The organism is Dyadobacter sp. BHUBP1 (genome assembly GCF_050587785.1).
Classification (GTDB): Bacteria; Bacteroidota; Bacteroidia; order Cytophagales; family Spirosomataceae; genus Dyadobacter.
Genome location: NZ_JBOBIH010000001.1, coordinates 1555284 through 1609556, shown reverse-complemented (window position 1 = coordinate 1609556; position 54273 = coordinate 1555284). Strand labels below are relative to the sequence as shown.

Annotated in this window: 53 protein-coding genes, 1 tRNA gene and 1 pseudogene (1 of these 55 cut by a window edge); 24 read left to right on the top strand and 31 right to left on the bottom strand. The window is 48.3% G+C overall.

Going from position 1 to position 54273, the window contains the following annotated elements; genetic code table 11:
* Both ACQ4MZ_RS06650 and ACQ4MZ_RS06645 read left to right on the top strand, forming a co-directional pair.
* Window positions 1-1860 (top strand): SusC/RagA family TonB-linked outer membrane protein (locus ACQ4MZ_RS06650; protein WP_430843788.1); only part of this gene is annotated, 1860 nt, incomplete at its 5' end.
* A 19-nt stretch (window positions 1861-1879) separates the two neighbouring features.
* Window positions 1880-3508 (top strand): RagB/SusD family nutrient uptake outer membrane protein, encoded by a 1629-nt coding sequence (locus ACQ4MZ_RS06645; RefSeq protein WP_430843787.1) that lies wholly within the window; start codon window positions 1880-1882, stop codon window positions 3506-3508.
* 114 nt (window positions 3509-3622) lie between these two features.
* On the opposite strand, the gene ACQ4MZ_RS06640 is transcribed toward ACQ4MZ_RS06645, so the two are convergent.
* Window positions 3623-3703, bottom strand: a complete 81-nt coding sequence (locus ACQ4MZ_RS06640; RefSeq protein WP_430843813.1) for an AraC family transcriptional regulator — start codon at window positions 3701-3703, stop codon at window positions 3623-3625.
* Window positions 3684-3809: a hypothetical protein gene (locus ACQ4MZ_RS06635; protein ID WP_430843812.1), complete on the bottom strand. Its 126-nt coding sequence runs from the start codon at window positions 3807-3809 to the stop codon at window positions 3684-3686. Before ACQ4MZ_RS06635 ends, ACQ4MZ_RS06640 begins: the two co-directional genes overlap by 20 nt.
* 328 nt (window positions 3810-4137) lie before the next feature.
* On the opposite strand from ACQ4MZ_RS06635, the gene ACQ4MZ_RS06630 reads away from it, so the two are divergent.
* Window positions 4138-4389, top strand: a complete 252-nt coding sequence (locus ACQ4MZ_RS06630; RefSeq protein ID WP_430843786.1) for a hypothetical protein — start codon at window positions 4138-4140, stop codon at window positions 4387-4389.
* A 765-nt stretch (window positions 4390-5154) separates the two neighbouring features.
* On the opposite strand, the pseudogene ACQ4MZ_RS06625 reads toward ACQ4MZ_RS06630, so the two are convergent.
* From ACQ4MZ_RS06625 to ACQ4MZ_RS06590, 8 genes and pseudogenes are all read right to left on the bottom strand, one after another.
* Window positions 5155-5319, bottom strand: a pseudogene (locus ACQ4MZ_RS06625) (hypothetical protein); the annotation flags it as partial.
* Window positions 5320-5331: 12 nt separating this feature from the next.
* Window positions 5332-5532: a hypothetical protein gene (locus tag ACQ4MZ_RS06620; protein WP_430843785.1), complete on the bottom strand. Its 201-nt coding sequence runs from the start codon at window positions 5530-5532 to the stop codon at window positions 5332-5334.
* 10 nt (window positions 5533-5542) lie between these two features.
* Window positions 5543-5959 (bottom strand): YidH family protein, encoded by a 417-nt coding sequence (locus ACQ4MZ_RS06615; RefSeq protein ID WP_430843784.1) that lies wholly within the window; start codon window positions 5957-5959, stop codon window positions 5543-5545.
* A 325-nt stretch (window positions 5960-6284) separates the two neighbouring features.
* Window positions 6285-6770 (bottom strand): hypothetical protein, encoded by a 486-nt coding sequence (locus ACQ4MZ_RS06610; RefSeq protein WP_430843783.1) that lies wholly within the window; start codon window positions 6768-6770, stop codon window positions 6285-6287.
* A 33-nt stretch (window positions 6771-6803) separates the two neighbouring features.
* The gene (locus ACQ4MZ_RS06605) at window positions 6804-7913 is read right to left on the bottom strand and encodes an efflux RND transporter periplasmic adaptor subunit (protein WP_430843782.1); all 1110 of its coding nucleotides are present in this window, start codon (window positions 7911-7913) and stop codon (window positions 6804-6806) included.
* Complete coding sequence (locus ACQ4MZ_RS06600) at window positions 7903-11100, bottom strand: efflux RND transporter permease subunit (protein WP_430843781.1); 3198 nt, start codon at window positions 11098-11100, stop codon at window positions 7903-7905. Before ACQ4MZ_RS06600 ends, ACQ4MZ_RS06605 begins: the two co-directional genes overlap by 11 nt.
* Window positions 11101-11112: 12 nt before the next feature.
* A complete protein-coding gene (locus ACQ4MZ_RS06595; protein ID WP_430843780.1) occupies window positions 11113-12492 on the bottom strand; it encodes a TolC family protein in 1380 nt (459 codons plus the stop codon).
* A gap of 6 nt (window positions 12493-12498) precedes the next feature.
* On the bottom strand, window positions 12499-12906 hold the full coding sequence (locus tag ACQ4MZ_RS06590) for a response regulator (protein WP_430843779.1): 408 nt from the start codon (window positions 12904-12906) through the stop codon (window positions 12499-12501).
* Between the two features lie 146 nt (window positions 12907-13052).
* On the opposite strand from ACQ4MZ_RS06590, the gene ACQ4MZ_RS06585 reads away from it, so the two are divergent.
* The 3 genes from ACQ4MZ_RS06585 (at window position 13053) to ACQ4MZ_RS06575 (ending at window position 15514) form a co-directional block, all read left to right on the top strand.
* Complete coding sequence (locus tag ACQ4MZ_RS06585) at window positions 13053-13730, top strand: response regulator transcription factor (protein WP_291042224.1); 678 nt, start codon at window positions 13053-13055, stop codon at window positions 13728-13730.
* Entirely contained in the window at window positions 13727-15100 is a 1374-nt protein-coding gene (locus ACQ4MZ_RS06580) for a sensor histidine kinase (RefSeq protein ID WP_430843778.1), read from the top strand. Before ACQ4MZ_RS06585 ends, ACQ4MZ_RS06580 begins: the two co-directional genes overlap by 4 nt.
* A 159-nt stretch (window positions 15101-15259) precedes the next feature.
* Complete coding sequence (locus tag ACQ4MZ_RS06575) at window positions 15260-15514, top strand: hypothetical protein (RefSeq protein WP_430843777.1); 255 nt, start codon at window positions 15260-15262, stop codon at window positions 15512-15514.
* A gap of 60 nt (window positions 15515-15574) precedes the next feature.
* Here ACQ4MZ_RS06575 and ACQ4MZ_RS06570 read toward each other — a convergent pair whose 3' ends face one another.
* Window positions 15575-16309, bottom strand: coding sequence for a LytR/AlgR family response regulator transcription factor (locus tag ACQ4MZ_RS06570; RefSeq protein ID WP_430843776.1), 735 nt, complete (start codon window positions 16307-16309; stop codon window positions 15575-15577).
* On the bottom strand, window positions 16306-17331 hold the full coding sequence (locus tag ACQ4MZ_RS06565) for a sensor histidine kinase (protein WP_430843775.1): 1026 nt from the start codon (window positions 17329-17331) through the stop codon (window positions 16306-16308). Before ACQ4MZ_RS06565 ends, ACQ4MZ_RS06570 begins: the two co-directional genes overlap by 4 nt.
* Window positions 17332-17572: 241 nt before the next feature.
* On the opposite strand from ACQ4MZ_RS06565, the gene ACQ4MZ_RS06560 reads away from it, so the two are divergent.
* From ACQ4MZ_RS06560 to ACQ4MZ_RS06515, 10 genes are all read left to right on the top strand, one after another.
* On the top strand, window positions 17573-17950 hold the full coding sequence (locus ACQ4MZ_RS06560) for a hypothetical protein (protein WP_430843774.1): 378 nt from the start codon (window positions 17573-17575) through the stop codon (window positions 17948-17950).
* 7 nt (window positions 17951-17957) lie between these two features.
* The gene (locus ACQ4MZ_RS06555) at window positions 17958-19007 is read left to right on the top strand and encodes a serine hydrolase domain-containing protein (RefSeq protein WP_430843773.1); all 1050 of its coding nucleotides are present in this window, start codon (window positions 17958-17960) and stop codon (window positions 19005-19007) included.
* 139 nt (window positions 19008-19146) lie between these two features.
* Entirely contained in the window at window positions 19147-19800 is a 654-nt protein-coding gene (locus ACQ4MZ_RS06550) for a Crp/Fnr family transcriptional regulator (protein ID WP_430843772.1), read from the top strand.
* Window positions 19801-20086: 286 nt separating this feature from the next.
* Window positions 20087-21508 (top strand): MBL fold metallo-hydrolase, encoded by a 1422-nt coding sequence (locus ACQ4MZ_RS06545; RefSeq protein ID WP_430843771.1) that lies wholly within the window; start codon window positions 20087-20089, stop codon window positions 21506-21508.
* 73 nt (window positions 21509-21581) lie between these two features.
* A complete protein-coding gene (locus tag ACQ4MZ_RS06540) occupies window positions 21582-21851 on the top strand; it encodes a rhodanese-like domain-containing protein (RefSeq protein ID WP_430843770.1) in 270 nt (89 codons plus the stop codon).
* A gap of 16 nt (window positions 21852-21867) precedes the next feature.
* A complete protein-coding gene (locus ACQ4MZ_RS06535) occupies window positions 21868-22431 on the top strand; it encodes a YeeE/YedE family protein (protein WP_291042251.1) in 564 nt (187 codons plus the stop codon).
* A gap of 64 nt (window positions 22432-22495) precedes the next feature.
* Window positions 22496-23056: a class I SAM-dependent methyltransferase gene (locus ACQ4MZ_RS06530; protein WP_430843769.1), complete on the top strand. Its 561-nt coding sequence runs from the start codon at window positions 22496-22498 to the stop codon at window positions 23054-23056.
* 63 nt (window positions 23057-23119) lie between these two features.
* Window positions 23120-23566 (top strand): DUF6691 family protein, encoded by a 447-nt coding sequence (locus ACQ4MZ_RS06525; RefSeq protein ID WP_430843811.1) that lies wholly within the window; start codon window positions 23120-23122, stop codon window positions 23564-23566.
* Between the two features lie 99 nt (window positions 23567-23665).
* Window positions 23666-23851 carry a DUF6132 family protein gene (locus ACQ4MZ_RS06520; RefSeq protein ID WP_291042257.1) on the top strand — a complete coding sequence of 62 codons (186 nt, stop codon included), beginning with the start codon at window positions 23666-23668 and terminating at the stop codon, window positions 23849-23851.
* A 530-nt stretch (window positions 23852-24381) separates the two neighbouring features.
* The gene (locus tag ACQ4MZ_RS06515; RefSeq protein ID WP_430843768.1) at window positions 24382-25098 is read left to right on the top strand and encodes an NAD(P)/FAD-dependent oxidoreductase; all 717 of its coding nucleotides are present in this window, start codon (window positions 24382-24384) and stop codon (window positions 25096-25098) included.
* A 101-nt stretch (window positions 25099-25199) separates the two neighbouring features.
* Here the strand turns inward: ACQ4MZ_RS06515 and ACQ4MZ_RS06510 are convergent, their stop codons facing one another.
* Window positions 25200-25655 carry a DsrE family protein gene (locus ACQ4MZ_RS06510; RefSeq protein ID WP_430843767.1) on the bottom strand — a complete coding sequence of 152 codons (456 nt, stop codon included), beginning with the start codon at window positions 25653-25655 and terminating at the stop codon, window positions 25200-25202.
* Between the two features lie 219 nt (window positions 25656-25874).
* Here ACQ4MZ_RS06510 and ACQ4MZ_RS06505 point away from each other — a divergent pair, with 219 nt between their 5' ends.
* From ACQ4MZ_RS06505 to ACQ4MZ_RS06490, 4 genes are all read left to right on the top strand, one after another.
* Window positions 25875-26057, top strand: coding sequence for a cupin domain-containing protein (locus tag ACQ4MZ_RS06505; RefSeq protein WP_430843766.1), 183 nt, complete (start codon window positions 25875-25877; stop codon window positions 26055-26057).
* 232 nt (window positions 26058-26289) lie between these two features.
* On the top strand, window positions 26290-27099 hold the full coding sequence (locus ACQ4MZ_RS06500) for a sulfite exporter TauE/SafE family protein (protein ID WP_430843765.1): 810 nt from the start codon (window positions 26290-26292) through the stop codon (window positions 27097-27099).
* A 192-nt stretch (window positions 27100-27291) separates the two neighbouring features.
* Window positions 27292-28359: a c-type cytochrome gene (locus ACQ4MZ_RS06495; RefSeq protein ID WP_430843764.1), complete on the top strand. Its 1068-nt coding sequence runs from the start codon at window positions 27292-27294 to the stop codon at window positions 28357-28359.
* A 39-nt stretch (window positions 28360-28398) separates the two neighbouring features.
* Window positions 28399-29796 carry an OprD family outer membrane porin gene (locus ACQ4MZ_RS06490; RefSeq protein ID WP_430843763.1) on the top strand — a complete coding sequence of 466 codons (1398 nt, stop codon included), beginning with the start codon at window positions 28399-28401 and terminating at the stop codon, window positions 29794-29796.
* Window positions 29797-29801: 5 nt separating this feature from the next.
* Here ACQ4MZ_RS06490 and ACQ4MZ_RS06485 read toward each other — a convergent pair whose 3' ends face one another.
* From ACQ4MZ_RS06485 to ACQ4MZ_RS06435, 11 genes are all read right to left on the bottom strand, one after another.
* Entirely contained in the window at window positions 29802-30476 is a 675-nt protein-coding gene (locus ACQ4MZ_RS06485) for an ABC transporter ATP-binding protein (RefSeq protein WP_430843762.1), read from the bottom strand.
* A 14-nt stretch (window positions 30477-30490) separates the two neighbouring features.
* Complete coding sequence (locus tag ACQ4MZ_RS06480) at window positions 30491-31732, bottom strand: ABC transporter permease (protein WP_430843761.1); 1242 nt, start codon at window positions 31730-31732, stop codon at window positions 30491-30493.
* 92 nt (window positions 31733-31824) lie between these two features.
* Window positions 31825-32955, bottom strand: a complete 1131-nt coding sequence (locus ACQ4MZ_RS06475; RefSeq protein WP_430843760.1) for an efflux RND transporter periplasmic adaptor subunit — start codon at window positions 32953-32955, stop codon at window positions 31825-31827.
* Window positions 32956-32966: 11 nt separating this feature from the next.
* The gene (locus ACQ4MZ_RS06470; RefSeq protein ID WP_430843759.1) at window positions 32967-34271 is read right to left on the bottom strand and encodes a TolC family protein; all 1305 of its coding nucleotides are present in this window, start codon (window positions 34269-34271) and stop codon (window positions 32967-32969) included.
* A 93-nt stretch (window positions 34272-34364) separates the two neighbouring features.
* A complete protein-coding gene (locus ACQ4MZ_RS06465; protein ID WP_430843758.1) occupies window positions 34365-34742 on the bottom strand; it encodes a DUF2147 domain-containing protein in 378 nt (125 codons plus the stop codon).
* A gap of 136 nt (window positions 34743-34878) precedes the next feature.
* Entirely contained in the window at window positions 34879-35694 is an 816-nt protein-coding gene (locus tag ACQ4MZ_RS06460; protein WP_430843757.1) for a hypothetical protein, read from the bottom strand.
* Between the two features lie 16 nt (window positions 35695-35710).
* Window positions 35711-36517, bottom strand: a complete 807-nt coding sequence (locus ACQ4MZ_RS06455) for a DUF4249 domain-containing protein (protein ID WP_430843756.1) — start codon at window positions 36515-36517, stop codon at window positions 35711-35713.
* Window positions 36518-36525: 8 nt separating this feature from the next.
* Window positions 36526-38850 (bottom strand): TonB-dependent receptor, encoded by a 2325-nt coding sequence (locus tag ACQ4MZ_RS06450; RefSeq protein ID WP_430843755.1) that lies wholly within the window; start codon window positions 38848-38850, stop codon window positions 36526-36528.
* A 55-nt stretch (window positions 38851-38905) separates the two neighbouring features.
* Window positions 38906-39403 carry a DUF6515 family protein gene (locus ACQ4MZ_RS06445; protein WP_430843754.1) on the bottom strand — a complete coding sequence of 166 codons (498 nt, stop codon included), beginning with the start codon at window positions 39401-39403 and terminating at the stop codon, window positions 38906-38908.
* Window positions 39404-39546: 143 nt separating this feature from the next.
* Entirely contained in the window at window positions 39547-40335 is a 789-nt protein-coding gene (locus tag ACQ4MZ_RS06440) for a LytR/AlgR family response regulator transcription factor (protein WP_430843753.1), read from the bottom strand.
* Complete coding sequence (locus tag ACQ4MZ_RS06435; RefSeq protein WP_430843752.1) at window positions 40332-41339, bottom strand: sensor histidine kinase; 1008 nt, start codon at window positions 41337-41339, stop codon at window positions 40332-40334. The genes ACQ4MZ_RS06440 and ACQ4MZ_RS06435 overlap by 4 nt, the downstream gene beginning before the upstream one ends.
* A 313-nt stretch (window positions 41340-41652) precedes the next feature.
* Here ACQ4MZ_RS06435 and ACQ4MZ_RS06430 point away from each other — a divergent pair, with 313 nt between their 5' ends.
* The 4 genes from ACQ4MZ_RS06430 (at window position 41653) to ACQ4MZ_RS06415 (ending at window position 48347) form a co-directional block, all read left to right on the top strand.
* Window positions 41653-43092 carry a DUF1800 domain-containing protein gene (locus ACQ4MZ_RS06430; protein WP_430843751.1) on the top strand — a complete coding sequence of 480 codons (1440 nt, stop codon included), beginning with the start codon at window positions 41653-41655 and terminating at the stop codon, window positions 43090-43092.
* A 76-nt stretch (window positions 43093-43168) separates the two neighbouring features.
* Window positions 43169-44389, top strand: coding sequence for a DUF1501 domain-containing protein (locus ACQ4MZ_RS06425; protein WP_430843750.1), 1221 nt, complete (start codon window positions 43169-43171; stop codon window positions 44387-44389).
* Between the two features lie 977 nt (window positions 44390-45366).
* Window positions 45367-45690, top strand: coding sequence for a PadR family transcriptional regulator (locus ACQ4MZ_RS06420; RefSeq protein ID WP_430843749.1), 324 nt, complete (start codon window positions 45367-45369; stop codon window positions 45688-45690).
* Window positions 45690-48347, top strand: coding sequence for an ABC transporter permease (locus ACQ4MZ_RS06415; protein ID WP_430843748.1), 2658 nt, complete (start codon window positions 45690-45692; stop codon window positions 48345-48347). Before ACQ4MZ_RS06420 ends, ACQ4MZ_RS06415 begins: the two co-directional genes overlap by 1 nt.
* 281 nt (window positions 48348-48628) lie before the next feature.
* Here the strand turns inward: ACQ4MZ_RS06415 and ACQ4MZ_RS06410 are convergent, their stop codons facing one another.
* From ACQ4MZ_RS06410 to glgB, 7 genes are all read right to left on the bottom strand, one after another.
* Window positions 48629-49441, bottom strand: coding sequence for an IS3 family transposase (locus tag ACQ4MZ_RS06410; protein ID WP_430843747.1), 813 nt, complete (start codon window positions 49439-49441; stop codon window positions 48629-48631).
* Between the two features lie 23 nt (window positions 49442-49464).
* Window positions 49465-49731, bottom strand: coding sequence for a transposase (locus tag ACQ4MZ_RS06405; protein ID WP_430843746.1), 267 nt, complete (start codon window positions 49729-49731; stop codon window positions 49465-49467).
* 640 nt (window positions 49732-50371) lie between these two features.
* Complete coding sequence (locus ACQ4MZ_RS06400; protein WP_430843745.1) at window positions 50372-51637, bottom strand: site-specific integrase; 1266 nt, start codon at window positions 51635-51637, stop codon at window positions 50372-50374.
* A gap of 260 nt (window positions 51638-51897) precedes the next feature.
* Window positions 51898-51969, bottom strand: a tRNA-Arg gene (locus ACQ4MZ_RS06395).
* 99 nt (window positions 51970-52068) lie between these two features.
* Window positions 52069-52740 (bottom strand): NUDIX hydrolase, encoded by a 672-nt coding sequence (locus ACQ4MZ_RS06390; RefSeq protein ID WP_430843744.1) that lies wholly within the window; start codon window positions 52738-52740, stop codon window positions 52069-52071.
* Window positions 52741-52757: 17 nt separating this feature from the next.
* Window positions 52758-53438, bottom strand: a complete 681-nt coding sequence (locus tag ACQ4MZ_RS06385; protein WP_430843743.1) for a hypothetical protein — start codon at window positions 53436-53438, stop codon at window positions 52758-52760.
* 131 nt (window positions 53439-53569) lie between these two features.
* Window positions 53570-54273 carry the end of a 1,4-alpha-glucan branching protein GlgB gene (glgB, locus tag ACQ4MZ_RS06380; RefSeq protein WP_430843742.1) on the bottom strand. The gene runs 1303 nt beyond the window's last position, so only the last 704 of its 2007 coding nucleotides appear in the window; its start codon lies off the right edge, out of view — the gene reads right to left on this strand; its stop codon occupies window positions 53570-53572.

The following is a 54273-nucleotide window of genomic DNA, read 5'->3' as shown; positions in this document are numbered from 1 at the left end:
CGTCAGGCACTCATTCAAAATCCCACAGCACCTTTACAGAATCCCGATGGGACTTGGTTTCAGCAAACAGGAATTTTCAACTACGACAACCCTGTCGCACGTTTGCGGGAAAGTGATGGGAAAAACAACTCGCAGAACACCAGGATACAGACGAACCTAAGCTACAATCCTGTTGAAGACCTGAAATTATCGGCGCTTTTCTCCTATAACCAGTATAATCAAAATCGAGGTTACTCCGAAACAAAAAACCACGTATCTGCCTTGCGCGACGGACGAAATGGATATGCCTCTATCGGCTCGGTACGATCGGTTGATAAGTTGATGGAGCTCACAGCCCAATATTCCAAAAACATTAACCGCCATAAAATGACTTTGCTGGGCGGTTATAGCTACCAGGATTACTCATTCTCCGATTCGTTTATGCAGAACTGGGATTTTCCAACCGACAAGTTCTCATACAACAACATAGGGATTGGAAACGCGCTACGAACAGGACTCGCACCTATTGGAAGCTCCAAAAGAGAAACAAACCTGATCGGGTTCTTCGCAAGGGCAACGTATAATTTTGACGACCGATACCTTCTGCTCGCAAGCATTCGGCACGAAGGTGCAAGTCAATTATATGGAGCAAAGAAACCCTGGGGCACATTTCCGGCGGTATCCCTGGGATGGCGTATCAGTAATGAAGCATTTATGAAGAGCCTGACGATTTTTGACGATCTGAAACTGCGGGCAGGTTACGGTGTAACAGGAACGCAGCCTAACAACCTCTTCCTTGGTGTGGCGATCCTGAACTATCAGAAATTCTTTTACAGCAATGGCAAATGGATACAGACCCTTGTTCCTGCCCAAAACCCAAATCCTGACCTCAGGTGGGAAGAAAAACACGAAACCAACATAGGACTGGACTTTGCCATTCTCAAAAACAGGATCAGTGGTAGCATCGATTTTTACAACCGGAGGATTAACGGGCTTCTATATGATTTTCAAGTGCCCTCCCCTCCCAATTTGTATACGTCAACACGCGCTAATGTCGGAATCATGGAAAACCGGGGATTGGAAGTGCTCGTGAATTTTGTGCCGGTTCAGACTAGCAACTTCACCTGGAATTCGAGCATCAACTATTCTACTAACACCAACAAGCTGGTGAGTCTCTCCAATGACATTTATAAAACTACGAACAACTTTTTTACCACAGGCGGAACCGGTGACCCGGTCCAAACTTTCACGCACATTGTAAGGATCGGGGACCAGATCGGTGACTTTTACGGATTCAAAGTGTTGGATATTTCCGAGCATGGTAAGTGGATCTACGAAGGACGCGATGGACAACCGCAGAACTACGATGAGTTTCAGCACGCATTTGAAGACAAACGTGTTCTCGGCAACGGTTTGCCAAAATTCTATCTGAATTTCAATAACAACTTACAGTACAAAAACTTTGATCTGGGTGTTACCATGCGCGGTGCATTCGGTTATCAGATCTTGAACTACCAGCGAATGTTCTTCGAAAGCACAGGCCTGCAACAGTACAATACTCTGAAATCGTCCTATGACAAAGTCTTTGACAAAGCAGTATTGAGCTCGTCCATGCCTCAGGAATTCAATAGCTACTATATCGAAGATGGCGACTTCTGGAAGATAGACAACATCACGCTGGGATATGATTTCAAAAAACTCAAGAGCAAATACATCAAGTCCGTTCGGATTTACGGCTCAACGCTGAACACGTTCACTTTTACAAAATACAAGGGAGTAGACCCTGAGGTAGATAGGCTCGGACTTTCCCCCGGAAACGACAGCCGGGATAAGTACCCTATGACACGGACATTTACATTGGGTCTAAACCTGGCATTGTGAAATCTTAAAAATACTTAAAATGAGAAATTTACACTTTGGACTAAAAAGCAAGGTCGCGATAGCGGCGCTTTTGTTAAGCACTTCGTGCACCGATTTGAAGGATGAAAGCTTTGATCGTATCATCGCCCAACAATTTACCCCAACATCCAGCGACGTGGCCTCACTTGTCGGAGCCGCTTACACCAACTGGCGCGATGTGATGCAGCAATGGAATGGACTTTTCCGCACCCAGGAAATCTCAGGCGACCAACTGGTGATCCCTTCACGCCCGAACGGCTGGGTCGACGGTGGGGTCTACCGAAGAATCCATGACCATAAATGGACAGCCGACGATGAGATCGCGAGCAACAACTGGAACAGATCCTATGCCGGAATCGCCAATTGCAACCGGCTAATCTATCAGATCGAATCGGGAAGTATTCCTTTTACCGAAGGGAAAGATGCAGTTATCGCAGAACTTAAAGTTCTTCGGGCCTCCTATTATTATGTGCTCTGCGATCTGTTCGGAAATGTTCCGATCATTACGCAGTTCGATGTGCCCGCAGGTTTTCTGCCAAAGCAAAGCACACGCAAGGAGGTTTTCGATTTTATCGTAAAGGATATTTTGGATAATGCACCGCTGTTATCCGATAAAAATGACCCGACCACCTACGGCCGTTTCAACAAATGGGGCGCGCATGCGCTGCTAGCCAAAATGTATTTGAATGCAGAGGTCTACACCGGCGCTCCCGCTTGGGACAAATGTGTCGAGCAGTGCAACCTGGTGATCAATTCCGGGGCAGGGTACGCACTGGAAGCGACGCAGAAAGAGGTTTTTAAAACCAATAATGAGTCCAGCAAGGAAATCATTTTCGCCATTCCGTTTGATATCAAATACGTGACCGACTGGAACGGATTCTCCATTCACATGGAGACGTTGCAGCCGGCCAACCAAGCGACCTACAACCTGCTCAACACTCCTTGGGGCGGAATTTGTGCAATCCCGCAATTCATAGATTCGTTCGACAAAGACGATGAACGATTGGTAAGCAACTGGATCCAGGGCCCGCAGTATTCAGCAGGCGGCACGCCACTGATGTGCACTTTGGGAGCGTTTGCAGGAAAACCCCTCAGCTATATCAACCAGCTGCCCGGTGTAGATCAGTCAGAAGAAGTGCATGGTTTTAGGCTCGGCAAGTTCGAAATAGAAAAAGGCACCACGGTGAACCTGAGTAATGATTGGCCCCTGCTGAGGTACGCGGACGTGCTGTTGATGAAAGCGGAAGCGCTTCTACGCAGTGGAAACGCGGCCGAGGCCGCCACTATCGTGAGTATGGTCCGGGCTCGTAATTTTAAAACGAACCCGGCAAAAGCGGTAGTCTCCGCGGCAGACCTCCAAAAAGGAAGCGTTTATGCATACGGATTGAAAAACCACACGACCACCACTAACCAGGGAGGTGCCGATATCAAATATGGCAGGTTTCTGGATGAGCTGGGCTGGGAATTCGCACAGGAAGGTCGCCGTCGGCAGGATCTTATCCGCTTTGGGGTTTTCACAACCAAATCGTGGCTATCGCACGTGCCTAACGGGGCTTATCGAGCTCTGCTTCCTATTCCGAGGACTGAGCTTAACAAAAACTCGAATTTGAAGCAGAATGACGGGTACTGACTTACCTAATAACTACTTTACGTGAAACAACCGGAAGCCCTATGGGACCCGGTTGTTTCATTTGACCGACCTGAACTGACACGACCATTTCTCTTATACAACGCTACTGATTCTCTAATAATAAGTCGGCGTCTGCCCGGTGATTTCCTTAAAAGTGCGAGAGAAGTAAGTAAGACTATCCCCCCTCCCAGGCAATTTCTGACAAGGGAAGATTTGTTGCAATTATCAGGCCACAGGCCCTTTCAACTCTTTTCTTCTGAATATATGCGAGTGGTCGTTCTCCCGTGTATTTAGTAAAAATCCTGGAAAATAGTCGGCATTATAACTGGCCAGGTCCGATTGGTGTTCCACAGTCAGATTGGTGTCTATCTGCATCAGGTACGTGTCAGGAAAGGAAAAAATCAACTAAGCAGGCAGCATGAACCCAATTATCTATAATGCGGCTCTGGTAGTTCACATTGTTGGTATTACCATTATAGCAGTAACTACCTTCCTGAACTTCTTCACGTTCCGCCTATTTCGGGCCATCCTCCTGGCAATTGACGGCAGGCAATTTGCAATAGAAGGTTATCTTCATAGTCTTCAAACGTTCCTGGGGATAGGTATGCTTACTGGCATCGGGCGTTGCTATGATGATCGAATTACATCAGGTTTGGGGCGTCCAACTTTGGTTCAGGGTGAAAATGGCCGTGTTGCTGCTCATCGTCATCAACGGTCTGGGCTTCCGGCGGGCTGTTGGCAAAAGGCTTGGCCAGGCGTTGAGTGATTGTTCTTTAACGACTCATTGGCGCGCTGCCAACAGGAATTTTATGCTCGTGCAGCTCATTCAAATGCTGCTTTTTCTGGTCATCTACGTGCTCAGTATTTTCAAATTCAATTAAATCCGCTGATAGAGCATTGTAATCTATCAATACGTCGTAAAATGTGAGATAACTGTGCACGGGAACCTTGCCGCCGTTTCCGGAAGTCAACTTGAATCGAGACACCTACGGAAATGATCATGACCAGATTGTAATAGCTGATTTTCCATTCCACCTTGCATTCCAGCCGCGAAGGGAATGCAAAGGTACGCTGCAACGCTTATTGCAATTTCAGCAACAGAGACATTAACAGCCGCCCCTCTCAAACCGATCAGAAGCGACAAAACTGTAGTGAAGAAATAGGCATAGAAACTCTAAACACCTCGCCAGTGTTGCCATAACATTTCCAAGGATGCCCCTCCATCGTAAGAAAAATCCACAGCGTCAAGTACCGGTCGGGGAATCCGAGCTTCTTGTGGTGTGCCGCGGGAGCGCAGTTATTGGCAGACTTCGCTTACAGATTTCGTTTACAAAGTATTCAGAGTAAGCTTTGATCTATTCATGAACGGCCTTGAACGCTTTCAGAACCTATTCTCGTTACCCGCGTCAAAGCAGACCCAGAGACGATCTGTAAATCATTACAGCGAAAATGGCAACACCGCACTTTTACCTGGTATATCAGTTTTACAATTCCCATCATCTGCCAGTTCTTTTTGCTCGAAAATTAGCGAATATTTCCAGCGCACGCCTCATACGGCGATTACCCAGCGACGTCTGTAATTTCGGAGAGCGAACCACAATTTGCCGGCGAGACCAGGCTGCCATACTAATGATGAAACATCATCGCTATCTGGCTTGGCCTGATTCTGCTTTCAACATGACATCCAGGGATGTCTTAGTGCCCAACTGAATTTCTTGTGACTGATAGCCGGCTAAGGAGAAAACCAAAGTCGCTTCTTCACCTGCATTGACTGAGATCAGAAATCGCCCGGCAGCATTGGTACGTGCACTACGCTGTGTTCCTTAAATGATTACTTGGACCTCCGGTAACAATGTACCATCCTCATTTCTGACAGGTCCTTCGATATCGGCTGTCATATAGCCTGTCCCCATAAAGAGTTCATTAGCGGCGGGCACTGGCCTGCGATCAAATAAGAAAAATGCTGCCGCAAGTGGGAACAAACTCGTCAGGAATGTATGGTATGATTTTAAGGCTTTTGCCATAGCTCGGATTTTACTGAGTTAAGTAATCTTGGAAGTTGACGCTTTGCACCAGATACACCACAAGCAGGACACTTATTAGCATCAGGACAGCAGTCAGCAGATTCGTCAGCCAGCTTCTGGGATGGTAAGTCCCCCTTTTCAGCTCTTCCTCTGTGAGACGGTACTGGATGAACCCCAACAATATCGCTCCGATGCCTAGTAGCACCAGCACAATTCCGATAATTTTGGAATAGCCGTGCGAGTGAATTTTGACCGGTTTATCCAGTACAAAACCAATCTGGGCGATAAATAGGGAAAATTTGACGACAACAAAGCCAAACGCCATAATCCCGACACCAGTCCGGACCCAGGCAAGGTATGTCCGCTCATTGGCCAGATGGTCATTGGCTTTGTATTCTTTAATATCGCGAATTGTATTTTTTGACATATTTATCAAAGCTGTATCGGTTTTCTAAAACTAAAAAGCCAGCGTTCAACGAATACTGGCTTTATTCTAAACGAACATAGTGCGATCTTATCACACCAAAAATGATTACTAAGTTAACATTTTCTTGTAGTAGCAAAATACAGTTTCCAGGCATTTTTCCTGGCAAATAGATCCAATTCCACGCTCAAAAATCCACTGCGAAACGATCGCAGTGGATTAGGCATCATCTGCTCATGCATAGCGATTTACGCCATACTATCTCAAATATTTAAAAATGGGTGCGTCAAAATTTTGACAGTCGTCAACATGCAGGTCCCTGTTTTAATCAAAATACTCGCAGATTCCCTTGCCTTTCTTTTTTGATTTCAAAAATTAAACTCTCCGTTCTCTCGACTAGTTGTGCATCCCATTTTATCCCGTTTGGCGCTGGTCTGTCAAGCTCATTTAACTTATTCGCAATTTCATTCAGCGAAATATATCCCGTTTCCCTTAGCGCTTTAATAAAAGGGGCTACCTCCAAAGCAAGCTTTTGGGCTGCACTTAAACTTTCTATCTTTCTTGTCATCTGACTGCCTGTTGCCGCCGTCACCCCAATAGCTGCATGACCTGCTTTCATGCCCGCATAGTATACCTCCGCAAGGACCTTGCAAAACAAATAGCGGCCATACACGTCAACGGACATTCTGCCTTCGATCGGCCTGGTCGCAAACCCGATGGCTTCATCAATCAGCACCTTCCTAAGCTTTTCATCGCGCTGCTTTTCCAGTAGCGACAAGCACAAATGCATAAATTCACTATTTGAATGCACCATATTGTGTAAGTTTATGCCGCTCTTGGCGACAAGTTACCGGCTTGCCACTACTTTCGTTCCCTGTCTGAGGTCATTTCGCGGGTTCACAATAATCTTATCTCCTTTTTTGAGGTTTCCGAATACCTCTGTCATTTTCGCCTGCTGCCCCAGACGTACATCCACAAACTCGGCGTTACCCTCATGGTTCACTTTGATCACGTACTGACGCTCGGTTGAAACGACAACGGCTGTGCTGGGCACAATGAGCGCGCCTTCGGTTCCTTCGGGCGTGAGCGTCACCTCTGCAAACATGCCTGGCTTAATCATCCGGCTTGCATTGTTGACATCGATTTCCACGGTTTCAGATCTGAATTTCAGGTTCATATTGCCTGACCGGCGGCTTACCGTGCCTTTGAAAGTTTCGCCAGGCACCGCGTTGATATGATAGCTTACCGGCTTGCCCCTTTTCAGGCCAAGACTGTAATTCTCGGGGACATCCACCACGAGCCTTAACCGGTCCTGCTGCTGTAAATTAAGCATGGGTCCCACCTGCCTAAGCCCTGATCCCACTAGTGCCCCGGGGTGGACATTACGCTCTGTGATAATCCCATCGAACGGTGCCCTAACGGTCAGGTAGCTTTTAATTTCAGTCAATGCATCGAAATTCGCTTTTTCTCCCATCGCCGAGGCGCTGTCGGCCATCATCTTGGCATGTGCGCTTTCCAGATCGAGCGCAGATACCGAGCCGGTTATACGTGTACTGGCTTTGAGCCGGCGGTAGTGCTCCTTGCTAGCCACGAGCATGGCCTGGGCTTTCAAAAAATTGGAACGCGCCGCGACCAGTTGCTGCTCGGTTTCGGGCGCCTCCAGCACCATCAACACCTCTCCTTTCCGCACGGGGGAGCCACGGTCTACCAGCACTTTCTGTACAAAGCCATCGGCCTTAGGGTAAATACTGACCTCCTGAAAGGCAAGAAACTCGCCCGGCAGCTGGATCTCTTGACCGACTGACCCTTCTGATACTTCGCCGATTTTAAAGGAAACTTCGCTCTTGTTTTTTTGCTTTTTTGATTCCTTGGGAGTCGATGATTCAGAGGAAGAACAGGCTGAAAAAGCACCCAGTCCTGCGAGTAGTATTAAACAGTTATATGGCTTAGTTCTCATTTCTTAATGGTTGTTCAGGTTTATAGGAGCCGTTTGTTGAAAGGGATGGATGCACCGCTGCCGGGTGATCTGGAAGCAGTGAAGGATCTTGGAGCGGAGTTTTCTTTTGCAAAAGCGCATACACCTGCGGAACAATATACAATGCTGCCAATGTAGACGCTACCAGTCCGCCGATTACGGCCCTTCCCAGTGGCGCTACTTGTTCGCCCGCTTCACCGGTGCCCAACGCCATGGGCACCATCCCGGCCACCATCGCAAAGCTTGTCATCAGAACCGGCCGCAAGCGAAGAGCTGCGCTGTCAAGCGCAGCTTTACCGGCATCGCGGTATTCCCAGCGCAAGCGCTCGGCGTTTGTTACGATCAGGATCGCGTTGGCCACCGAAATACCTGTCGACATGATGATACCCATGTAAGATTGCAGGTTCAACGTACTTCCAGTCAGAAGCAAAGCGGCAATCGAGCCGGCAATTACAGCCGGGATCGTCGACAAAATCACCAGTGACAATTTAAAGGATTGGTAGTTGGCCGCAAGCAGCAGGAAGATCACCAAAATGGCGATACTTAAACCGATTTGAAGACTGTTAAGTGTCTCGGTCAAAAGTGAAGACATTCCCTTTACTTCGGTCAAAATGCCTTTCGGCGGCTGACCAAGCGAGGCCATGGCATTTTCGACTGAGGTGGTTGCCGAACCAAGATCCTGATGGTGCATGTTGGCAGAGACTGTTACGAAACGTCTGGGTCCAATCCTGGAATATTCTCCGGGTAAAGTATCCACCGAAAAAGTGGCAACATCCGCTAATACTGGGCGGGCCTGGCCCGCTACCAGAGGCACCTCCTGCAATTGGGCCAGGTTACGCATAGCAAATTCGGGGATTTGAACCTGCACCTGGTAGGTATATGCAGAGTTCGGGTCGAGCCATTGGTTTTTTTCAGTGTACCGGCTCGACGACGTCGATGCAGTAATAGAGCGGGCCGCTGCTTGCAAGCTCAGTCCCATCACCGCTAGCTTCTGACGGTCAAGTTTGATATTGATGACCGGAAATTTGAGCGGCTGCACAATCCGGACGTCACGCAGGTGATCATCTTGGGACAGTTTTCCAACCAATTTGGACGCATAGCCTTCAATTTCTTTCATGTCCCGGCCCGCGACCTGCACCTCAATGGGCGTGAAAGCCCCGCCGCTCATGAGCTTTTCAGTCAGGTCGGCCGGTTCAAATGAGAGGGTAATGTCAGGCATTTCCTGATGCACCATCGTTCGGATGCGTTCTTTAAGGTCCTGGATATTGGTTTTGTAGCCCTCCGCGAGACCTACTTTGATAACCGCATCGTTTGGGCCGCTGGTACTGACATAGAGGTTGGAGGTCGCGTAGTTAGTAGGCACTACCCCGACATACGCAGATGAAACCTCCAGATGTCCGTCTGCGGCATCGTTTACCAATTTCAAAAGTTCACTCACTTCTTCTTCGGTACGTTCCAGGCGCGTGCCATCCGGTGTTTTCATCCGGATCACCATTTGCCCCGAATTGATCTGAGGGAGCATATCCTTGCCGATCACCGCAAATCCCCAGGCAGCTAAACCGACAATCAACACAGCATAGACGCCGACTACAAGCCGGTTGGCCGCAAGCAGCTTCCTGTTATGTGACATAAAACCTAAGCGTACCCTGTCAAAAAATCCAGGCGTTTTGGTACTTTCCTGCTGGTGTGCATGGCCTTGGTGCTCTTTAAGCATCCAATTGGCCAAAATCGGAACCAGACTCTGGGCCAAAAGGTAGGACACCGTCATAGCGAACCCTATCGAAAGCGAAAGCGGCAAGAACATGGCCCTAGGCACACCGGACATGATAAATGACGGTGCAAATACCGCGATAATACAAAGCAAGATCAGCAACAGCGGCAGGGCGACTTCCCGGCACGCATCGTATATGGCCAGCCGTTTGGGCTTACCCATCTCAAGGTGCTGGTGGATATTCTCGATTGTCACCGTAGCCTGATCGACCAGTACCCCGATCGCCAGCGCAAGACCTGAAAGCGTCATGATATTGATCGTCTGCCCTGCAAGGTTCAGGCAAAGTACGGCCGAAATCACTGAAACTGGGATCGTGATAATTACAATGAGCGATGAGCGCCAATCTCCCAAAAACAGCAGTACCATAAGCCCTGTTAAAAGCGCCCCTAGCCCACCCTCAAAAAGCAGGCTTTTGACGGAATTGATTACAAATATGGACTGGTCAAACTCGTAATTCACTTCAATGTCGTCTGGCAGAAGGCTGCGCATTTCAGGTAGCTTCGCTTTCAGAGCCGTCACCACATCCCAGGTCGATGCATCAGCCGTCTTCACCACGGGGATATAGGAAGAACGGCTACCATTGACAAGTGCATAGCCCGCGGTAACATCCGAACCATCGGCCACATTGGCTATATCCCTTAAAAACACCGTCCGGCGCCCTTGAGTACTGACCGGAATCTGGCCAAAATCTGCCACCCGTTCTTCCAGCGAATTAAGCGTGGTTATATAAGTCGTGTTATCAACCCTGATATTTCCAGATGGGGTCATTGCGTTATTGGACGCGAGCGCTTCTACCACTTCATCTGGTGACAGGTTCAAAGAGCGTACTTTTTGCGGGTCCAGATTAATCACAACCGTACGGGCATTTGTACCGATTGGAGGAGGCGCGGTAAGCCCGGGCACTGTCGAAAAAAGAGGACGTACCCTGGTCACGGCAAGTTCATGGATTTCTTTCAGGGGCCGCGTTTTGCTGCTAAAAACTAAATCACCTATCGGTACGGATGACGCGTCATAACGTACTACCTGTGGCGGCAGTGCGCCAGGCGGAAAGAATTTCATCGCCCTGTTGACCTGTATTGCCACTTCTGCCGCAGCCTGAGCCATATCGCTTCCTTCATAAAAGGATAGCTTGACGATCGTAAGTCCTTGCACGCTTTTACTGGAAATTTCCTTGATCCCTCCTATGTACAGGAACTGGTCCTGCATCCGGGTAGCGAAAAAGCCCTCCATCTGGGCCGGAGACATCCCGCCATAGGGCTCGATAACGTATATGACCGGCGAATTAAGCTTGGGAAAAATATCGACAGGGATCTTTGTAGCGGCCATGATGGAAAAGACCACCAGCCCGGCTACAAAAACCAGTACCGCAATCGGACGTTTTAATGATAGATTTAACATGGAAAAGGGATTTTACGGCCGGCGGAAAAAACTAAAAAACTCATCGAAGTCGCTGGTAGCGTACGCGCGTTGCAACCTGAGCTCGACTGCGCGTCGTTGTATGTCAACTGCCTGCTTCTCAACTTTGGTTAAAAGCTGCATGGCATCGGTGAGTCCCAGGATGTTTTCAATACCATTGTTATAGAGGGAAAGTCGCTGCTGATAGGCGCTCTCTGCGGAACGGATCGCGGTAGGAAGCTCACGTAAGGCCTGGCGCATGATCGACATGACCGAGTCGGAAGCAGCAAGGGTGTTTTCAAGCTTCATTCTTTCGAAATCAAGCTTTGTATCCGCTTCCTTCACTTTCCACCGCTGGACCTGCATGCGGCTTTTCACGCGCCTGAAATCAACCAGGTTGACCGTTGCGGCAAGGCCCACCAAAAAATTAGTGCGACTATATCCAAACCCTGGACCAAGTGGTCCAAAGTTATTATCCAGATCAAGGCTAGTACCCCGAGCCCAGGCGGCTGTCATCACCGATACCCTGGGCAGTGCTGTTTTCCGGATGAGTTCCACCTCGGTTTGCTGTCTGCTCAACAAACTTGCCTGGTAGCGAAGTAGCGGGTGTCCGGCCCCGACCTGTAAATCAAGCGGGGGAGAAAGAAGGACCTGCTCATGGAATGTAGTATCAATGACCAGCTCGTTTACTGTCCTGCCGGTAAGCATGGCCAGCTGCAAGAATGAACGCCTAAGTCCTTCATCGATCTCGTAGTAGTTGAGCCGGGCCCGGGATAGCTCCACGCTTGCCAGAGACGAGTCAAGTCCGGGTCTGATACCGTTACCTACAAGGTTATTGATGATTTTACTGACCGTATCGGCCCGGGCCAGGTTCTGGGATTCGATTTGAAGGATCCTTCCCCGCCACAACACATCCAGGTAGGTCCCGACCACCGCCTGCCGAAGCAGAAATTCTTCTCGTGCCAGACCCGCCTGACCGATAGCGATATCCGCATTGGCAAGCTGGTCTTCCGCTTTGAAACGGCCAAAGTTGTATACTTCCCAGTCTGCGGTTGCCAGCGCTATGTTGCCAGAAGTCAGATCCATGCGGTTTTCAGGCCTTCGGCCACCGGAAGTGGGAACGATCATCCCCATTGAAAAGTAAGAGCCGGACAATCCGTTTGCTGTGCCGACATCGATCTGGTCGTGAAGCCTTACATTCGGTAGCCGGTTGTCCTTTACAACGCTTGCGCCGGCTTGAAACGCGGACAATGCTGCCCTTTGGGCCTGAATCGTAGGGTATTTCTCGATAGCAGCGTTAACCGCTTGCTCGATACTGAGCAGTTGACCTTGCGCGGCTGAATGGCTAACGAAGGCTGTTAAAATAATAAAAAGGGCACGCGATATTCTTAACATATTGGTTTATAAGTTCTTCGCAAATAAAACTACCGGACGCAGCAATTCTTTCCACTGATTGAAAGACACCGGCTTAAACAAATAGCCATTTACCTTTCGGTTATATGCATCTGAAATCATATCGGGATTGGTATTGGCCGACAAGATAAAAACAGGCACTTGGTCAAAGGCAGGGCTTCGGCGGATCTGGTCAAGCATATCCAATCCGGTTCCTGTAAGCATTGTCAGGTTGATAAATAGGATGATGCGCTGCAAAGAGCCATGGAAAGCCACCCCGTCAATTAAGCTTTCAAACGAATCGAAGCGTTCGACAACACAATCAGGATGGGCTTGCGTCACGGCCATTTCAAAGAAAATCACATCATCTTCATCGGTTTCCATGAAAAACACAGTCCATTGATTCTCAGTAGCCATTGCGCATCAGAGTTTGAATCCCAAAGTAAACAGGCAAGTTCTTATAGGGTAATTAGAAGGTTATTAAAAGTTGATTAGAGCGGCCATTTTTATAGGATTTCTAAGGTGCAGGGTTGTTAATTTGGAAGCATAAACCACCAATGCATATGAATGTATTAGTCGTAGAAGATGATGTCGAACTAACACAGTTCATTCAAAAAGGGCTGCTCGCCGAAGGGATAGGCGTCTCAATTGCCTTCGATGGCGTTATCGGCCGTACGATGGTCAACGAAAATCGGTTTGATGTGGTAGTGCTCGACGTAAACCTGCCCGGCGTGAATGGACTGGACCTTTGCCGCTTTATCAAACAAAATTGGCCCGCCGTCCCTGTCATCATGCTCACGGCGTTGGGCAGTCTGGATAATAAAGTATTAGGCTTCGAAGCAGGCGCAGACGATTACCTTGCCAAACCGTTTGCCTTTAAGGAATTACTTTTTCGCCTGAAAGCGCTGGCCCGTAGGCATCCTGCACGTGCCCCGCGCCCGAAAAGACTCGAACTACTTGACCTGGCAATCGAGACCGATTCGCACCGGGTTTGGCGAGGGGGCGAAAGGGTCGAGTTGACCGCGCGTGAATATGCATTGCTCGAATACCTGATGCTCAACCAGGGGCGTGTCGTCAACCGGATCGACCTGCTTGAAAATGTCTGGGATGTTCATTTCAACAGCAATACCAACGTGGTAGACGTTTACATCAATTACCTGCGAAGAAAGGTAGACCGAACCGAGCCCAAATTGCTACATACGGTATTTGGGGTCGGTTATATGTTAGGGGCTGAACCATGAGCATCAAACAGCGTATTACAATCTGGTTTGCCACGCTGGTAGCGTCATTGCTTCTACTGTTTTCCCTTTTTATCTACCAAACCTATGAATCCTACCGCCGGTCATTGATGCGAAACCGTTTGCAGCGGCGCGCGCTGGCCGGACAGCTGTATTTTCAGAACCGTACCGAATTTCACAGGTCAAGTTACCTAACCCTGCCAGATCAGCATGAAATAATCCTGGGGCCGGACAATAATATCATTTATAAGTCATCAGGACCGGACGATCATAAGCTTACGAAGGGACTGTTGGCGCAGGCCCGGCAGGGAGAAATCCAGTTCACCTATGATGCTCCTCCCTGGAATAAGCCAAAGGAGGGCGTAGCACTTTCTTTCATCATTGACGGGCAGCGTTATGTATCGGTGGTAACCGCCTATGATCTGCCTGGCAGGCAAGCCTCCAACAGCCTTTTGTTCATCTTGTTTATAGGCAATGTTATCTTGCTGGTCATTGTCGCTTTCGCAGGTTTCTTGTTTGCCCGCCGCTCAATGCACCCTTTTGATCAACTAATCGAGCAAATGAATCCCTCTTCGGCTAACGACTTTTCATTTAGGCTCCAAAGCACTTCCACAGCTGACGAGGCCGCATATTTGGCTGGTTCCTTCAACGATCTTTTAGGAAGGCTGCAAGTGCTTGCCGATAGCCAGGAGCATTTCGTCGCCTATGCTTCGCACGAACTGCGCACCCCATTGACAGTTGTGAAGGGGATCCTTGAAACCTCGATTGCCTATGACAGACAGCTTGCCGATACTCGCCTCAGCATGGAAAAAGCATTACTGCGGCTGGAGGACGCGATCAATTTAGCCAATTCTCTGCTTCAACTGGCAGAAGTCGAAGGACTGCAGTCGGTTAAAATGCAGCAGGATGTCAACATTGTCGACACAATTCTGGATACGATTTCTTACTTCGGAGAAAAGCATCCCGATCAGCAAATAGATTTCGTGCTATCAGATGCATTTACAGAAAGCAGTCAGCTTACCCATGTTACTGGTAGTCCGGTCCTTCTCAGGACCGTGCTGACTAATATCCTGGACAACGCCAGCAAGTATTCAGGTAAAAAGCCTATAGTGCTGGACGTAGATTTAACTGGTAATCAAATGACTATCATTGTTACCGACCAGGGAATGGGGATTCCGGACAAACAGATATCGGACATTTTCATGCCCATGATGCGGGCCAACAACGTAGGTAAGATTCCAGGCTACGGATTAGGGCTAACCATAGCGAAAAAAATCATTGATATTCATCAAGGGACTCTTGAGGTTACTTCCAAAACCAATCAGACTTCTGTGGCCATCAGGCTTCCAGCAAGTACAATACCGGTTAAGTGAAAGTTTACAAGGCTGAATGGTTTAATGTTAGCATAACCATTGGCGGGCACAAAATGCCCGTAATCCCAGGGAAGTGAAAAATACAAATCAGAGCGAAGAGATCGTCATTGATTACTGAAAACCATGCTCATCACGTGAAGGTTGAATCAGATGTTAATTTTGCTACTATTTGTCCTGGCTGTTGGAATTTTCCTCCCCGTTCTCTCTGCTTTTGCCTCCCGGCTAGCCCGTGGCAAATCCTTTGCCAGGCGCAAGCGGGAGAACTTGGCCAGAATAAAATCTGATCTGGATCAGCTTTCGCATGCATTTAACAACGGTGTGCTCAATGAAGAAGAGTTTGAAAAAAAGAGCAATCTTTTGATTGATGAATTGTTGGAGCAGCTCTATAAAACTACAAACCAGGAAAACGGGTAAGCATGAACTTGCTGGCCAAACAGGTGGCAAGTGATTTTAACTTTGCTTCTCCGAGCACTACTAATAAGAATTGCCAAGAAGATTCCGCCGTTGAACACGCTCTGTGAGCGCATCGCGATAGGTCCTGCTAACGGGAATTTCCTTTTTCCCAATCCAGATTACATTACCCTGAATGGCTTCGATCTTTGCAAATTGAACGATAAAAGAGCGGTGTACCCGCATAAACCGGGAAGCAGGTAAAATTTCTTCCATTTTACCAAGTTGTAAGAGCGGCATCAGGCGGTCCGAGCCGCGGTGAATCAAAACATACTCGCCATAAGCTTCGATGTAGTCGATGTCATCGAAAGCTACCCTATATGTTGTTGCGTCCGATTTGATAAAAATATAGTCTTGCGCTTCCTGAGTCGCAACATCGGTTTGCGGATAGGCACTACGGCTTCCGATAATATCCATGGCTTTACCGACAGCCTGAAAAAAACGTTCGAATGCGACCGGTTTGACCAGGTAGTCGAGTGCATTAAGTTCATAACTTTTTACCGCATACTCGGTGTACGCAGTCGTAAACACGGTCAATGGCTTCCTGGCGAGCGTCTCCACGAAGTTGATGCCATTGATATCAGGCATTTGAATATCCAGGAAAAGCAATTCGACCGGCCGGCTTTTCAGCACGGCCGCGGCTTCAATCGCGTTCGCGCACGAAGCTACCAGATCGAGCGAAGGGATCTTCGATACGTATTCGGCAAGCAGCTTCCGCGCCAGTGCTTCGTCGTCGACGATCATGCAGATAACTTTCATAGGCTTACAGTCAGGCGGATTTCAAATGTACTGGTATTGTCTATAACTTTCAGGGTGTGCCGACCTGGATAAGTCAGTTCCAACCGCTTTTTTACATTCGCCAGGCCGATGCCGTGAGGCTCGCTTCGCTGAGAAGCTGCTCCCCTTTTTGAGTTAATGCATATGAAGGATAGTGTATTCCGGTCGTCCACTTGCAGACTAACGAAAATACAGCCCTGCGGATTCATGTCCAAGTCCGAATGTTTGAAGCTGTTCTCTAAAAAGGTCAACAGCAGCAGGGGGGCAATTAACTGGCCAGAGCTGACGCCTGTTACTTCAAATGTCATTCGCTGCTCGTAAATCTCGGATTTGAGCTTTTGCATTTCCAGGATATTACGCAGGAAGGTCACCTCGTCTTGTAGCGGTACCCATTGCGCCCGGCACTCGTAAAGCATATACCGAAGCAGCTCGGAGAGCTTCATGATCATCGGCGCGGCGTTATCCTCTTTCAGGTATGCGAGTGTGTAAATGTTGTTGAGCGTATTAAACAAAAAATGGGGATTAATCTGATTCTTCAGGAATTGCAGCTCGCTTTCCAGTTGCTTCCTGGCCATCTCATTTTGGGTTTGTAATGCATGGAAGCGGTCAACAGCGAATTTCCAGGCCGTACTGATGATCAGCACCACCATAAAAAGCAGGTAAGTCCGCGCAAACTGAAAGGCTCTTGGGTATTGGATGTTTCGTTTCAGGATCACTTTCACATCCGCCGGCACCAGCGTCAACTGCAATTTTGACAATAGCGCCAGCACAGCAAAGCACAGCAGCCCGTAAAACAGGTACCGCCGTTTTTCCAGGAAAGAGGGAATCAGAACCAAAGTATTCAAATAAACGATAATGGCCTGTAAGCCCACATGGATGGTTGCGCTCCAAACAGCTGCCGCCGTTTGCTGCGTGTTTGAAAACATAAGCACCCAAATGAGCCAGTAGCCCAGCCAGGCAAACAAAGTGATCGTCGGGACCTTCTTCAAAGCAGTGTTTTTCATTTACAACCGTATTGCCCTGCAATGGTAAGCGATATCTGCTGAAAGCAAAACAAACTCCGTCGAATGGCCTGGTTTATCTTATGAGCGTCCGGTATTTTCCAACGAAATGTATTTCCCAAGACAATACCCGTTCGTCGGCAATCTTCTGCATTCCATGTCAAATTTGCAGCCCCTCGTTGATTTACTTTTTTTGTCAACCCGCCATTCGTTTGTTTTGACCGGAAACAAAACAAACTGTCCCATGAAAAACCTGACCACCGGCCTCTGCATTATTTTCACAATGCTGCTATTTGCCGGCAATGCACTCGCTCAGCAAAACCGGCTCGCCGACATACCTGCCGAACAGCGGGCACAATTACAGACCCAACGGATGAAAGAAACACTCCATCTGGATTCGGCGCAGGCCGAAAAAGTGTCTGCGATCAATTTAAGTTACGCCCGTAAAATGGATCCAATTATTGCGGGCAGCGGTAGTAAACTCTCTAAACTGAGAGCGTTTCAGCAGGTAAACGCTGCCAAGGAAAAAGAACTGCAAATGGTGCTGAGCCAGCAGCAGTTCAGGCAATTCAAACAGCAACAACAGGAAATGAAGCAGGAAATAAAAAAACGCAAATCATAAAGACGACATGAAGAACGTATTCAGGTTCCTGACGGCTTGCACTCTCCTATTCTGCTCCTGTCACACCGATCAAGTCTCCCCGGAGACACCCCCGGCTTACAATTTTGACACAGTAGACAAATTCCTGGAAGCACACCTTGCCGACTACAACGATCAGGTGATCGTGCTGGTTTCTCAAAATGGTAAGCTGATTTACAAAAAGGGGTTTGGCCTGGACGAACACACGAGTAAACCGATCGCATCGGCCACCAAATGGCTTTCCGCGGCCGTCATTCTGAGCCTTGTCGATGAAGGCAAACTGTCTCTTTCCGACAGTATCGGCAAGTTCCTGCCGATATTCACTGCTCACCAAAAAGGACATGTGACCATCCGGCAGCTGTTTGCGCATACAGCCGGATTCGGAGGCGACTCGCCTCAAAAGTACGAGTATAAGCGGCTGATGTCGCTCGCCGAGGCGGTGGATTCCATTGCCCTGTATACACCGCTGGTAAGCATTGCCGGCACCCAATTCGACTATGGCAGCGCCGGAATGCAGATCGGCGGAAGGGTTGCCGAAATCGTGTCAGGCAAAAAATGGCAGGATTTGTTTGAGCAGCGCGTTGCCCAGCCTTGCGGGATGACGGCCGAATATCGTTCCGGTCGCAATCCGATCATCGCAGGCGGTGTGCACACCACCGCTGCCGACTACCTGAAATTCCTTGAAATGCTGGTTAACCGCGGTACCAGCAACGGGCATCGGGTGCTCAGTGAAAACGCGATCGAGGCCATGTTTAGTGACCAGACAGAAAATGCAAAAATCACCGGGACACCCTATCCTACCAATCCTTTCTCACCAACGCCCCAGAGACCGGTCCGTTACGGAGTCGGCAACTGGCTCGATGTAGTCGATGCCGACGGCCATGTGTTGGAAAGCAGCAGTCCCGGGCTGTTTGGCACGCACCCCTGGCAGGATTCAAAGCATCAAATCGCAGGTATTATTTTCACCCAGACTACGCCCAGAAAGAGTACTAGGACCAGCCTGGAAATCCGCCAAATGATCAGGGATATTGTGGAATGAACGCTTGTTGCTAACCGTTTACACCTGCTTGCATAGAAAACAAGTCCGCCTCGGAGCTTTTGTGCAGCTATGTGACTCTGGTCACATAGCTGCACAAGCAATTTTGTAAATTTGCTGCATTCCCAATTATCTCATAAACATGAACCTACAAACCGAGCAAGCTGCAATAAGTCAATTCCTGCAAACTCATTTTAGCCAATTTGAGCCGGAGCTGGCCAAAAAGCTTGCCCAACACAGCATCTTGCGGGAATTTGAAAGTGATGAACAGTTAATGCGACCGGGGCAATATTTTAAATCCACGATGCTGATCGTGGAGGGAGGTGTAAAGCTATACCGGGAAGACCATGATGGCAATGAGTTTTTTATTTACCAGCTAGGCCCCGGCAATGCCTGCGCATTATCAATGATCTGCGCGACAAAAAAAGAACAGAGCCAGATCTCGGCCAGGGCAGTAGAGCCCACCAGAGCAATACTGGTCCCGATCGCATTGATGGATGAGCTGATGACAGGCTATAAAAGCTGGTACTATTTCGTATTGGAAACCTACCGGTCCCGGTTTGAAGAACTTCTGTTGGTTGTAGACAGTATTGCTTTTAGAAGCATGGACGAAAGGCTGGAATTTTACCTTAAAAACCAGCAGAAACTCCTGAACAATAATGAGATAGCAATCACCCACCAACAAATTGCAACCGATCTGAATTCATCCAGAGAGGTTGTATCCCGCCTGCTAAAAAAGATGGAACAAAGAGGAATGCTCCGGCTTGGCAGAAACACGATCAAAATAATCAAGTGACGACAATTAGCATCTGTAACCGCAACGGGAAATACCAGCACCGGATCGGCCCTATTTGGGTGACGGCAAAAGCGGGCCGATGTGCAATCACGTGTGTTCAGCGATATGTCCAAAGCCTTATACGAACGCTAGAATAGCAAGCTGATTGACAGCACGTTCCAAATCCCAAGATCTATCCGATTTACTTTACCTGGAAATTTCCCCTTACGTGACAAATATCACTGACGGGCTCGCCTCCCATTCCGAAATTTGTATCATTCTTTAAGAAAAACAAACAAGGAAGGTTATGCGAATCGAACAAATCTATACAGGCTGTCTGGCACAGGGCGCCTATTACATTGAAAGCAACGGTGAGGCAGTGGTTATCGACCCCCTTCGAGAGGTCGAACCGTATATCAAACGGGCCCAAAAAGACGGGGCAAAAATTAAGTATGTACTTGAAACGCACTTTCACGCTGATTTTGTCTCCGGCCACATTGATTTGGCTGAAAAAACGGGCGCGCAAATCATATTTGGCCCCACCGCCAAGCCGGCATTCCCCGCCCATGTTGCACAGGATGGTGAAGTGCTGAAAGTAGGTAGTGCCACAATCAAAGTGCTGCACACCCCAGGGCATACGATGGAGAGTACCTGCTTTCTTCTCTCCGATGAAAATGGAAAGGACATCGGGCTTTTTACCGGCGATACTCTATTTATCGGGGATGTCGGCCGTCCGGATCTGGCGCAAAAGGTCGTGGCAGACCTTACCCAGGATAAACTGGCCCGGCATCTGTACCATTCACTGCGCAACAAGATCATGCCGCTTTCCGATGATATCATTGTCTATCCGGCTCACGGCGCAGGCAGCGCCTGTGGTAAAAATATGAGCAAAGAGACAACCGATACACTAGGCAATCAGAAACTATTCAATTATGCGCTGCGCACGGATATGACCGAGCAGGAGTTTGTGAAAGAAGTAACTGACGGACTGATGCCTCCGCCTGCATACTTCCCCGAAAACGTAATGATGAACATCAAGGGGTACGAAAGCATCGATACGGTACTCGAACGTGGAAACGCAGCGCTCGATCCCGATGCCTTTGAAGCCGCCGCCAATGAAACCGGCGCGCTACTGCTGGATACCCGTGATGCCGGCGTCTTTGCCCAGGGATTTATACCCAATTCGATCAATATAGGGATTGATGGCAGTTTTGCCCCTTGGGTTGGTGCGATGATTCCCGATATCAAACAGAAAATACTGGTCATTGCCGACCAGGGCAGAGAAGAAGAGGTCGTAACCAGACTGGCAAGGGTCGGCTACGATTACACAATCGGTCATCTCCAAGGCGGTTTTCAGGCCTGGAAAAAGGCAGGAAAGGAAACAGATCGTATAGAATCGGTAACGGTCATCGAAATGGCCGAGCTTCTCAAAAAGGACCCTTCCCTGATCGTGCTTGATGTACGCAAGGCAAGTGAGCACTTTTCCGAGCATGTGATCGGCTCCGAAAATATACCGCTGGATTACCTGAATGACCACCTGGCTGAGATCGGAAAAGATAAAACCTATCTGGTCCACTGCGCCGGAGGGTACCGTTCGATGATTTTTAACTCCATCCTCAAATCAAGGGGATACGACAATCTGATCGACGTTCAGGGAGGCTTTAAAGCCATTAAAGAATCAGGACTTGTACCGGTAAGCAATTACGTATGCCCGAGTACCATGTTGTAGATACTAGGTATCTCTATCAAAAGAAAAAAATAAACTTATGGGAATCTTATCATCATTATTCGGATCAAAAAGTTTGGATTACAAAACCCTTGTTCAGCAAGGGGCACTTGTTGTCGATGTTCGCTCTGCTCAGGAGTTTGCAGCAGGGCATATTCCAGGGAGCATCAACATTCCCCTGGATCAGATCAATGCAAAGGCGGATATGCTGCTCAAAAAAGGCAAACCGGTAATTACATGCTGCCGGAGTGGCTCAAGGAGCGGCATGGCCGAAGGCATGTTGAGATCTGCCGGCATAGACGCCTACAACGGAGGTTCATGGGAGAGCCTCAAACAGAAAATCTAAACTACGAAACATTGACATGCTGGATATAATCAAGCAACCGTGGCCCTGGTATGTAGCAGGGCCACTTATCGGCCTGACTGTGCCCGCCCTGCTCATTCTCGGCAACAAGTCATTTGGGATATCGTCTTCATTGAGGCATGCCTGCGCCGCGTGCATGCCGGCCAAAATTCCCTTTTTTCAATATGAATGGAAAAAAGAAACCTGGAACTTGGTATTCGTGCTGGGAATATTTTTGGGAGGAATGGTTGCCTCCCACTTTCTGGCCAATCCCGCGCCAATCAAGGTAAATGAAACCCTGGCAAAAGAGCTGGCAGCTTACGGCATAACGGACTTTTCGGCAATGGTACCCCTTGACATTGTGAGCTGGGAAAAACTATTCACGGTTTCTGGCGTGATCATGATGGTTGGCGGAGGCTTTCTGGTAGGATTTGGGGCTCGCTACGCCGGAGGATGTACGAGCGGGCATGCCATTATGGGGCTGTCCACATTACAATGGCCATCTCTGGTAGCTACAATCTGTTTTATGATTGGAGGATTTGTGATGGCTAACTGGATATTGCCAATCATTCTCAATTTGTAATATGATAGATGACACATTAAGAACACATTGGGAGGATGTATATAGAACCAAACAATCCGACCAAATGAGCTGGACGCAGCCTAGGCCAGACACTTCCCTGACCTTGATAGACGCCTTGCAACTCGATAAAAACGATCCCATCATTGACGTTGGTGGCGGAGAAAGCAGGCTGGTTGACTACTTGTTACAAGAGGGCTTTACAGATATTACCGTTCTGGATATCTCACAAACGGCGATCGATCGTGCAAAGGCCCGACTAGGCCCGTCATCAGACCGGGTAACCTGGATTGTCATCAACGTTCTGGATTTTATTCCATCGCGTGCCTATCGGGTTTGGCATGACAGAGCTACGTTTCATTTTTTAACCGATAAGCACGACATCGAAAAGTATGTCGGAATCGTTGAAAAATCCGTCATGGAAGGAGACCTGATACTGGGTACTTTCTCGATGGATGGTCCGGTAAAATGCAGTGGATTGCCCGTTAAACAATACGATCGGAGCTCGATTCAGCAAGTTTTCGGCCAAAGTTTCCGGTTGACCACAAGCGCTCACGTAGATCACATAACTCCATTCGGTACCAGTCAGAGCTTTATATTTTCAAATCTCAAAAAAAAGCCGCAATAAATGAGCAATTCGACATCTGAAATAACCAAAGAGAAGGAACACCTGGTCCGCGCAACTGATGCGATGTGCATCAATGAAAGCAAGCAAAGTCACCAATGGTATTACAACTTCAAATATCTGATTGTAGGTGTGTTGTTCGGCATTGTGTTTGTCAAAGCCGAAGTAATCAGCTGGTTCAGGATCCAGGAGATGTTCCGCATTCAGTCTTTCCACATGTACGGGATCATCGGCAGCGCAGTGCTGATAGGAGCGCTCTCTGTTTGGCTCATCAAGACCTTTAAAATCAAGACCATACATGGAGAAGAAATTACTTTCTCTGATAAAAAATTCAACAGAGGGCAAATTTATGGCGGGCTGACATTTGGACTGGGCTGGGGACTAACCGGCGCTTGTCCGGGACCATTATTCGCCCAAATTGGTGTAGGAGCCACGGTGGGAATCGTGACCCTACTGAGCGCCATCGCCGGGACATGGGTATACGGGCGTTTCCGGGAGCAGTTGCCCCACTGACATTAACACTGAGGGGATGGGATATCAAATTAAATAAACCCGTCTGCCCCGACATTTTCAATCCATTTGGTAATCTTGTGACGAAAACTTCATTCAGTGATGAAAAAAGCCTCAATCTTATATTCTTTTGCGGGCGTAGCGATCGGGGCAGTCCTGGGGTATTTATACTACCACTTCATTGGCTGCTCCTCGGGTACATGCCCCATTACTTCAAACCCTGCCAGCTCAACCGTGTATGGCGCTGTGATGGGCGGATTGTTGATCGGTTCAATAGCCAGAAAATAGTCCGTAGCGTCATGGAAGGTTTCTGGAATGAAAGGTAGTCCCGTGAAGAATACGTATACGGGACCAGGCCCAACGCCTGGTTCAAACACCAGTTGAATCTGAAATGAAAAGCCATTGTCAAATATTAATAATCGGCGGCACGGCAGGCATTATGACCGCCGCACAGTTAAAAGCCAGCAGGCGTTCGCTAGAAGTGGCCATCATAGAACCGTCCGCGTCTCACTGGCACCAACCTGCCTGGACATTGGTCGGGGCGGGAAGCTATACGAGAAGAAATGAAGCATCTTTGATTCCCGATGTTGCAGACTGGATTCAGAACCGGGTTACGGGGATATTCCCATACCATAATGAGGTACAAACCAAGCAATCGGGCTTTATACCCTATGATTACCTTATTGTCTCGCCAGGGCTCCAGATAAACTCCGATGCCCTTCCCCAGCTAAAACAGGCTTTACTGACGGATTCGATTTGCAGCAACTACATCGATCCTCAGAAAACCTGGGACGTTTTACAGAAATTCAAAGGGGGAAATGCATTATTTACCTTGCCTTCCACCCCTATTAAATGTGGTGGCGCCGCAGAAAATCATGTACCTCGCCGACGATCATTTTCGGAAAAGCGGCGTAAGAGGCAACACTAACGTTATTTTCGCCACTCCCGGGACCGTCATATTCGGAACGAAGGAGTTTGCCGACACACTGACCAAGGTGATCAAAAGAAAAGATATCATTACCAGGTTCTTCTATGCTCCTGCCAGCATCCATCCCCTGAAAAAGGAAGTCCGGTTCAGATACACCGGCCCTGAGGAATGGAAAGGCATCCCGGCCATCAACGAAAAGATGGGTCTGGATAAGCTGGTTACCGTGCCTTATGATATGCTGCACCTGGCGCCGCCGCAATCAGCCCCGGATTTTATCAGGGAATCGGTACTCGCTGTCCAGAATGGGGCCAATCAGGGTTGGCTGGATGTAAATATTCATTCCTTACAGCACAACCGCTTCCCGAATGTATACGGTCTGGGTGATGTTGTCGCCCTGCCGACGGCTAAAACGGGGGCGGCTATCAGAAAACAAGCTCCGGTGGTAGTGTCCCATATTTTGTCGGAGCTGGGAGAAAAGTCCCAGCCGCAAATGTACCATGGCTATTCGTCGTGCCCCCTGGTAACGGGCTATGGCAAAATGCTGCTGGCCGAATTCAAATATGGCAACGAGCCTGGCAGCGATCCCTTCTTGAGATGTCACCGTTAAAATAATCCAGCAGGTTGCTGACCTGCCGGATTATGCTTTGATGGACTTTGCTATCGTCCCATGTCGGCTTGATGATTGCTTTACACATTTTCGAAAAAAAATCAGGGATGTATGTAAGCCCAGCCCTCGGCCTGGCGTATGATCAGCTCACCGTTGGCGCTGGGCGCAAATGAAACAAACGGCCACAGCTGGTCTTTGCCAATCTTTCTTTCCCGTAGGGTATTTTCGCATTGGACCAGTATTACCCCCTTATCCAGTAATGCCCTAAGTTCAGCTTCATAAGGGCCGTTGTTCATGTAAAGCGCCACCCCGCCTCCATGCACGATCAACTCTATCTGTAACTTCCCTTTCAGGCGCGGATCATCCAGCGCGTTCTGGATGTTTTTCAGCGTCGCCTTTATTTTCTTCTCCTCCTCGGAATTAAGCTGATAAATCGCTCTGTACATCTTTTTTGTTGCCTGGGCACCGTTGAATGTCAAAGGATCGGCCTTCTGTGCGATAGTTTTACACGAGAACGCCATCAGCGTGGCCAGGCATGCGAGTCTGAATACTTTCATTTTGTCTGATTGGTTTAAAGCCGCCAACTTATCCAAAAGCTGTATTACGCTTTGTGACAATTGTTACATAACAGCGGGGATAACATGGTTAATTTTGCCAACGATGATAAGAAAGACAAATCATATCCCCACTTATAATATTTGCAACCTAAATGGCCAGCAGGACACAGTCAAGGACATCACCGTTTATGACCTTCAATATTTTCTGGGCATCCGGATATGATTTTACCTCACCGGCATTCGTTTTATCAGCTGTTATATATTTCGTCCGGTGCGGGGCGCCATGTCATTGATTTTGAGCAGTACGATGTAGAACAAGGTTCCATCTATTTTCTTGCTCCCCGGCAAGTCCACCAATGGCTTTTTGATCATTCAACTCAAGGCTCTGGACGACCGTTTTGATGCTTAGCAAAAGTGAGAATCTCAGAAAGCAAACCACAGTACTGGACAGCAAACACCTACTCATCAAAGGGTTATACTAAACAAAATAATCACACTAAACGCAGTATAGCGATTTGAGGAAAAACAAACCTAGAAAACAACGATGCAAATGATCGTATGTAACATTTATCACTGACCAGGGCTTTTGCGGCAGGTACTTTTGCAGAGTATTTAATTCAACAACTACTCAGAAATGCAAACCTCAGAAGTTTTGGGATTTTCAGCTTCCATATTAATCGGGATAAGCCTCGGGCTGATCGGAGGGGGAGGCAGCATACTTACTTTGCCGGTGCTCGTTTACATAATGGGGATCAATCCGGTACTTTCAACGGCATATTCCCTTTTTGTTGTGGGCACGACTTCACTGGCAGGGTCATTCAATTTTATGCGCAAAGGGCTTGTCAACTACAAAGCCGCCCTTGTTTTTGCCGTTCCATCATTTGTCGCCGTATTTCTCACGCGGAAATACCTGGTTCCGATGATACCGGATTCGCTCTTTACGCTGGGCGGCTTTGAGGTAACTAAAAATACGGGGATCATGCTCTTTTTTGCCCTGGTGATGCTGGCCGCGTCTTATTCGATGGTCAAGGAAGACAAGACAGAGCCCGAAGACGCCCGCGGTGAGCTGCAATTCAACTACCCGCTGATCGGACTCGAAGGAGGTGTTGTGGGTATACTCACCGGCATTGTTGGCGCGGGAGGCGGGTTTCTGATCATCCCGGCGCTGGTCTTATTGGCAAAATTACCTATGAAGATGGCCGTTGGAACCTCGCTACTGGTCATTGCAGCCAAATCGCTGATTGGTTTTGCGGGCGATATTTCAAATACGACCATTGACTGGACTTTCCTTTTGGAATTTACATCGCTTTCCATAGCAGGTATCTTTCTTGGATCCTTTCTCGGCAAATTTATTTCAGGTGAAAAACTCAAAAAATCTTTCGGTTGGTTTGTGCTCGTGATGGGCATCTATATCATTTCAAAGGAAATTCTTTTCAAATCGTAGTCGGCATAAGCAATGTCGCAAGCGCAGCACTTTCCGATGCAGCAAATAGGAAGCCATGAAAAGGCCAAAGCAAGCTTGGTATACGTATATACCAAAGAGTTGTATTCGGTACAAGCTTTGCTTAATTGCTTATTGAAGCTCAAAGCAACAAAATAATCAGGATTATCAAATTCAAAAACAGCCTATTCTCCAATGATATCTCCCGATGATTCCGTTGTTAAATTAATCCGCTCATTGAAGCTGCTTACGGGTCTTTTAGCCGTTGCTTTCGGGTTGTTTTCCGTGTTTTTGCTTGTTGTACTGTTCGGCAAGCCCGAGCCTGGTCCGGATCAAGCCGCCGGTGAGAAATTAACCGAAACCAAGACGGCCGACATAGCCCGCCTTATGCCGTGGAAGGGTCCGTCTGAAAGCGATCTTTCAAAGCTTACGCCAGCCGAACAGCAAATGGTCAGATACGGGAAAGAGCTGATTGTCCATACATCGGATTATCTCGGCCCCAAAGGCAGTGTAAAACACCTCTCCAATGGAATGAATTGCCAGAACTGCCATCTGGATGCCGGCACCAAACCTTGGGGAAACAACTATTTTGCCGTAGAAGCTACTTATCCCAAGTTCAGGGCACGGTCTGGGAAAATAGAAACCCAGGCCAAACGGATCAACGACTGTTTTGAGCGAAGCCTGAACGGAAAGGGCCTGGATGAGCAAAGCAATGAAATGCGGGCCTTGCTGGCCTATATGAAGTGGCTGGGGACAGGTGTTCCACCGAAACAAGCACCTGATGGCATTGGGATCTATAAAATGAATGATCTTGACCGAGCCGCCGACCCGGTAGCGGGCAAAGCGGTATATGAACAAAAATGTCAGAGCTGTCATCAGCCTGCCGGAGAAGGTATGCTCGCCTCCGATGAAATACATTATTTATTTCCGCCTCTTTGGGGCAAGCACAGCTACAATACCGGTGCGGGGCTTTACAGGATATCCAATTTGGCTGGCTATGTGAAGGCGAACATGCCGCTCGGGGCTTCCTACGATGCGCCGCAGCTCACTGACGAGCAGGCCTGGGATGTGGCCGCTTTTATAAATTCCATGCCCCGCCCCCAGAAGGATCTGAGTAAAGACTGGCCCAATCCGGCAGATAAGCCCTTCGACCACCCCTTTGGCCCCTATGCGGATCCATTTTCCGAAAAGCAGCATAAGTATGGCCCATTCAATCCCATAAAAGACTGGCAAAAGCGGCACAAGAATCTAGATGCCAGATAGCTTTCGGGGAAGATTCGGAAGGAAGTAAAACCTAAATCTATGAAAACACGCCTCTTTCTTCTCGTCCTTTGGTGGATACAGACAAGTTTCCCACTTCTCGCACAGGAAGTTCCAAGGTCGCAGGAGGTAATCAGGGATACGAATACACTTCGCCATTTTCTGAAAACGGGGAAGTTTTACGGTCATGCAAAATCTTACTGGTCGGCAACCCTAAACCAAAATCGACTTACCGACTACTATGCATGGGCGGTGGGCGGTGGAATTGGTTATCAAACGCCAAAGCTGGCCAAGCGATTTCAGCTGGGAATCAGCGGCTTTTTCATATTTAACCTGGCCTCATCCGATCTTGCTCGTCCTGATCCGGCCACCTCTATGGTAAACCGCTATGAAATCGGTCTTTTTGACATCGAACGCCCGAATTATCACCGGGACCTTGGTCGCCTGGAGGAATTTTACCTCAAAGCTCATTTTGGTAAAAAGTCGATACTGACCCTCGGCCGCCAGGTTTCTGAATCCCCCTTTATCAACCCACAGGATGGACGTATGAGCCCGACCTTAACTGAGGGTGCAGTGCTGGACGTTAATGAATGGCCACATTTGAAATTACGCAGCCAGTACCTATGGCGAATTTCGCCCCGCTCGACAATGCGCTGGCTGGAAATCGGCGAAAGTATGGGAATGTACCCCGTGGGGGTTGGTCTCGATGGGCGACCTTCTCAGTACAAGGGACAAACGGAGTCGGATTTCATTGCAATTTTTGGCGCTACTTACAAAAAGTCGAAATGGGAGATACAGCTTTGGGACACTTATGTGGACAATGTTCTGAATACTTTTTTTGTAAAAGCAGAGTGGAGGTCGCTGGCCAAAGGCGGAACAAACTGGATGACAGGAGCCCAGCTTACGATCCAGAACATCACAGGGAACGGAGGAAACCCTAACGCCTTGTTAGCCTATGCGCAGCCCGGCAGCGCGGTAGTAACCTCAGGACGCATAGGGCAAGAATCTGAAAGATTTGACTGGTATCTGAATGCAACGCACATCTGGTCTCAGCAGCGGTACCTGATGCCAAGAGAATGGGGTAAAGAACCATTTTACACCTTTATGCCCCGTGAGCGTAACGATGGGTTCGGTAACTTAACGGCCGCTACCGTGAATACCCGCTTTAAACCGCAAAAGGACATCGAACTAACATTAAGTGGAGGATACTTCCATTTGCCTGATGTCAAGAATTTCCGGCAAAACAAATATGGGATGCCCGGCTATTCACAAATCAATTTGGGTCTTACCTACCAATTTGACCAATATCTAAAAGGACTCAGCGCTTTTCTGCTGGTGGTCCGCAAAGACAAGATAGGCAGCGTCTATGATGACAGCCGGTACATCTTCAACAAAGTCAACATGGTTCATGCCAATCTTATACTCAATTACTGTTTTTAACATGGTCAAGACATAATTTTCCCATCCACCATCTCGATGATCCGGTCACAATTCGCGGCAAATTCATCGTCGTGGGTGACGGCTATAATGGTTTGTCCTCTTTCCTGAGCCAATTGACGAAAGATGTCAAACACCACTTTGGTATTCTTCGAATCGAGATTCCCGGTAGGCTCATCCCCCATGATGATTGCCGGCTCGTTGATCATCGCCCTGGCAATCGCCACCCGTTGCTGCTGTCCGCCCGATATTTTCGATGCCTTCTTCATTTCGTGCCCTCGAATATCCAACATCGTCAGTAGCTCCATGGCATTTGCTTCTATCGACTCCTTGGGCTTTTTCCCTAGTTTGAGTGCAGGCAGCATCACATTGTCCAACACCGAAAATTCAGGCAGCAGGTAATGAAACTGAAACACGAACCCGATGTGTGCATTGCGGAACCGCGACAATTCGTTTTGGCTAAGCCCGGTAACGGTGGTGCCATCGATGATGATCCTTCCCTGGTAATCGGTATCCATCGTCGAGAGAAGGTAAAGCAGGGTCGATTTACCGGAACCTGATTTGCCGACAATGGCCACAAACTCTCCTTTTTTCACTTCAAAGCCCACGTCCCTGAGTACCTGGAAGGTATCCGGCTCATGGAAATATTTGTTCAGGCCTTTTACCGACAATGCTGCGTTCATTTGTTTATGATTGATTAACCTCTCAGTATTTCCACCGGATCGACTTTGGAAGCTTTGCGGGCTGGCAGGTATCCTGCCACGAATGTGATGATCAATCCAAAGACCATTGCCAGAATATAGTCGGCTGGCAGGTAAGAGATCGGGAGCGTATCAAAAGATGCGATTTTGAAAGGAATCCGGTCAACAATGGAAGCAATGATAAACCCGAGCAACAGTCCGACAAAGCCGCCGATCAGACCAATGATGACAGATTGCACCAGGAAAATTTGTACAATGTCCCTGCCCTCGAAACCCATTGCTTTCAGGATCGCTATTTCCCGCATTTTCTCGTTGACGGTCATGTTCATAATGTTGTAGATACCGAACCCGGCCACGATCAGTATGGTAAGTGACACCGCAATCGCAATGATATCGCGCAGCGTGTTAGCCGACTCCAGCTGCCCGTTGCCTTCCTGCCAGGCCTCCGTTTTGTACCGGATATTGGGGCGGACGTCACCCGCTACTGCTCTTGCCTTGTTGTAATCGTCGATATTGGCAAGCACTTCGGTTGCATAGCTTTTATTTTTAGAAAGCAACTGCCTGGCCGTGTTGATCGAGATCAACGCGCGGGACTTGTCTACGCTACCGGTTCCTGTCTGCATCAGGCCCGTCACCCTAAGGATTTTACCGACCCCGTCCGACGTGGTTAGCGATACATTGTCCCCTACCGACGCATTAAGCTTGTTAGCCAGCCCTGTACCCAATACAATCGCATCAGAGCGTCTTTCCAGCTCGTTTACATCGCCCTCCGTCATATATTGTGCCGTATTGAACACCCTGATCTCGTTGGCTACATCGATGCCCGATAAGGTACCGCTCACTTTGGTCACCCCGTTCCTAAAAAACACGTTCTGGTTGACCTGCTCGGTAATGTTCACTACCTCTTTGTTGTTTTGCAATGCCCGTACGACCTCCTGAGCATTCCTTATGCCCTCGGTATAACTAATGTGCCTGGCATTCCTTACACTGCGCAGGGTATCTCCACCGCTGTCCTGGGGAATAAGTATCGTTGGCTCTCCGCCCTGTTCATTATACACCCTGATGTGAGCCATGGTGGTAAAGGTGATCTCTGTCTGCGCGCCGTTCACGCCATTCATAAAGCTGTTCATGAAAATGTACATCGATATGCCGAAGGTTACACTCAGCACCGCTACGATCAGCTGCCTTATTTTGGAAGTCAGATGGACCCAGGATATTTTCGTATTTACGTTTGCCATTTTGTTGTTTTATATCTTGCGGTTGAGCGTGTGCCGGTTCATGCTGCGAACAAGCGCCATGAAAACATCAGCGTATCCGGTGTTCGGTTGTGTCAGGTACCGGGTAGTTCAACGCCTTGTTTCGCGTCTTTATCGTCCTCAGGTAAAAGGATGATGTCTTTTTCGGTCAGGCCGGCTTTCACTTCCACCCAGCTGCCAACTTTCTGCCCTGTTCTGATCGCCCTTTCCTTTCCGTCCCGCATTTGTACAAACTGCCCTCTGACCAAAGCCGCGGACGGGATCACCAACACAGACCTGATCTCATCCTGCGCGATATTGGCCTGCAACTGGGTACCCGATAATAGTAGCGGCGGCGAAGTGACAAATTGTGCTTCCACCGAATACGATTGTTCCGTCTGGTCGAATGCAGGCAATATGCGCGTGATGGTTGCCGTGAAAGTCGTATCGGGATAATTGTTCATCTGTATGATAGCGCGTTGGCCCAGCCTGAGCCGGGTGATATCATCTTCGGCGATAAAAAGCTTTATAACGTGCCGACCGCTGCCAATCTTCGCAATGAGCTCGCCCTTTCGCACCAGCTCACCCTTCTTTTTGAGCAGGTCTAACACAATGCCAGGACGATCGGTAGTGGTTTTGTACTCGCTCAATATGGCCTGCTGGGTTTTTACCTGTTGAAGACTTCGGGCGGCGTTCAGGCGCAGTGCATCCTGTACCTGGCTGTAATTTTCTTCCAACGCCACCAGGTTACAGTGTGAAGTTTTGTAGGTCAGTTGGGCTTTTTCCAATTCCAGCTGTGACGCTGAATTCTTACATCGTAACGCTGTATAACGCTCATAGTTGATCCGGTCCTGATCGAGTTGTGCCCGCGCGACAGCGATTTGGGCTTCCAACTGTGAGAGCTGTGGCGCACCAGGGGCGGCATTTTTCAGGGCATCGTTGTACACAATCCGTGCTTCCCGCAGCTGCGTGCTGGGAACATCGCTTTTGATACGAACCAGGATCTGCCCGACGCCAATTGGGTCTCCCTCACGCATATAGAGCTCTGTGATCGTACCTTCCGCCGTAGCGGCGATCACGTATTCATTTTCCTGTTCCAGATGTCCGCTGGCAAAAACAGCCTGCTGCAGACTTTTCCTGACCGGGCGGGTTTCCTGCTGGTTGCTGCATGCCCAGAGGCCCATCAGAAGTATTGGTATGATCACTGCCCTGCTATTCGACTTCATTGATTCCGATGTTATAGGTGTATCCGCAGATAGCGCTTGTAATAACTGATGTAGTAGTTGCTAAGGCTTTGCATGTACTGGTTTTGCACGGCCAACAGGTCCTGGAATTTCCCAAGCCTTTCATCCAGACCGATGATCCCGCTCTCATAACGGTCGTTGGTGTGGCTGTCGCTGCTGCTTTGTAGCCCCATGATCACCTCCTGCCGTTTTAAGTCTTCCATGCTCTGCCTGTACTGGATTTGCAAGTTCTCATCTTCCTTTTGGGCCACGCGGGCCTGATTGTCTAATACCTGTTGCTGCTGATGGAGCTGTATTTGCGCCTGGGTGATTATTTCCCTGGCAGACAGGCCGTTGAAAACGGGTATAGTGAGCTTGACACCCCAGAATTGCTGGGGTAAGCTATTGGCCGAAGACAAATTAAACATTTTATCGGTGGCCCAGCTGCGGTTGTATTGGTAACCCACAGAAAGGGAGGGATATGGCATCGACCTGCTTTGTGCGAGCTGCCGCTCATTCAGTTGCAGCTGCGCCTTGTGGACCTGCACAAGCGGATGAATAAGGTTGGCCCTTTCTTCTTCTTCTTTGCCGATGGGCTGCGGCGCAGACAGACCGCCGGAGAGTATAATCTGCTCGGAGGTATTCAATTGGGATTGAAACTGATTGTACAGCTGCGCCAACGACGCCGAAAGGTCTCCTGCCTGCTGGACGGCTTGAATGTGCTGGATTTCACTGCGATTAAGGTTTTCCACCGTAAATATGTTGGCTTCGTATTTGTCCCTAGCAATGCGGTAAATGCTGTCCGAGGCCGCGACATTGCCCCTCGCTATCCCGATATACCTTTCGGTAAGCAAGATGGAGTAATAGGTCTGCGCAAGCTGATCATATAGCTGAAACCTGGCATTGCGAGTATTGGCCTCGCTAAGCTTTTGCGTCGCCATCGTGGTTTTCAAATCGAACCATTTTTGGAAATTGAGCACATCCCAGCTTGCTTGCACGCCCGTGCTGTACAGGTACCGCCTGCCGAAAGTATACTCATTAAAGGTCCCTTCGGGAGCCACGGGATTGAACAGGCTGGCCGGAACGAGCGTGGGCTGAAGTGTAAGGTTATCATTAAACCCGGCCGAAGCATTCACAACGGGAAGCAAAGCCCCTTTCGCCCCCCTGTTTCTTGAGGCTGCAATCAGTTCCTGGTTCCTTGCGCTTTGTATGCTCACCGCGTTCTGATCCGCAAAGCGGAAGACGTCTTCGAGCGAGCTAAACCTGACCTGTGCCCTACCAGGAAAACCGGCGGAACAAAGAAGGAATAACAGGAGCATTAATTTTAAGTTTATCATCTTCAACAACCGCTTAGCCTTTGTGGCAACGAAATATACCAGTAGACCTGGATCTGAAAACCGCTCAATTCAAGATCACTTACATCTTTTCCATCGCTTCGTGCGGCTTATCATACCGACTTTTCCGGTCATTTCGAGTTCGTCGTCGCCAGGCATGGAAATGCTGACCGGGAGGTACCGGTCACGTGCAGGTATATACGCGCTTCCTTCCCAATGGTCGTTTTTGTAAATGATGTTTTTCATTACGATATCTCCCACCCTCACCTTGCCGGTGTTGCTTTTCAGCCAGATAATCTTTCCCGAATAACTTCCATTAATTTCATAGATTTCCATTTTGCGGTCGCCGTCCTGGCTGAGCCATTTTCCGGTAATCTCGGCCTGGCCGTAGCCGACACTACGCCAAAAAATAAGAACGCCCGCTATTAAGTGTGTCGATTTGCGGAATAAACTCATTGCTGTTTTGTTTGTTTGATTTTTAAAATAAACATCTAGCCTGATCCCCCTTTTACCAAAATGAAGTGAAGCGGACACATTGCCGGTTAAAAGGGACCAAATGGCTACCGGGATGGTATGGGGAGGTGCCACTAGTCTACCTTGTGACCAGGGCATAACTCACCCTCAGGGTCAGCGATGGCAAAAAGAAAGAGCTAAAACTTTCCTTGGTTCTTTCCTGCAATATCGGTTCTGCGAACTGTTTAATTAGCACGTTGCCAATGGGCGAGCTGGATTCGATCGCCGTACGACTACCTATATTCCATTGGGCCGACAACTCGGTATGAAATCCAAAACGTGGTATTTTGCTGAAACCAAAGCGTCTACCAAGTGTAATACCCAATCCTTGCAACGTGACTTTGGAAATGATCCGGGTGGTTTCATAAAATTCACTAAGCCGGGCATTTTTATCTACCAGGTCCAGTATTTTGTCTTTTCGGCCCTGATCATCGAGGAAGTCATAGTTTTCAACTAACTGCTGTGTTGTAGACGGCAGCGTAAACTTCCGGTTCTGAAAATTCAATCCCGCATAAAACCTCCCTCGCCTGGGAAAATGATAAGTAAGGCCGGTTTCAAAGACTGTGCCATCTCTGAGATTGTCCTTGATGAACTGTCGCCGCATCTGCTGTTCCACTTTTCTATTCGGTAGCGCATTTAATGCAACAGTCGTGTAAAACCGGGAAAATTGCCCAAAGCCCAGGTAGCCAGAAAGTTTCGGTTTCATCATCACTTCAAGGCCAATGGCTTGCTGAATCGGAAACTGACTTTTTAAGGAGACGGTCAGGATCGCAGCATCTTTTCCATGGATCTTCTTGTCGCCGGTTTGGGCCATTGCAACCGAATTGACGAAATAAAGCAGGTAACCTAAGCGCAAGTAAGACCAGGCAGCATAGATCAGCGCTTTGTTTTTCATGCGGGAAAACATTTGTTTAAGGTGCCGTTACTTCCCGTGTCTCACTGGTGTGCGCGCTAAAATATCCCAAAGCGCCGCCTTGCATATTGCTGACCGGATTGGCCGGGGACGCTGCGCTCCCGTCGCCCAGCGCACCGCGGTCGAGACTGTACCAGTACTGATACCCCGCCTGATTGATACACTGCATTTCCACGTTGATCTTGTCGCCAGGCAGTATGTCATTATCATCGTCTGCCGGGTAACGGAGGGGCGCGGTCACCTGATTACCATCCGTCCGCTCGTCATTACGGATAAAAATCGTTTTTTCCTTAACCCCGTTTTTAAATTGAACAAAACGGTAAAAGTTGATTTTGCTCGCTGGGTCCGTGTAAATGACATTAGCAAGATAGCGCACCCTGTTTGAAAGGTTGGAGCCGTCCGGTTTAACAAATAATGAATCCATTTTTACCCCATCAGGCATGACCGAAGTTGCCGTATATTCGCTTCCGTTTAGGGTCACATGCAGGCGATAGGTCATTCCGGGCTTTCCCAGCAAAAGGGAGTCCTGATAAAATCCCTGCTGCGTTTCTTTTAATGGATAGACGTTTCCCTGTGAGTCTGAAATAGTGACGATCGCGCCGGAAACGCCTGGGTAGATACCAGGGTTCTCAAAATCCGTCGTTTGGGAAATCACTACCAGTGCACCTTTCTTTTGATTGGTGATCTGTCCTTCAATCACATACTGCTGATCCGCCGGGTTCAGTTCAACATCGATCACCTTTTCACAGGAAAAAAGACAGCATGTGAGCAGCAGTAACGCGGCTGTATATTTTCTGGTTGACATTTCTTCGGTTAAAATTTGAAATTGTAGCTGATCGATGGTATGAATTTAAAAAGTGCCGTTTGGACTGCCTCCGTTCTGCCAGGGACCGACTCGCTGTCGCGGAATTCGATCGTGTACGTGTTTTCCCTTCCATAAGCATTATAGAGGCCGAATGCCAGTTCCTGTTTCAGCTGTTTGCGGTCGCGTAGTTTCATCGTTGCACCCAGATCAAGCCGGTGATAATCTGGCATCCGGTAACCGTTTCGTTCGGTATAATAGTAGGCTGTCTGCCCATCCACCTTGTATTTGCCGGCCGGAAAAGTGATGGCGTTCCCGGTGTAGTAGACCCAGTTAGCAGATAGCGTCCATTTGTTGTTCAGCTGGTAAATACCTACCAGGGCAACATCATGCGTACGGTCCTGACGGGCGTTGTACCAAAGGTTGTCGTTGATACCATCTATTTTTCGTTCCGTTTTGGACAATGTGTAGCTGATCCAGCCGGTCAGTTTGCCCGATTTCTTTTTGAGCTGCCATTCGGACCCGTAAGCGCGCCCCTTGCCGAACAGCAGCTGGGTTTCAATCGCATCGAAATTGCTGAATATATTGGCCCCGTTGCGGTAGTCGATCTGATTTTCCATGGTTTTATAATAAATCTCCGTACTAAGCTCGTACCGGTTCTCGGCAAGGTTTTTGTAATAACCTAGTGAGACCTGGTCGGATATTTCCGGTTTGATGTTGTTGTTGCTCGCGATCCACTTATCTGTCGAGTTGGAAGCGGTGGAATTAGATATCAGGTGCAGGTTCTGCACGTTCCGCACGTAAGACGCCTTCACCGAAGCGAGCTCGTTTAGTTGATAACTGGCAGACAGCCTCGGTTCCAGGTTCAGGTATGTTTTGGCGATCTGGCCCTTGTCGTAGTGAAGGGTGTCGATTACCGCCCCAGCCGGGGTCACGGTATAATAATCACCCTCGCCAACGGCGCTGAATGCCGTGAGCCTGAGCCCATAGGTTAGGTTCAGTCTGGAAGAGACCTGCCAGTTGTTCGACGCAAACGCAGTATTCTCCCAGGAAAACCGCTTTTGTAGTTCCGAAGCATTAATACTCGATGAACCGGTGGGCGTGACCTCACCCGGCGTGATGGTATGGCGAATTGCATTCACCCCGAACCGGACCGTATTTTTGTTGTTGGGAAACCACTGGAATTCCTGTTTGAGGTTGTAATCGCGGATTTGCGAAAAGATATCGAACTGGTTTCCACCATTCTGAATGGAGACATTGTAATCGTAGCTACTGAAAATCAAGGAAGTATTCGAAAACAGTTTACTGTCGAAGATGTGGTTCCAGCGCACAGTAGCCGTTGCATTTCCCCATTGCAACCCGAAGGTTTCGCCCATGCCCATATCGTCCTTTCCAAAGTAGCCCGAAACGTATAGGCGGTCTTTTTCGCCAAGACTGAAATTGAGTTTGGCATTCAGGTCATAGAAATAGAGACGATAATCCCTGTACTCGCTCGAAGCCTTTAGAAATGCATCCGCATATGTTCGCCTGGCGGAAAATAGGAACGAGGATTTGTCTTTTTGAATGGGTCCCTCCACATTCAGCTTAGCCGAAATAAGCCCAACCCCGCCACTCACCTCATAGTCCTGGTTGTTCCCTTCGTTCATTTTGATATCCAGCACCGAGGAAAGCCTGCCGCCGTACTGGGCGGGCATTCCCCCTTTGTAAACAGTCATGTCTTTGATGGCATCGGCGTTAAACGTGGAGAAAAAACCAAGCAGGTGAGACGCATTGTAAACTGGTGCTTCGTCAAGTAGGATCAGGTTCTGATCGGTGGCTCCGCCGCGTACATAAAAGCCGCTCCCGCCATCCCCCGACGGCTTGATCCCCGGTAATAATTGCAAAACTTTCAGCGGGTCCCGTTCTCCAAACAGGACGGGAACAGTACTTATCTCCTTGATATTCAATTTTTCTGCGCCCATCTGCGTGCTGGACACCTTGTCATTTTTGTCGGCCGTAATGACCACCTCATTCAGGGTGGTGGCCTGGTCCGATAAAGCAATTTCCAGATTCTCGTCTCTATCGAGCGATATTTCAAACGCCTTTTCGCTGAAACCAACCAGCGAGTAAATCAAAGTGTAGCTGCCGAGCGGAAGACTTAGCGAGTAAAAACCGTATTCGTTGGTTACAGTTCCGGTGGCAGGTAATTGCTTTACCCTCACCGTAGCGCCGATCAGCGTTTCGCCGCTAGCCGCATCCTTTACAGTGCCGGCAAGGGTAGCTTGTTTTTGTTGTGCCAATGAACTCCCTGCCGCCAGAAGGAGCAGGCAGAGCGTCAGCTTGATCAATCGGATCATAAATTGAAATGATGTTTAGCGCGAGAAATACCTGTTAGTCAACACTTTGTAACAGCTACTCCACTTTGCCGACAACCACGTAGCTTTCACTCCCATTTTCGGAAACGGATTTTTCGTAGTAGGTATCGTTGATTTTGTAATATTTCCGGCCTGCGATGTAAACACTTTGTGCGCCTTCAGGCAGGGAGGATAGTTGGGACGTACTGTTTACCGCCAATTCCTTGGGAGGTTCTACTACCTCGTACAGGCCCGGCGAATACTGTACATAATATACGCCACCGGCATAGAAATAGGGCATTCTGCCGATTGTAACGCTGGCGTAACCAACGGGCAGGACAGCTACGCGAAGGCCGACAGGCGGCCTGACCACTACATACCCGCGACCATACGGTTTATAATAAACGCCGCTGTGATAGTGGTACCGAACACCGGCGTGCACGACGATCTTCGATTCACGTGGCGGCCGCCGGATCATTGTAACTGAGGATTGGGCATTTGCATGCAATGAGAGCGTCATCATGGTCATAACCAAAAGCCCTTTGAGCGTTTTCATGGAATGTTATTTTTAATTTTGAAATGACTGAAAACCAATGGACTGATAATGCGTTGATTTCTTTTCAAAATTAAAACCGTGCACAAGGACACTTCGGGACAATCGGAATGAAAGGGACAAAAATGCAGCTGAACAGGCCAGGATCAATGGACTTCCAGCCAGCGCAAAAATTCTGAAGACTTGACTTTGGACACAATCACCGGCTCGGAAGTCGGAATGGCTAGTCTTACAACAAGGCGTCTTGTAAAGTAATGTTCCGCGTTAACCACGCCGTTGCGGTTAACGATAAACTGCCTGTTGGCCCGGAAAAACAGGGTACCATCGACCAGGGTTTCCAGCTCGTCAAGGGTGTGGCTCAGTACATATTTCTGACCTGAGAATGAATGGGCGCTCACCAGGCCATTTTCGAAGTGGAAGCAGGCAACCTCCGCTATTTTCAGCGGGACGATCTTATCCTGGTAGTGAATCAGAAGGGTCGATTTATAAGAACCCGGACCTAGCTTTTGAAGCATTAATTCCATTTTCTTCGTCAGCGTCTGCTCATATCCGCCATCGTCCGGCTGGCCACCAAATACAGCCCTCATGTGTTGATATTTCCTCAGACTGGCTTCCAGTTTTCTTTCGTCAATGGGTTTGAGCAGATAGTCAACACTGTTCGTTTCGAAAGCACGGATTGCATAGGTGTCGTAAGCCGTACAAAAGATGACCGGTGCGCTGGGTTTGATCTGTTTAAAGATTTCGAAACTCAGGCCATCCGCCAGCTGGATGTCGGAAAATATCAGGTCAGGTGCGCTGTTTTCCGAAAACCATTTCGAGGCACTCTTTATAGAAGGTAGGATAGCTACTATTTCAATGCTGTCATCAAGCATTTCCAGCTGAGCTTTGAGCTCCCTTCCGGTTTTGATTTCATCTTCAATAATCAATACTCTCATTTCAGTAGGGGCAACTTGACGACAAAACAGGCGCTGTTACGAATAATTTCAATCTCCTGGTTGGAAAGCAGCTGGTAACGTTCTTTAATGTTATTCAGACCTTTTCCCGTACTTACTTCCACAGACATTCTCGGTAGAACGTTGTTTTCTACGCAAAGCATTTCCGATTCAATATAAATACGGATACTGAGGGGCGCTTCCACAGATACAATGTTATGCTTTACCGCATTTTCTACCAGGATCTGTAAGCAATAGGGCGGTATTCTATGGTTCAGACTGGTTTCCAGGATTTCGATGTCCACACAAAGGGCGCGTTCAAAGCGTTCCTGCAAAATGTAAATGTAAGACCGGGCAAATTCCAGTTCCCTTTCCAGTGAGGTCAGGTGTTCCTGCTCGTTGCGAAGCAGATAACGGTATACATTGGCGAGTTGCATTACGTATTGTTTGGTCGGAGCATCTGCGGCAATCGTTCTGAGTGTGCTCAGCGAATTAAACAGAAAATGAGGATTTACCTGTTGTTTGAGCAGACCGAGCCGGGCTTCCAGATTTTCCTGTTTGAGCCGTTGGTTCTCGATTCTGGAATTCTGACTGTCTGTGACCAGTTGCAGATAGAAGGAAACAAAATATTCAAGTCCGCCTACCATGAGTCCCCTGAATGCCATCATCATCAGTTTCCGGTCCTGAGGAAGGCCGTTGAGGTTCATCATCGGGAAGCTCTCTGTCTGCATTTCCCGCAAAGGATAAAGAATAACAATAGCAACTAACGCACAGGCTGTAAGGGCGAGGCCCGTTTTTAACGCCTTTCCCCTGATCCAGGTGGCACTCAGTATGTACTGGTTAGTGATCCAGCAGGAAATAGCTATCAGAAATGTGATGCCGGCATTCCTTAGTACAATGTCGCTCTTTTCCACCTGGTCTAATCGTATCGCACTCGATATCAAAACGATCAAAGCGATGAATACCGAAATGATAAGCCCTGGCCAAAGATTGAATTTTTTCATCATCTAAAATAAATCAAAGGAATTGAAAATTAGACACCCACTGAACGCCGATAAATATGAAAAGGACAAAATTGAACTTCAAACGGCCACTGTGGTTCTTAACCGGCCTACTAGACCGCGCCTAAAAAGCAACCTGACTGGCCTTGGGAGAGGAAGATCACCCGGCATATTGTGCAGTAAAATTTAAAGACGAGGGTAACGAATTAAACCTTGTGTCGCCTTCGAAGTCATAGAACCGGATTCTGGCCTACTGGCTTGCATACATTGCGCATAAGCACCTCCGCGTAAATCGTTTAACCCTATGTAAATCATTGCCATGGAAAATATCAGCAAATCGGAACGACTACAGCACCTGTACTGGCGTGCGGGGTTCGGGGCTACCCCTGAGCAGCTACTGAAAGAGGGCCGGCCCGTCAAAACGTTGGTGAAAGAGATGTTAACGCAATCTGACTTTCAGCCGCTCGTAGTTGTGGATGTTGACCAATTTGAAAACAATAAAACGCTTAAAAAACTGGCTGCGAATGGTAAGCCCGATCGTGATGCGATCAAAATGCGGATCAAGGAAAATGCGGGACTTATACGCGACCTGAATGTGCTTTGGATCGAGAGAATGGCTTCCGGCAAGAATATTCTTCGTGAGAAAATGGCTTTGTTCTGGCATGGGCATTTCGCTTGCCGGGTGCTCAATCCAGCCGCCGTCCAGCGTTACCTGAATACGATCCGTACGCATGCCCTGAGCAATTTTGCGGATCTGCTGATGGCAGTTTCAAAAGAGCCGGCAATGCTTCAATTCCTCAACAATCAGCAAAACCGGAAGGGCGCACCCAATGAAAACTTTGCCCGGGAGGTGATGGAGTTGTTCACATTAGGGAGGGCCTCCGGGAGTTATACAGAAGCGGATATCAAGGACGCCGCCCGGGCGTTTACCGGTTGGGGGTATAATCTGAGGGGAGAATTTACCTTTCGGCAAAATCAGCATGACGATGGATTGAAAACGATCTTTGGTCAAACCGGTCATTTTAAGGGAGAGGATGTCATCAGACTACTGCTCGAAAAAAAGCAGACGGCCCGTTTCGTTGCAGGCAAAATATATCAATTTCTGGTTAGCGAACAGACGGACAACCCGGAAGCCCAGACGCGGATCCAAGGCCTTGCCGAAAAATTTTATAAAAGCGGTTATGACATTGCCGGGCTTCTGGAAGACATTCTGACGGCTGACTGGTTTTATGAAACTTCCGTGAGGGGTAACCGCATTAAATCACCCGTCGAATTGATTGCAGGTATGCAGCATTCGCTGGGACTTGTTTTCCAGCAAAAGCAATCGTTGATATTCATCCAACGCACCTTAGGGCAAGTTTTGCTTTATCCGCCTAATGTGGCCGGTTGGCCCGGAGGAAGAAACTGGATCGATTCTTCAAGCCTTTTATTCCGGATGAAATTGCCCGATCTGCTGCTGAGGTCACAACCGGTGACGATGCAGCCCAAGCAGGACGGTGACGTGAATACCCAACTGCTCGCCAGGCGCGGAAGTGATTTGATGCAGGTGAAGATCGACTGGGACGCGTTTGAAAAGTCTTTTTCGGGGGTTAGTTCCGGCCAGTTGGCTGACGCTTTGGCGGCTTATCTGATTCAGCAGCCGCTTGGAAAAACGCAGCGTGCGGTGATTCTTCAAACAGCCGCTGGCAGCGTGCGAGGTGAACCAATCAGAGACTTGACTGCGGCACTCATGGCTTTGCCTGAGTACCAACTTTGTTAGTAGTCATTAATTAAGAATGATTGCGTATATAAAATAGCGTTCAATTGTATAATTGTTTCTCAAAAAACTGATGATTATGAAACGACGGGAATTTTTGAAGCAATCGGCCTTAACCACCGCCGGGACTATGATGATCCCGTCATTTCTTAAGGCTTATGAAATGGGCCAAATGAACGTAGATCCTACGGGCAACAAAATATTGGTTATGGTGCAGCTATCGGGAGGCAACGACGGGCTCAATACGGTTGTACCCTTTCGAAACGACATTTATTACCGCGAAAGACCCACTCTGGCCATCGCGCGTGAAAAAGTATTGGCATTGAACGACGAAATCGGGTTTAATCCCGCGCTGGAACCGCTGAAAGCGTTATATGACGATGGGCTGGTAAAGGTGATCAACAATGTAGGATATCCCAATCCGGACAGGTCCCATTTCCGGTCCATGGATATCTGGCAAACGGCAAGCGGTTCCGACCAATATCTGAATACAGGCTGGCTAGGGCGTTACCTGGATGCTACCTGTTCGAGGCCCGGAGGCTGTGCGCAGCACCGGGCGATAGAAGTCGACGATACGCTTAGTTTGAGCATGAAAGGAAATATGGTCAATGGACTTGCCTTGCTCAACCCCAAAAAGCTTTATAACCAAACCCGCGACGGGATGATCAAAGAGTTGGCAGACCTCAGCTACCCCGAAACGCACAGTAACACAGGTTACCTTTATAAAACGCTGGCCGAGACGGTATCCTCCGCAGCCTATGTTTACGATCAAGCGGCAAAATCGGTGCATCGAACCATAGGTGTTTACCCTGCGCACGAGCTGGGTAAACGGTTGAAGACTGTTTCCGAACTAATCCAGTCTGACACCCGGACAAGGGTGTATTATGTTTCCATTTCCGGCTTCGATACACACGTAAACCAAATGGGTCAGCAGGAAAGACTTTTACGGCAGTATGCCGAGGCAGTCAAAGCATTCATGGATGATATGAAATCGACCAACCGGCAAAACGATGTGTTAGTCATGACTTTCTCTGAATTTGGGCGCAGGGTAAAGCAGAATGCGAGCAATGGAACTGACCATGGCACGGCCAACAATGTTATACTGATCGGAGGAGGTCTCAACGGGACTCGAAGCCAGCGTGTTTACGATCAAGCACCTGATCTGCACAATCTGGATATGGGCGACTTAAAGTTCACCATTGATTTCCGGAGTATTTATGCGACGCTGCTAGAAGATTGGCTTGCAACAGACGATGTAGCTATTCTCGGAAAGAAGTTTCCAAAACTCAGCCTGCTGTAACTAGGAAGTCTTCCTTGGCAGTTTAACAGTGCTCTTCGAGCACCCTTCGGCCAATCCCAACAGGCGTAGCAGTCGAGAAGAAACTGAATGCACTTGTAACGCGCTGATCTGGTTAACCATAGCACTAGTTCTTTGCTTAATTATTATCCTACATTCAATCCAAGGGACAAGCTGATTGAAGCCTAGATGATAAAAACCAATTGAGCGACTGCTTGAAAGCGGCCGAAAGAGAATCGAGATCCTAAAAAGCGGAAATTGAAGGTGCTGACCTAAAAGTCTAACCATTTGCTGGAAGATTTGCGAAGGTTGGCGTCGAGTTTTAACGCTGAAGACTCCGGTTCAAGCGGTCTCATAATTCGTGATGGACTCAAATCATCTCTCATATTGGAGTTCGTTGCGGTTATACGTGAAATGGGCCTCGTTCTTTTCTGAGGATGCCAGGGTGAGAATTGAGCGGCGGTGTGGAGTCTTTTTATTGCCATCAAAAGAGAATATGTCTCATTCGTGCTTTCATTAAAGTCTGTTCCGTTTGGCATTCAAACAAGCACCTAAAAAATGGACCATGCCAACAGTTTAAGAGCAGCGAGGTGCTTATTCGTTCCCTTTGAGTAGTTACAGAAGCGGGACATCGAGAAGATGTCGAAGGTGAGCTGAACGGCATTTAGGCTATGACTAGCGCGGGCAATCGGCCAAGAGCAATGTAAGCAGCCGGTTGTCCCCCCTTGGTTTCTTCGAGGTGTAGACCAGGATATTGGTTCAATTTCCAGCGGTTTGGAAGAAGATTTGAGAATTTACCCTGCCAACTCTTGCGTCTGCTGTTGCGTACTGCAATTCGTCCGGTCGCGCGACTAGTCGTTCGATTTCGGACATCCCGAACATAAAGAAACCACCCATCTGATTCATTATCAATACCTTATATGAGATCGACTTTATTGGTACATTATTTGTTTAACAAATGTTAAGAAAATTATTTTAATATGGGAAGATCCTATTTAGGTGAATTTGAAGAATTGGTCCTGCTCACCGTTATCGTGCTTGGCGCCGGAGCATATGGCGTGAGCATAGCCGAAGAGCTTCGCCAACGCACCAACCGCACCATCAGCCTCAGCGCTGTGCATATTGCATTGTACAGGCTCGAAGAAAAAGGTTTTGTCACCTCCCAAATGGGCGGCGCCACATTAAGCCGGGGAGGACGAAAAAAGCGGCTTTTCATGATTACTACGGCAGGGCGAAACATGCTGACCGAAATCCAGGAGATACGAAACCAATTCTGGTATGCAATCGTAAACCCGGCACAGTGATGAAAAAGCAAAGACAAGCCACCCCTCCGCGTTTTGCTCATAGATTATTTAGGCTGCTTTGTCCACCGGAATTGTTTGAAGAACTGGAAGGCGACATGCAAGAGCAATTCGAACTCGACGTAAACCGCGCAGGCGAGGCGGCCGCCAGAAAAACATACTTATTAGAAGCGGTCAAATTCGCGAAACCATACTATCTGAAAAGACGCATTGCAGGTCTGTTAACCTCGCGGCTAAAAACGAAGAAGAAAGTGCATTACTATTCGCCCAAACCATTAAGTACAGCCATGATCAAAAACTATCTTACCGTCGCACGGCGAACAATTGTTCGCTATAAATCTTATACGCTCATTAATGTTCTTGGACTGGCGCTGGGCCTGAGTTGCGGGATATTGATCTTTTCGCTGGTCAATTACCACCTCGGATTCGACAAGTTCCACGCAAATGCTGACCGTGTTTACCGGATTACTTCCGAGTTGCATAATGAAACAGTCAGCAAATATGGCAGTGTGCCACAACCCATCGGTGCCGCGATGCGGGACGATTATCCGTTTGTTGAAAAAGTGTCGATGCTCATCAGCTTCGGTGGGAACATTTCATTTCCCTCCCGCCGGGATAATCCCAAATTCGATGACGGGGTAGCCTATGTCGAACCCGACTTTTTCCATATCCTAGATTTCCCTTTCCTCGCCGGAAACCGGGAAGATGCGCTCTCGCAACCCAATACCGCTGTGATTACCGAGCGCCTGGCCGAAAAATACTTCAAAAACGATCAGGCGATTGGAAAGAGCTTCCGCCTGGACAACAAAACCGATTTTACCATCACAGGCATTCTCAAAAACTTGCCCGAAAATACCGATATCCGCCAGGAAATATATCTCTCTTACCCCAGCATCAAACAAACAACTCCCTGGCTCAACACCTGGGGCGGTATTTTGAGCGCCACCCAGGCATATGTATTATTCAAACCCGGCACGGATGCTTCGAAGGCAGAAGAAGCTATGGCCAGTATTTCTACCAAATACTACGATGCGAAGGATGCAAAAACTTTCCAATTTCATTTGCAACCACTTTCCGACATTCACATGAACCTGGAATTTGGCGGCGCGATTGCTAAAAGCCAGCTCTTTGCGCTTTCCCTTATTGGTCTTTTCCTGGTGATCACGGCCTGCGTTAACTTCATCAATCTGGCCACCGCCCAGGCGTTGGGGCGCAGCAAAGAAATCGGCGTGCGGAAAGTGATGGGCAGCATGAAGGGGCAGCTTTTCTGGCAATTTATCGTTGAAACGGGGCTCATTACCCTCATTGCCTTCATTTTCGCCATCGGGTTATCATATCTCACGTTGCCATTTATGAATGAGATGCTATCAACCCGCGTCACACTCGATTGGCCGAAAGACATCAATCAGCCTATTTTTGCTGCCTGTCTGCTCGTGGTTGTTACCTTCATTTCAGGTTCATACCCCGGACTGGTATTGGCCGGATTTCAGCCAATCACGGCATTGAAAGGGAGGCTCACGCAGAGCCAAATTGGAGGCTTTTCCATTCGCAAGGGCTTGGTCATCGCTCAGTTTGCCATTTCGCAGACCCTTCTGATCGGCACAATCGTCATCACCGGCCAAATGCGGTTCAACACCGAGGCAGACATGGGTTTCAAAAAAGACGCTATCGTGTTACTGTCTGTGCCGGAGACAAACGCAACTAAGCAGAGCGCCATGCGGGCGCGGTTTTCGCAATTGCCGGGGGTGGAGAAAGTTGCTTTTTTGAGCGCTCCGCCAGCATCGCCTGAAAACAATTTCGACACTGGTATCAGGTATGCTGGCAGACCCGAGAACGAAAAATTTACCATTTTCTACAAAACCGGTGACCCTGAATACCTCTCTATGTTCGGTCTAAAACTGGTGGCGGGCCGAAACCTGGTTCCTTCCGACACTACCAAGGAATATCTTCTGAACGAAACTGCGGTTGAAAAGCTCGGCGTGAAATCGCCGCAGGAAGTAATCGGCAAAAATGTGAATATTAATGGTCGAAACGGGATCATCGTCGGTGTGATGAAGGACTTTCATAGCAAGTCATTCCGTGAAAAAATTGACCCGGTTTGCCTGACAACCCGCGCTGCGGACAATTCGCAATGTGCCTTGAAAGTAAGTAACCAGAACCTGGCCGCAACGCTCGCCTTCATTCAGAAATCATGGAATGAAACCAATCCGGATTACATTTATTCCTACCAGTTTCTGGACAAGCACCTGCAACGCTTTTATGAACTTGATCAGCTCATTCTGCAACTCATGTGGCTCTTTGCCGGCATCGCAATCTTCATTAGTTCCCTCGGTCTGTATGGCCTGATTTCCTTCATAGTTGCCCAAAAGAAAAAAGAAATAGGGGTCCGCAAGACGTTGGGCGCGGGAGTGGGAAGTATCGTCTGGCTTTTCGGCAGACAATTCATCCACTTGCTCGTGATCGCCTTCGTTATTGCTGCTCCGATCGGATGGTGGCTTGTGGATAAATACCTGGCCGATTTCCAATACCATATCGAGCTAAACCTGACAACCTTCATCGCTGCGCTCGGTATAACGTTTTTGATTGCGATTGTAACAGTTGGATATCAGTCGGTTAAAGCTGCACTGATCAATCCCGTAAACGCATTGAGGTCCGAGTAAGTTGTCAAAGCAATACTTAACGGCCCAGCTCTGTAAAAGAGTTCGGCGAATCACTTTGTAAATTTTCAGCAAAAAGTGGAATTTATTCGCTTTACATACGATATAGAAAGGGCCGCAAAAGCGGTGGAAGGCAGTCCCTTACCTAATGCGTATGCTGATATGCTACGAAATGGCTAGATACAAGGTTCACAGGGATTTAGAAAGAACCTAATATTCGACAGGGACACCAGGCCGCGGAGATGACATTGGTGTAGCCTTACCTTAAATAGGACAATGAGATATTAGACTTTTTTGTTTTCCATTGTCTTCGCGAATACGGCTGGTGCCATCCCGGCAAGGGCTTGATGCGGGTGTAGCCGATTGTAATTATCCATCCATTCGTCCGATAAAATACGAACCGCAGCGGCGGCCGCTTGTTCAAGCGATTCAAACAAATAGGCATCTAACACGTCTTCCCGATAGGTGCGGTTTAGCCTTTCAACGTAACCATTTTGCATCGGTTTCCCGGGCTGAATGTAATGGATCGCGATGCCTTTGTTCTCACACCATTGCCTGAATTTGTCAGCCAGGAACTCTGGTCCGTTGTCAACCCGGATCTGTTCTGGATATGGTCTGTTCAAAGCAATTAATTCCAGAACATCAACTACCTGCTGAGCAGCAAGAGAAAAATCGGCATGCGCCGCCAGCACTTCCCGGCTACAATCATCGATAATTGTCAGCACGCGGATTTTACGTTTACTCACAAGGGCATCCGATACAAAATCCATACTCCAGCTTTTATTTGGGTGGCTAAGGACTTGCAGAGGTTGCTTGACCCGAGCTGGTAAACGGCGTTTGTGACGACGGCGGTGTTTCAAATTTAGCAGCCGATATACCCGTAAGACCCTCTTTCGATTCCAAGCAAAACCTTCATTACGAAGCTTTCCATAGTAATCATCAAAGCCCCTTGTCGGGTAGATTTCGGCATATGCCCGTAATTTTTCAATTACCAGCTTATCATCTTTTCTGCTTCGATAATACCACTTGGAACGATGTATCCCAATTACCCGGCAAGCCCTGCCAACGGACACTTTTTCTTCAACAGCCCACTCCACGAGTTCCCTTTGCCGACAAGGCTCTACAGCTTTTTTTCGATAATGTCCTTGGCGAGTTTATAGTCCAGGCTCAGCTCGGCAAACATCTGCTTCAATCGTCGATTTTCATCCTGGAGAGCCTTTAACTCCTTCAATTGAGCAGCTTCCATTCCGCTATACTTTTTACGCCAGTTAAACAGCGTCGCTTTTGAAATGCCGTATTCACGGCAAACATCCATTGCTTCACGGCCACCCTCATACTGCTTGAGAATAGCCACGATTTGGGTCTCGGAGTAGTTTTTCTTTTTCATGCGACAGTTGAAATTAGCTCTTTTCGAGTCTAATCCTACACTGTCCTAAATGCGGGGAAGCTTACATAACGTGTGTCATGGGCACAGAAACTACATTCCTAAATTGTCGAGTAAATTACGTTTTAACGACCGTATAATCGAACATCTCGAAAAAGCGACCAATGTATCCATAGCGTATAAAAATGTAGAAAGAGGCAGGTACAGTTGGTACTCATCCCTTTCAACATATTTATTTTGCTGACCTGCGTAGACGGCAGACTCCGTTTCGGCTGCCTTTGGTTGAAGACTACCTCGTCAATATTCGGATCTGAAAGCAAATAATTTCTAATTAACTTGCATGTCACAGCGGCCGGATGCGGGCGGGCGAATGTCTAATCTTGGTGGATTATCACAACCCGACCAATCTGGCCCACGCAGCTAAAATGACAGGCAATTGACTCTACCCCGAGACGAATCCCATCCATTCGACGCCACCGCTCAATTCTAGCCACCAATTTTTGATAGAAATCAGGTGGAATCAAACAAGCTATTTCTTATATCCTCTTTCCGTCTCGAACTACGGATGAATTTCAAGTCCAAATATTGATGAGCCGCCAGAATCTTGAATCTGCGCGGCTCAAAAAATATCAATAAATCTTGGTCAATCCTTATTCTTGTCCTGAGGCTTAGCAACCAAATCTCGGTCTCGCCTCTTAACGTTCAATTTTTCCGTCAGCGAGATCATGTCGACACTAATTTTCTTGTCAACGATTTTGGCGTAGTGCTGGGTGGTCTTAATGTTCTTATGCCCCAGCATTTTCGAGACGCTTTCAATAGCAACATCGTTAGCTAGCGTGACTGTGGTCGCAAAGGTATGGCGGGCGAGGTGAAAGGTAATCTCCTTATTTATCCCACAAACATCGCCAATCTCTTTTAGATAGGCGTTCATTTTTTGGTTACTTAGAATTGGGAGTAGGCGATCGTTTTGACACTTGACGTGCCCCAAATATTTATTGAGAATCGCTTCTGGTACGGGTAAAAGCGGAATCCGGGACGGAACATCTGTCTTTTGACGCTTGATAGTTATCCATCTTCTCCCGTCAAACCCGCTGGAAATATGTGCATTTGATAGATTCTTGACGTCGGCATAAGATAACCCCGTGTAACAGCAGAAAAGAAAAATATCCCGAACTATTGTAAGTCTCTCATTGCGAAAGTCCCGCTCTTCAATTACAATCAGTTCGTCCTCATCTAGCGGGAAACGATCCGCGTCACGCCTGGCTAAGCTGAATTCAATGAACGGGTCTCTGAGTAACCATCCCTTTTTGACGCAGATTAGAACTATCTTCTTGAAATACACCAAATATTTCATTGTCACATTATGTGATATATTGCGTTTCGCTTTTAGGTAAAACGCATAATTCGAAATGAAATCATAATCAAGTTCGTCAAGCCTGATATCTGATGCATTGTATTTGTAGCGAAGAAATTCTTCCAAATTTTTGAGCGCCGTTACATATCTGTTGTAGGTAGTTTTTACAAAGTCCTTTCCGACGAGCTCCCGCATTTGCTCGTTGTGTTCCCTGAAAATTTCACAAATGGTATTGGGCCGCTCCTGAATTCCCAAAAGCCTGTCCTTTATTCTTGCAGCGGTCACCTGCTTACCCAAGTTCGAGATTGATTCTTGAGCCTGATAAACCTTTGCTTGGATTGAATCAAGATAGGCATTTAATTGTCTTACATCCTCTTTGTTTCCTTGCTTTCGGCCCGCGGCTGCATTCCAACGTTCAGGCTCACATTGGCGTTTAATTGCCATTTCAAACCGGTCGCCATCAACCGTTATGCGCATGTAGATCGGCAGTTCGCCTGCCTGATAGTTGGCTCTTCTTTTCAGATAGAACAATAATGTGAATGATTTAACTAACATAACAAACCTTTTTTAGTGATTAAAATAGGTCTATCGCTTCGAAAAAATCAAGATGTTCATCTCTTGAACAGGCTGAAAATAAACCACTTACGAGCTTTCTGGTGAGCACTTCTAAAATTTACCCAAAAATGGCAATTTGCTCTCGATTTGCTCACCAGAGTTTTGAGAATATTTGCACGTTTTGGCCATATACGTACAAAAACAAAACCCCGCAAATGGCTGATTTGCAGGGCTTTGATGATTTTTGATGTCCAATCTAGTGCACCCGAAGGGATTCGAACCCCTATCGATGGTACCGGAAACCATAATTCTATCCATTGAACTACGGGTGCAAGGTTAGCTTTGTACCGCTAACGGGGTGCAAATATAGCTTCTATTTTGAATTTCGAGCAATTCGCGCCCAATTTGTTTTCAAATTTATCCCGCAGAAATCATAACTTTTTCAGCAACTCCCAGTCTCCCACGCTTTTCAGGTAAAGATAATCGAGCAATACGCCGTTTACATTCGTAATCAGCCTATGGCCCTCTTCGAAGGGGATGACGAACGTCTTGATGTACTCATGATCGGAAAGCAGGCCCTGCACGTTGTCGTGATACGACTGGATGGCCTCAGAAGTGAGTTCCAGTTCGCAGTAGAACATGTACATCGCTTCGTCGCTGGTACCAGTGGAAGGGTAAAATGGCTCGCTGTTGACGCTGATCAGCTGCGATTTTTCCACAACGATGCCGGTTTCCTCGAAAACTTCGCGGGCGGCTACGGAGGCTGCGTCGCTCTCGCTGTCGAGCATGCCGGCGGGGTGTTCGTAGGTCATTGAGCCGTCGCAAATACGACGCTGCTGTACGAGGAGCAGGTATTTTTCTCTGGTCACTACATCAATAAAACATACGAGCACGCTTACGACTTCGCCTTTCAGGAAGCAAATGGGCGGTATTTTATTACCTTCCGGCGTTGTCGCGTCGGTGTAGAGGAGCGAGAACAACACTTCGCCGTGACCATTGCGACGGGTATAAAGCTCGTCGATCCGGTGGATATCAAGCCCATTCCCGATCAGGCGGTTCTTCCAGAGATTGTATTTATGCGAATCCGTCAGATTCTCTGCCATAAGCTAGTGCGCGAATATTAGTTGTATAAAGGGAACGATAACGCCACGTAAGGCACACCGTAAGTGGTCGAATAGCGCGTCTGGCCGTTGATCAGCTTATCGGGCGATGCGTACGTGACGCGTCCATGCACGTAAGCTACTTTCACCCCGATCTGATCGGTGATCCAAAAGCGGACATATGCTTCCGACTGCCCGTTTTGTTTATCCATGAAAAGCGGGAGGGCATTCAGGGTAGCAGGAGCACTTTTAATGTAAGAGTTATAATGTGCACCGCCTTCTCCATAAAGGCCACCACCTTCGTACAATGCATTGCGTTTTAACCCGAATGCGATGCCAAAAAGATCGGTATTGGCACCGATATCAAATTTCCACAACCTGAAATTGGCCCCAACCAGAAAGCTGGCGCCGTTGGCGGTGATTTTTCCGAACTTGAGCGTATCGGCATTGAGCGCGCTGGCCTTAGGCAGCATGTCTGTACGGCCGGCGTAATACCCCCAGCCCCGCACACCCCAGCCTATCCTGAACCAGGGAAAATTAGTCAGGCTCAATTCCTGATGGTAGGTAGCGGAAGGCACCCAAACCTTGTCCTGGTAGCCCAAGCCGACGTCGATGCCGGAGGTAACGCGGGATATATCCTGAGAAAAAGCTTCTGATAAACCTAAAAAAACAAAAAGTACTATGAATCGAATGCTTTTCATTTGATCGTGATGTTTTGAACGGCAAAGGTAAAAAAATAAGGCAGAGACCCCAGCCTCTGCCTCAAGATCATCTACGAATTAAGTAAACGGTAGACACAGATTCGCGACTTTACCGTTGCTCCTCTGTCCAACTATTTCCGCTTTTTGGGCTCCTTCCTAAGTACGACCGCGCCCAACGGAGGGAGATCGAGGATCAGCGAATGAGCTTTCCCATGCCATTGGTGGCTCTCCGCGGTCACAGATTCGTAATTAATGATTCCGCTGCCGCCGAACTGCGCTGCATCCGAGTTGAATATCTCTTGCCAGCTTCCGTCCGAAGCCACGCCTACGCGGTAACCTTTCCGCGGGACCGGCGTCAGGTTCAGCGCGATGATCAGGTTACGCGTCGGGTCGGTCGATTTGCGGGCATAAACGAGTACGGAATTTTCGCGGTCCTGGGTATCGATCCACTCGAAGCCGTCGTGCGAGAATGAATAGTCGAACAATGCCGGCTCCTCTTTGTACAGCTTATTAAGCGCTATCACGCATTCCCGGATGCCTTTATGCGGTGCGTATTCCAACAAATGCCAGTCGAGACTTTGCTGGAAGTTCCATTCGGACGTCTGCCCGAATTCGCCGCCCATAAACATCAGCTTCGTGCCCGGGTGCGTGTACATATACGTGAACATCAGGCGCAGGTTCGCGAACCGCTGCCATTCGTCACCCGGCATTTTGTTAACGAGTGATTTCTTCCCGTAAACCACCTCATCATGTGAGAATGGCAGCATGAAATTCTCGGAAAATGCGTACACCAGGCTGAACGTAAGCTGGTCCTGGTGCCATTTGCGGAACGCAG

Bases quoted from the DNA above. Each gene is read 5' to 3' on its own strand.
- ACQ4MZ_RS06645 (WP_430843787.1), top strand. From the start codon at position 1,880: ATGAGAAATTTACACTTTGGACTAAAAAGCAAGGTCGCGATAGCGGCG.
- ACQ4MZ_RS06630 (WP_430843786.1), top strand. From the start codon at position 4,138: ATGATGATCGAATTACATCAGGTTTGGGGCGTCCAACTTTGGTTCAGG.
- ACQ4MZ_RS06620 (WP_430843785.1), bottom strand. From the start codon at position 5,532: ATGGCAAAAGCCTTAAAATCATACCATACATTCCTGACGAGTTTGTTC.
- ACQ4MZ_RS06615 (WP_430843784.1), bottom strand. From the start codon at position 5,959: ATGTCAAAAAATACAATTCGCGATATTAAAGAATACAAAGCCAATGAC.
- ACQ4MZ_RS06610 (WP_430843783.1), bottom strand. From the start codon at position 6,770: ATGGTGCATTCAAATAGTGAATTTATGCATTTGTGCTTGTCGCTACTG.
- ACQ4MZ_RS06605 (WP_430843782.1), bottom strand. From the start codon at position 7,913: ATGAGAACTAAGCCATATAACTGTTTAATACTACTCGCAGGACTGGGT.
- ACQ4MZ_RS06600 (WP_430843781.1), bottom strand. From the start codon at position 11,100: ATGTTAAATCTATCATTAAAACGTCCGATTGCGGTACTGGTTTTTGTA.
- ACQ4MZ_RS06595 (WP_430843780.1), bottom strand. From the start codon at position 12,492: ATGTTAAGAATATCGCGTGCCCTTTTTATTATTTTAACAGCCTTCGTT.
- ACQ4MZ_RS06590 (WP_430843779.1), bottom strand. From the start codon at position 12,906: ATGGCTACTGAGAATCAATGGACTGTGTTTTTCATGGAAACCGATGAA.
- ACQ4MZ_RS06585 (WP_291042224.1), top strand. From the start codon at position 13,053: ATGAATGTATTAGTCGTAGAAGATGATGTCGAACTAACACAGTTCATT.
- ACQ4MZ_RS06580 (WP_430843778.1), top strand. From the start codon at position 13,727: ATGAGCATCAAACAGCGTATTACAATCTGGTTTGCCACGCTGGTAGCG.
- ACQ4MZ_RS06570 (WP_430843776.1), bottom strand. From the start codon at position 16,309: ATGAAAGTTATCTGCATGATCGTCGACGACGAAGCACTGGCGCGGAAG.
- ACQ4MZ_RS06565 (WP_430843775.1), bottom strand. From the start codon at position 17,331: ATGAAAAACACTGCTTTGAAGAAGGTCCCGACGATCACTTTGTTTGCC.
- ACQ4MZ_RS06560 (WP_430843774.1), top strand. From the start codon at position 17,573: ATGAAAAACCTGACCACCGGCCTCTGCATTATTTTCACAATGCTGCTA.
- ACQ4MZ_RS06555 (WP_430843773.1), top strand. From the start codon at position 17,958: ATGAAGAACGTATTCAGGTTCCTGACGGCTTGCACTCTCCTATTCTGC.
- ACQ4MZ_RS06550 (WP_430843772.1), top strand. From the start codon at position 19,147: ATGAACCTACAAACCGAGCAAGCTGCAATAAGTCAATTCCTGCAAACT.
- ACQ4MZ_RS06545 (WP_430843771.1), top strand. From the start codon at position 20,087: ATGCGAATCGAACAAATCTATACAGGCTGTCTGGCACAGGGCGCCTAT.
- ACQ4MZ_RS06535 (WP_291042251.1), top strand. From the start codon at position 21,868: ATGCTGGATATAATCAAGCAACCGTGGCCCTGGTATGTAGCAGGGCCA.
- ACQ4MZ_RS06530 (WP_430843769.1), top strand. From the start codon at position 22,496: ATGAGCTGGACGCAGCCTAGGCCAGACACTTCCCTGACCTTGATAGAC.
- ACQ4MZ_RS06525 (WP_430843811.1), top strand. From the start codon at position 23,120: ATGTGCATCAATGAAAGCAAGCAAAGTCACCAATGGTATTACAACTTC.
- ACQ4MZ_RS06520 (WP_291042257.1), top strand. From the start codon at position 23,666: ATGAAAAAAGCCTCAATCTTATATTCTTTTGCGGGCGTAGCGATCGGG.
- ACQ4MZ_RS06515 (WP_430843768.1), top strand. From the start codon at position 24,382: ATGCATTATTTACCTTGCCTTCCACCCCTATTAAATGTGGTGGCGCCG.
- ACQ4MZ_RS06510 (WP_430843767.1), bottom strand. From the start codon at position 25,655: ATGAAAGTATTCAGACTCGCATGCCTGGCCACGCTGATGGCGTTCTCG.
- ACQ4MZ_RS06505 (WP_430843766.1), top strand. From the start codon at position 25,875: ATGATTTTACCTCACCGGCATTCGTTTTATCAGCTGTTATATATTTCG.
- ACQ4MZ_RS06500 (WP_430843765.1), top strand. From the start codon at position 26,290: ATGCAAACCTCAGAAGTTTTGGGATTTTCAGCTTCCATATTAATCGGG.
- ACQ4MZ_RS06495 (WP_430843764.1), top strand. From the start codon at position 27,292: ATGATATCTCCCGATGATTCCGTTGTTAAATTAATCCGCTCATTGAAG.
- ACQ4MZ_RS06490 (WP_430843763.1), top strand. From the start codon at position 28,399: ATGAAAACACGCCTCTTTCTTCTCGTCCTTTGGTGGATACAGACAAGT.
- ACQ4MZ_RS06485 (WP_430843762.1), bottom strand. From the start codon at position 30,476: ATGAACGCAGCATTGTCGGTAAAAGGCCTGAACAAATATTTCCATGAG.
- ACQ4MZ_RS06480 (WP_430843761.1), bottom strand. From the start codon at position 31,732: ATGGCAAACGTAAATACGAAAATATCCTGGGTCCATCTGACTTCCAAA.
- ACQ4MZ_RS06475 (WP_430843760.1), bottom strand. From the start codon at position 32,955: ATGAAGTCGAATAGCAGGGCAGTGATCATACCAATACTTCTGATGGGC.
- ACQ4MZ_RS06470 (WP_430843759.1), bottom strand. From the start codon at position 34,271: ATGCTCCTGTTATTCCTTCTTTGTTCCGCCGGTTTTCCTGGTAGGGCA.
- ACQ4MZ_RS06465 (WP_430843758.1), bottom strand. From the start codon at position 34,742: ATGAGTTTATTCCGCAAATCGACACACTTAATAGCGGGCGTTCTTATT.
- ACQ4MZ_RS06460 (WP_430843757.1), bottom strand. From the start codon at position 35,694: ATGAAAAACAAAGCGCTGATCTATGCTGCCTGGTCTTACTTGCGCTTA.
- ACQ4MZ_RS06455 (WP_430843756.1), bottom strand. From the start codon at position 36,517: ATGTCAACCAGAAAATATACAGCCGCGTTACTGCTGCTCACATGCTGT.
- ACQ4MZ_RS06450 (WP_430843755.1), bottom strand. From the start codon at position 38,850: ATGATCCGATTGATCAAGCTGACGCTCTGCCTGCTCCTTCTGGCGGCA.
- ACQ4MZ_RS06445 (WP_430843754.1), bottom strand. From the start codon at position 39,403: ATGAAAACGCTCAAAGGGCTTTTGGTTATGACCATGATGACGCTCTCA.
- ACQ4MZ_RS06440 (WP_430843753.1), bottom strand. From the start codon at position 40,335: ATGAGAGTATTGATTATTGAAGATGAAATCAAAACCGGAAGGGAGCTC.
- ACQ4MZ_RS06435 (WP_430843752.1), bottom strand. From the start codon at position 41,339: ATGATGAAAAAATTCAATCTTTGGCCAGGGCTTATCATTTCGGTATTC.
- ACQ4MZ_RS06430 (WP_430843751.1), top strand. From the start codon at position 41,653: ATGGAAAATATCAGCAAATCGGAACGACTACAGCACCTGTACTGGCGT.
- ACQ4MZ_RS06425 (WP_430843750.1), top strand. From the start codon at position 43,169: ATGAAACGACGGGAATTTTTGAAGCAATCGGCCTTAACCACCGCCGGG.
- ACQ4MZ_RS06420 (WP_430843749.1), top strand. From the start codon at position 45,367: ATGGGAAGATCCTATTTAGGTGAATTTGAAGAATTGGTCCTGCTCACC.
- ACQ4MZ_RS06415 (WP_430843748.1), top strand. From the start codon at position 45,690: ATGAAAAAGCAAAGACAAGCCACCCCTCCGCGTTTTGCTCATAGATTA.
- ACQ4MZ_RS06405 (WP_430843746.1), bottom strand. From the start codon at position 49,731: ATGAAAAAGAAAAACTACTCCGAGACCCAAATCGTGGCTATTCTCAAG.
- ACQ4MZ_RS06400 (WP_430843745.1), bottom strand. From the start codon at position 51,637: ATGTTAGTTAAATCATTCACATTATTGTTCTATCTGAAAAGAAGAGCC.
- ACQ4MZ_RS06390 (WP_430843744.1), bottom strand. From the start codon at position 52,740: ATGGCAGAGAATCTGACGGATTCGCATAAATACAATCTCTGGAAGAAC.
- ACQ4MZ_RS06385 (WP_430843743.1), bottom strand. From the start codon at position 53,438: ATGAAAAGCATTCGATTCATAGTACTTTTTGTTTTTTTAGGTTTATCA.